Origin of the sequence: Microbacterium sp. SA156 (genome assembly GCF_049065455.1) — a bacterium.
Taxonomy (GTDB): Bacteria; Actinomycetota; Actinomycetes; order Actinomycetales; family Microbacteriaceae; genus Microbacterium; species Microbacterium barkeri.
The window spans coordinates 1-56,446 of record NZ_JBAKGU010000001.1; the positions used below are offsets into that span (position 1 = coordinate 1).

At 72.0% G+C, this 56,446-nt stretch carries 49 protein-coding genes (1 of these 49 cut by a window edge); 29 read left to right on the top strand and 20 right to left on the bottom strand.

The window, feature by feature from the left end:
* Window positions 1-733 precede the first annotated feature (733 nt).
* From pstB to ACOWU6_RS00020, 4 genes are all read right to left on the bottom strand, one after another.
* On the bottom strand, window positions 734-1,513 hold the full coding sequence (gene pstB / locus ACOWU6_RS00005) for a phosphate ABC transporter ATP-binding protein PstB (RefSeq protein WP_271173874.1): 780 nt from the start codon (window positions 1,511-1,513) through the stop codon (window positions 734-736).
* Between the two features lie 35 nt (window positions 1,514-1,548).
* Entirely contained in the window at window positions 1,549-2,631 is a 1,083-nt protein-coding gene (gene pstA, locus ACOWU6_RS00010; RefSeq protein WP_324014224.1) for a phosphate ABC transporter permease PstA, read from the bottom strand.
* Between the two features lies 1 nt (window position 2,632).
* Entirely contained in the window at window positions 2,633-3,616 is a 984-nt protein-coding gene (pstC, locus tag ACOWU6_RS00015; RefSeq protein WP_271173872.1) for a phosphate ABC transporter permease subunit PstC, read from the bottom strand.
* A 138-nt stretch (window positions 3,617-3,754) separates the two neighbouring features.
* Window positions 3,755-4,864: a phosphate ABC transporter substrate-binding protein PstS gene (locus ACOWU6_RS00020; RefSeq protein ID WP_421074298.1), complete on the bottom strand. Its 1,110-nt coding sequence runs from the start codon at window positions 4,862-4,864 to the stop codon at window positions 3,755-3,757.
* Between the two features lie 189 nt (window positions 4,865-5,053).
* Here ACOWU6_RS00020 and ACOWU6_RS00025 point away from each other — a divergent pair, with 189 nt between their 5' ends.
* A complete protein-coding gene (locus ACOWU6_RS00025) occupies window positions 5,054-5,785 on the top strand; it encodes a hypothetical protein (protein WP_421074299.1) in 732 nt (243 codons plus the stop codon).
* Window positions 5,786-5,846: 61 nt separating this feature from the next.
* Here the strand turns inward: ACOWU6_RS00025 and ACOWU6_RS00030 are convergent, their stop codons facing one another.
* Complete coding sequence (locus tag ACOWU6_RS00030) at window positions 5,847-6,689, bottom strand: exodeoxyribonuclease III (RefSeq protein WP_421074300.1); 843 nt, start codon at window positions 6,687-6,689, stop codon at window positions 5,847-5,849.
* Between the two features lie 219 nt (window positions 6,690-6,908).
* Window positions 6,909-8,024, bottom strand: a complete 1,116-nt coding sequence (locus tag ACOWU6_RS00035) for a mannose-1-phosphate guanylyltransferase (RefSeq protein WP_421074301.1) — start codon at window positions 8,022-8,024, stop codon at window positions 6,909-6,911.
* A 198-nt stretch (window positions 8,025-8,222) separates the two neighbouring features.
* Between ACOWU6_RS00035 and sdhC the strand changes: the two genes are divergently transcribed.
* The 11 genes from sdhC (at window position 8,223) to ACOWU6_RS00090 (ending at window position 20,020) form a co-directional block, all read left to right on the top strand.
* The gene (gene sdhC, locus ACOWU6_RS00040; protein ID WP_271173867.1) at window positions 8,223-8,657 is read left to right on the top strand and encodes a succinate dehydrogenase, cytochrome b556 subunit; all 435 of its coding nucleotides are present in this window, start codon (window positions 8,223-8,225) and stop codon (window positions 8,655-8,657) included.
* Window positions 8,657-9,130 (top strand): succinate dehydrogenase, hydrophobic membrane anchor protein, encoded by a 474-nt coding sequence (sdhD, locus tag ACOWU6_RS00045; protein WP_271173866.1) that lies wholly within the window; start codon window positions 8,657-8,659, stop codon window positions 9,128-9,130. Before sdhC ends, sdhD begins: the two co-directional genes overlap by 1 nt.
* A 20-nt stretch (window positions 9,131-9,150) precedes the next feature.
* The gene (sdhA, locus tag ACOWU6_RS00050; RefSeq protein WP_271173865.1) at window positions 9,151-10,977 is read left to right on the top strand and encodes a succinate dehydrogenase flavoprotein subunit; all 1,827 of its coding nucleotides are present in this window, start codon (window positions 9,151-9,153) and stop codon (window positions 10,975-10,977) included.
* A complete protein-coding gene (locus ACOWU6_RS00055) occupies window positions 10,977-11,732 on the top strand; it encodes a succinate dehydrogenase iron-sulfur subunit (RefSeq protein WP_271173864.1) in 756 nt (251 codons plus the stop codon). The genes sdhA and ACOWU6_RS00055 overlap by 1 nt, the downstream gene beginning before the upstream one ends.
* A gap of 161 nt (window positions 11,733-11,893) precedes the next feature.
* Window positions 11,894-12,997 carry a BMP family lipoprotein gene (locus ACOWU6_RS00060; protein WP_271173863.1) on the top strand — a complete coding sequence of 368 codons (1,104 nt, stop codon included), beginning with the start codon at window positions 11,894-11,896 and terminating at the stop codon, window positions 12,995-12,997.
* A 102-nt stretch (window positions 12,998-13,099) separates the two neighbouring features.
* A complete protein-coding gene (locus ACOWU6_RS00065) occupies window positions 13,100-14,608 on the top strand; it encodes an ABC transporter ATP-binding protein (RefSeq protein WP_421074302.1) in 1,509 nt (502 codons plus the stop codon).
* The gene (locus tag ACOWU6_RS00070) at window positions 14,605-15,876 is read left to right on the top strand and encodes an ABC transporter permease (protein ID WP_271173861.1); all 1,272 of its coding nucleotides are present in this window, start codon (window positions 14,605-14,607) and stop codon (window positions 15,874-15,876) included. The genes ACOWU6_RS00065 and ACOWU6_RS00070 overlap by 4 nt, the downstream gene beginning before the upstream one ends.
* A complete protein-coding gene (locus ACOWU6_RS00075) occupies window positions 15,873-17,150 on the top strand; it encodes an ABC transporter permease (RefSeq protein WP_324014229.1) in 1,278 nt (425 codons plus the stop codon). Before ACOWU6_RS00070 ends, ACOWU6_RS00075 begins: the two co-directional genes overlap by 4 nt.
* 5 nt (window positions 17,151-17,155) lie before the next feature.
* Complete coding sequence (locus ACOWU6_RS00080; RefSeq protein ID WP_421074303.1) at window positions 17,156-17,551, top strand: cytidine deaminase; 396 nt, start codon at window positions 17,156-17,158, stop codon at window positions 17,549-17,551.
* Entirely contained in the window at window positions 17,548-18,837 is a 1,290-nt protein-coding gene (locus ACOWU6_RS00085; RefSeq protein WP_324014230.1) for a thymidine phosphorylase, read from the top strand. Before ACOWU6_RS00080 ends, ACOWU6_RS00085 begins: the two co-directional genes overlap by 4 nt.
* A 67-nt stretch (window positions 18,838-18,904) precedes the next feature.
* Window positions 18,905-20,020 (top strand): adenosine deaminase, encoded by a 1,116-nt coding sequence (locus ACOWU6_RS00090; RefSeq protein ID WP_421074304.1) that lies wholly within the window; start codon window positions 18,905-18,907, stop codon window positions 20,018-20,020.
* An 87-nt stretch (window positions 20,021-20,107) separates the two neighbouring features.
* Here ACOWU6_RS00090 and ACOWU6_RS00095 read toward each other — a convergent pair whose 3' ends face one another.
* From ACOWU6_RS00095 to ACOWU6_RS00115, 5 genes are read right to left on the bottom strand one after another with little or no spacing between them, the layout of a single operon-like run.
* Window positions 20,108-21,253, bottom strand: a complete 1,146-nt coding sequence (locus tag ACOWU6_RS00095) for a mannitol-1-phosphate 5-dehydrogenase (protein WP_421074305.1) — start codon at window positions 21,251-21,253, stop codon at window positions 20,108-20,110.
* On the bottom strand, window positions 21,253-23,322 hold the full coding sequence (locus ACOWU6_RS00100; protein ID WP_324014233.1) for a PTS mannitol transporter subunit IICBA: 2,070 nt from the start codon (window positions 23,320-23,322) through the stop codon (window positions 21,253-21,255). The genes ACOWU6_RS00095 and ACOWU6_RS00100 overlap by 1 nt, the downstream gene beginning before the upstream one ends.
* Window positions 23,323-23,351: 29 nt before the next feature.
* Window positions 23,352-25,007, bottom strand: coding sequence for a phosphoenolpyruvate--protein phosphotransferase (ptsP, locus tag ACOWU6_RS00105; RefSeq protein ID WP_282979677.1), 1,656 nt, complete (start codon window positions 25,005-25,007; stop codon window positions 23,352-23,354).
* Window positions 25,007-25,282 carry an HPr family phosphocarrier protein gene (locus ACOWU6_RS00110; protein ID WP_271173853.1) on the bottom strand — a complete coding sequence of 92 codons (276 nt, stop codon included), beginning with the start codon at window positions 25,280-25,282 and terminating at the stop codon, window positions 25,007-25,009. The genes ptsP and ACOWU6_RS00110 overlap by 1 nt, the downstream gene beginning before the upstream one ends.
* Before the next feature lie 16 nt (window positions 25,283-25,298).
* Window positions 25,299-25,622, bottom strand: coding sequence for a PTS sugar transporter subunit IIB (locus ACOWU6_RS00115; RefSeq protein WP_271173852.1), 324 nt, complete (start codon window positions 25,620-25,622; stop codon window positions 25,299-25,301).
* 162 nt (window positions 25,623-25,784) lie between these two features.
* On the opposite strand from ACOWU6_RS00115, the gene ACOWU6_RS00120 reads away from it, so the two are divergent.
* Window positions 25,785-27,707 carry a BglG family transcription antiterminator gene (locus ACOWU6_RS00120; protein ID WP_324014235.1) on the top strand — a complete coding sequence of 641 codons (1,923 nt, stop codon included), beginning with the start codon at window positions 25,785-25,787 and terminating at the stop codon, window positions 27,705-27,707.
* An 83-nt stretch (window positions 27,708-27,790) separates the two neighbouring features.
* On the opposite strand, the gene ACOWU6_RS00125 is transcribed toward ACOWU6_RS00120, so the two are convergent.
* Both ACOWU6_RS00125 and ACOWU6_RS00130 read right to left on the bottom strand, forming a co-directional pair.
* Window positions 27,791-29,446 (bottom strand): phospho-sugar mutase, encoded by a 1,656-nt coding sequence (locus ACOWU6_RS00125; RefSeq protein WP_421074306.1) that lies wholly within the window; start codon window positions 29,444-29,446, stop codon window positions 27,791-27,793.
* On the bottom strand, window positions 29,446-30,276 hold the full coding sequence (locus ACOWU6_RS00130) for a purine-nucleoside phosphorylase (protein WP_282979672.1): 831 nt from the start codon (window positions 30,274-30,276) through the stop codon (window positions 29,446-29,448). The genes ACOWU6_RS00125 and ACOWU6_RS00130 overlap by 1 nt, the downstream gene beginning before the upstream one ends.
* Window positions 30,277-30,345: 69 nt before the next feature.
* Here ACOWU6_RS00130 and ACOWU6_RS00135 point away from each other — a divergent pair, with 69 nt between their 5' ends.
* The 9 genes from ACOWU6_RS00135 to ACOWU6_RS00175 all read left to right on the top strand — a co-directional run bounded on the left by ACOWU6_RS00135 (window position 30,346) and on the right by ACOWU6_RS00175 (window position 41,646).
* Window positions 30,346-31,785 carry an NAD(P)H-quinone dehydrogenase gene (locus tag ACOWU6_RS00135; RefSeq protein ID WP_271173848.1) on the top strand — a complete coding sequence of 480 codons (1,440 nt, stop codon included), beginning with the start codon at window positions 30,346-30,348 and terminating at the stop codon, window positions 31,783-31,785.
* Window positions 31,786-32,115: 330 nt separating this feature from the next.
* Complete coding sequence (gene pdhA / locus ACOWU6_RS00140; protein ID WP_271173847.1) at window positions 32,116-33,234, top strand: pyruvate dehydrogenase (acetyl-transferring) E1 component subunit alpha; 1,119 nt, start codon at window positions 32,116-32,118, stop codon at window positions 33,232-33,234.
* On the top strand, window positions 33,231-34,250 hold the full coding sequence (locus ACOWU6_RS00145; RefSeq protein ID WP_271173846.1) for an alpha-ketoacid dehydrogenase subunit beta: 1,020 nt from the start codon (window positions 33,231-33,233) through the stop codon (window positions 34,248-34,250). Before pdhA ends, ACOWU6_RS00145 begins: the two co-directional genes overlap by 4 nt.
* Entirely contained in the window at window positions 34,247-35,560 is a 1,314-nt protein-coding gene (locus ACOWU6_RS00150) for a dihydrolipoamide acetyltransferase family protein (RefSeq protein WP_421074307.1), read from the top strand. The genes ACOWU6_RS00145 and ACOWU6_RS00150 overlap by 4 nt, the downstream gene beginning before the upstream one ends.
* A gap of 71 nt (window positions 35,561-35,631) precedes the next feature.
* On the top strand, window positions 35,632-37,176 hold the full coding sequence (locus tag ACOWU6_RS00155; protein ID WP_421074542.1) for a carboxyl transferase domain-containing protein: 1,545 nt from the start codon (window positions 35,632-35,634) through the stop codon (window positions 37,174-37,176).
* Window positions 37,177-37,181: 5 nt separating this feature from the next.
* Window positions 37,182-39,125 carry a biotin carboxylase N-terminal domain-containing protein gene (locus ACOWU6_RS00160; protein WP_421074308.1) on the top strand — a complete coding sequence of 648 codons (1,944 nt, stop codon included), beginning with the start codon at window positions 37,182-37,184 and terminating at the stop codon, window positions 39,123-39,125.
* Window positions 39,122-39,598 carry a MaoC family dehydratase gene (locus ACOWU6_RS00165; RefSeq protein WP_271173842.1) on the top strand — a complete coding sequence of 159 codons (477 nt, stop codon included), beginning with the start codon at window positions 39,122-39,124 and terminating at the stop codon, window positions 39,596-39,598. The genes ACOWU6_RS00160 and ACOWU6_RS00165 overlap by 4 nt, the downstream gene beginning before the upstream one ends.
* Complete coding sequence (locus ACOWU6_RS00170; RefSeq protein ID WP_421074309.1) at window positions 39,595-40,422, top strand: HpcH/HpaI aldolase/citrate lyase family protein; 828 nt, start codon at window positions 39,595-39,597, stop codon at window positions 40,420-40,422. The genes ACOWU6_RS00165 and ACOWU6_RS00170 overlap by 4 nt, the downstream gene beginning before the upstream one ends.
* Before the next feature lie 57 nt (window positions 40,423-40,479).
* Window positions 40,480-41,646, top strand: coding sequence for an acyl-CoA dehydrogenase family protein (locus ACOWU6_RS00175; protein WP_271173957.1), 1,167 nt, complete (start codon window positions 40,480-40,482; stop codon window positions 41,644-41,646).
* A 76-nt stretch (window positions 41,647-41,722) separates the two neighbouring features.
* Here ACOWU6_RS00175 and ACOWU6_RS00180 read toward each other — a convergent pair whose 3' ends face one another.
* Together ACOWU6_RS00180 and ACOWU6_RS00185 are read right to left on the bottom strand one after the other, a co-directional pair.
* A complete protein-coding gene (locus ACOWU6_RS00180; RefSeq protein ID WP_282979660.1) occupies window positions 41,723-43,492 on the bottom strand; it encodes an acetyl/propionyl/methylcrotonyl-CoA carboxylase subunit alpha in 1,770 nt (589 codons plus the stop codon).
* A 78-nt stretch (window positions 43,493-43,570) separates the two neighbouring features.
* On the bottom strand, window positions 43,571-44,224 hold the full coding sequence (locus ACOWU6_RS00185) for a Maf family protein (RefSeq protein WP_271173839.1): 654 nt from the start codon (window positions 44,222-44,224) through the stop codon (window positions 43,571-43,573).
* A gap of 48 nt (window positions 44,225-44,272) precedes the next feature.
* Here ACOWU6_RS00185 and ACOWU6_RS00190 point away from each other — a divergent pair, with 48 nt between their 5' ends.
* Genes ACOWU6_RS00190 through ACOWU6_RS00205 form a run of 4 tightly spaced genes read left to right on the top strand, consistent with a single transcriptional unit; the run spans window position 44,273 to window position 48,534 of the window.
* Window positions 44,273-45,544 carry a class I SAM-dependent RNA methyltransferase gene (locus ACOWU6_RS00190; protein ID WP_421074310.1) on the top strand — a complete coding sequence of 424 codons (1,272 nt, stop codon included), beginning with the start codon at window positions 44,273-44,275 and terminating at the stop codon, window positions 45,542-45,544.
* 31 nt (window positions 45,545-45,575) lie between these two features.
* Window positions 45,576-46,223: a response regulator transcription factor gene (locus ACOWU6_RS00195; protein WP_271173837.1), complete on the top strand. Its 648-nt coding sequence runs from the start codon at window positions 45,576-45,578 to the stop codon at window positions 46,221-46,223.
* A complete protein-coding gene (locus ACOWU6_RS00200) occupies window positions 46,223-47,521 on the top strand; it encodes a sensor histidine kinase (RefSeq protein WP_421074311.1) in 1,299 nt (432 codons plus the stop codon). Before ACOWU6_RS00195 ends, ACOWU6_RS00200 begins: the two co-directional genes overlap by 1 nt.
* Window positions 47,518-48,534 carry a hypothetical protein gene (locus ACOWU6_RS00205; protein WP_421074312.1) on the top strand — a complete coding sequence of 339 codons (1,017 nt, stop codon included), beginning with the start codon at window positions 47,518-47,520 and terminating at the stop codon, window positions 48,532-48,534. The genes ACOWU6_RS00200 and ACOWU6_RS00205 overlap by 4 nt, the downstream gene beginning before the upstream one ends.
* A 213-nt stretch (window positions 48,535-48,747) precedes the next feature.
* Here the strand turns inward: ACOWU6_RS00205 and ACOWU6_RS00210 are convergent, their stop codons facing one another.
* From ACOWU6_RS00210 to ACOWU6_RS00230, 5 genes are all read right to left on the bottom strand, one after another.
* Window positions 48,748-48,963 carry an acyl-CoA carboxylase subunit epsilon gene (locus ACOWU6_RS00210; RefSeq protein ID WP_271173834.1) on the bottom strand — a complete coding sequence of 72 codons (216 nt, stop codon included), beginning with the start codon at window positions 48,961-48,963 and terminating at the stop codon, window positions 48,748-48,750.
* Window positions 48,964-48,976: 13 nt separating this feature from the next.
* The gene (locus ACOWU6_RS00215) at window positions 48,977-50,548 is read right to left on the bottom strand and encodes an acyl-CoA carboxylase subunit beta (RefSeq protein WP_282979738.1); all 1,572 of its coding nucleotides are present in this window, start codon (window positions 50,546-50,548) and stop codon (window positions 48,977-48,979) included.
* Between the two features lie 121 nt (window positions 50,549-50,669).
* Window positions 50,670-51,791 (bottom strand): 5-(carboxyamino)imidazole ribonucleotide synthase, encoded by a 1,122-nt coding sequence (locus ACOWU6_RS00220; RefSeq protein WP_421074313.1) that lies wholly within the window; start codon window positions 51,789-51,791, stop codon window positions 50,670-50,672.
* A gap of 36 nt (window positions 51,792-51,827) precedes the next feature.
* Window positions 51,828-52,388 (bottom strand): PH domain-containing protein, encoded by a 561-nt coding sequence (locus ACOWU6_RS00225; protein WP_421074314.1) that lies wholly within the window; start codon window positions 52,386-52,388, stop codon window positions 51,828-51,830.
* Window positions 52,389-52,440: 52 nt separating this feature from the next.
* Window positions 52,441-53,223 (bottom strand): biotin--[acetyl-CoA-carboxylase] ligase, encoded by a 783-nt coding sequence (locus tag ACOWU6_RS00230; RefSeq protein WP_421074315.1) that lies wholly within the window; start codon window positions 53,221-53,223, stop codon window positions 52,441-52,443.
* A gap of 274 nt (window positions 53,224-53,497) precedes the next feature.
* On the opposite strand from ACOWU6_RS00230, the gene ACOWU6_RS00235 reads away from it, so the two are divergent.
* The 3 genes from ACOWU6_RS00235 to ACOWU6_RS00245 all read left to right on the top strand — a co-directional run.
* Window positions 53,498-54,328 carry an endonuclease domain-containing protein gene (locus ACOWU6_RS00235; protein WP_421074316.1) on the top strand — a complete coding sequence of 277 codons (831 nt, stop codon included), beginning with the start codon at window positions 53,498-53,500 and terminating at the stop codon, window positions 54,326-54,328.
* A gap of 216 nt (window positions 54,329-54,544) precedes the next feature.
* The gene (gene purE, locus ACOWU6_RS00240; protein ID WP_282979736.1) at window positions 54,545-55,012 is read left to right on the top strand and encodes a 5-(carboxyamino)imidazole ribonucleotide mutase; all 468 of its coding nucleotides are present in this window, start codon (window positions 54,545-54,547) and stop codon (window positions 55,010-55,012) included.
* Window positions 55,013-55,023: 11 nt separating this feature from the next.
* Window positions 55,024-56,446, top strand: partial view of an LCP family protein gene (locus tag ACOWU6_RS00245; RefSeq protein WP_271173829.1) — the 5' portion only. It continues 8 nt past the right edge of the window; the window shows 1,423 of its 1,431 coding nt (coding positions 1-1,423); its start codon is at window positions 55,024-55,026; its stop codon lies beyond the right edge, outside the window.

Sequence of the window (56,446 nt, forward strand, 5' to 3'; positions counted from 1 at the left end):
ACCCGACCCGAACCCCGCCACGACGACCAGATCACCCCCACCCTCTACGGGCAAGGCCTCGACGCCACCGAAGGCCTCTGGGCCCGCGCCGGGTGGGCAGGACGAGGATGACACACCCGACCCATCCACTCTTTCTGGCCGATAACCCGCCCTCGAGTGACCGGGGCATGAAAAAGGCCGAGCCGCAGAAAACGCCTCTCGGCGGAAGGCCGCTCGCAGCGGCAGAATTTGGAGCCCGGGGTTACTGCGGCCCGGCCATCACAGTCTAACGGGCACCCCCTGTCGGGTATTCCCATGGGGCATTCAGCACGCGGCGACGCTCGGGCGTGCCGGGCTGGCTGGGCCTGCCGGGGCCCTGCTGCGACGTTCCCTGCCCGGCTTGCACCGGCCATCCTGCCGCCGGGGTGTGCGCCGATTCGGATCGGTGGGGCGGATGGCGTCGGCGGGGGCGGACACGCGCGCACCAGCCCCAGGCGTCCGATTCCGCGCACGGGCGGCGGGGCGAGGGCGTCTCCGGATTCGGATCGGTGGGGCGGATGGTGTCTGCTGGGGCGGACACGCGCACACCAGCCCCAGGAGTCCGATTCCGCGCACGGGCCAGCCACACGCTGCCGGCGGGGCCGGCGCGGGCGTGCCGGGCGGTGTGCGCGCACAGCGGCCCGCCGCCGTCCGCCCGCCATGCAGAAGGGCCGGCCCCGCGGAAGCGCGACCGGCCCTTCGGGCGCGGGGCGGTTCAGCCGAAGCGACCCGAGACGTAGTCCTCCGTCGCCTGCACCTGGGGCGTCGTGAAGATCTTCGTGGTGTCGTCGTACTCGATGAGCTTGCCGGGCTTGCCGGTGCCCGCGATGTTGAAGAACGCGGTCTTGTCGCTCACGCGCGACGCCTGCTGCATGTTGTGCGTGACGATGACGACCGTGTAGTCGTTCTTCAGCTCGCTGATGAGCTCCTCGATCGCGAAGGTCGAGATCGGGTCGAGGGCCGAGCAGGGCTCGTCCATGAGGATGATGTCGGGCGAGACCGCGATGGCGCGCGCGATGCACAGACGCTGCTGCTGACCGCCCGAGAGGCCCGACCCGGGCTTGTCGAGGCGGTCCTTGACCTCGTTCCAGAGGTTCGCGCCCGTGAGCGACTTCTCGACGAGGGCGTCCGCGTCGCTCTTCGAGATGCGCTTGTTGTTGAGCTTGACGCCCGCGAGCACGTTCTCGCGGATCGACATCGTGGGGAAGGGGTTCGGGCGCTGGAAGACCATGCCGACCTGGCGGCGGACGAGCACGGGGTCGACACCCGGGCCGTAGAGGTCCTGGCCGTCGACGAGCACCTGGCCCTTGACGGACGCACCCGGGATGACCTCGTGCATGCGGTTGAGCGTGCGGAGGAAGGTGGACTTGCCGCAGCCCGACGGGCCGATGAACGCCGTCACGGTGCGGGGCTGGATGTCGATCGAGACGCCCTCGACGGCGAGGAAGTCGCCGTAGTAGACGTTGAGGTCGTTGACTTCGATGCTCTTGGACACGGGGGTTCCTTCGTTGTGGTCGGAGAAGTCTCGGCTCAGCGGCCCGCGGTCTTCGGGGCGAAGACCTTCGCGATGAGACGCGCGACGAGGTTGAGCAGCATGACGATGAGGATGAGGGTGAGGGCGGCCGCCCACGCGCGCGCGACCGCGGCGTCGGGGCTCGTGCCCTGGTTCATGTACTGGTTGTACGCGAACACCGGCAGCGTCATCATCTGCCCGTCGAACAGGTTGGTGTTGAGGCTGAGCGTGTACCCCGCCGTGAGGAGGAGCGGTGCGGTCTCGCCGATGACGCGCGCGATCGCGAGCATGATCGTCGTCGTGATGCCGGCGATCGACGTGGGGAGGACGACCTTCACGATCGTGAGCCACTTCGGCACGCCGAGCGCGTACGAGGCCTCGCGCAGCTCGTTCGGGACGATGCGGAGGAGCTCCTCGCTTCCGCGGACGACGACCGGGATCATGAGCACCGCGAGGGCGAGTGCGCCCATGAAGCCCATCGAGATGCCCGGGCGGATGAAGAGCGCGAACACCGAGTAGATGAACAGACCGGCGACGATCGACGGGATGCCCGTCATGACGTCGACGAAGAAGGTGATCGCCCGCGCGAGCTTGCCGCGGCCGTACTCGACGAGGTAGATCGACGTCATCAGGCCGATCGGCACCGCGATCAGGGTCGCCATGAGCGTGATGAGGACCGTGCCCCAGATGGCGTGCACGATGCCGCCGCCCTCGCCGACGATGTTGCGCATCGAGTACGAGAAGAACTCGGCGTCGAAGCGCTGGATGCCGTTGACCACGACCGTCCAGAGGAGCGAGACGAGCGGGAGGAGCGCGATCACGAACGCGGTCGACACGAGCGCCGTCATCACCCGGTCGACGGCCTTGCGGCTGCTCTCGGCGATCGACGACGTGACCGCGATGAGCAGGATGTAGAGGATCATGCCGACGATGAGCGCGCCGGCGATGTTGAAGTCGGCCAGCTCGCCGCCGGCGGCGATGATGCCGAAGACGATGGAGGAGGCGACGAAGCAGCCGACGAGAAGGGCCCACGGGGCCCAGCCCGGAAGGCGTCCGGAGGTCAGGCGCGCGCTCTGCGCGGGGGAGGCGATGGCGGCCATGTCAGTTGGCTCCCGAGAACTCGGCGCGGCGCGCGACGATCCAGCGCGCGAACGCGTTGACCGCGAAGGTCACGATGAAGAGGATGAGGCCCGTCGCGATGAGCGTGTTGACGCCCGAGTCGTGCGCCTCCGGGAAGCGGAGGGCGATGTTCGCCGGGATGGGGGTCGGGTTCGTCGAGGTGAGCAGCTCGAAGGTGATGGCGCCGGAGGCCGACAGGACCATCGTCACGGCCATCGTCTCGCCGAGGGCGCGCCCCAGACCGAGCATCGCCGCCGACACCATGCCGCCGCGCGCGAAGGGGAGCACGGCCATCCGCACCATCTCCCAGCGGGTGGCGCCCAGCGCGAGCGCGGCCTCCTCGTGGAGCTTGGGCGTCTGCAGGAACACCTCGCGCGAGATGGCGGTCATGATCGGGATGATCATCACGGCGAGCACGAGGGAGGCCGTGAGGATGGTGCGCCCCGTCGGGGACACCTGGCCCGAGAAGAGCGGGATCCAGCCGAGGTTCTCGTTGAGCCACGCGAAGAGGCCGACGAGCATGGGCGCGAAGACGAGGCCGCCCCACAGACCGAAGACCACGGAGGGCACCGCGGCCAGGAGGTCGATGATGTAGCCGAGGACGGCGGCCAGTCGTCGAGGCGCGTAGTGCGAGATGAAGAGCGCGATGCCGATGGCGATCGGCGCGGCCACGATGAGCGCGATCAGCGACGACCAGACGGTGCCGAAGATCAGAGGCCACACGTAGGACCAGAACGACTGGCCGCGCAGCATGTGGTTGTCGGTGGTGTCCGCCTCGAAGGCGGGGATGCTCTGGACGATCAGGAAGAGCGCGACCGCGGCGAGCACGATGAGGATGATCAGTCCGGCGCCGAGGGCCGTGCCGGAGAAGATCCGGTCTCCGAGCCGCTGCTTCGCCTTGATGGGCTCGCCCGGCGCGGGCGCTGCCGGCGGCGCTTCCTCCGCCGTCTTCTCAGAGATGCTCATGTGCTCCCAGTCCTCGGGTCATCGTGGGGGTCGTCGTCTGCGGGGCTTCGCGACAGTGCCCTCGCATCCTGCCGAGGAATCCTTCCTCGGACAAGGGCGCGAGGGCACCGTCGCTCAGCTGTCCGCCGTGAGGTTGTGTCAGTCGACCTGGATGAGGTCGATGGCCGCAAGCACCTGCTCGCGGAGGCCGTCGGAGATCGGCGCGCTGCCCGCGTTCTCGGCAGCGGCCTCCTGGCCCTCGGCGCTCGCGATGTACTCGAGGTACGCCTTGATCAGAGCGGCCTGCTCCTTGTCCTCGTACTGCTCGCACGCGATGAGGTAGCTCACGAGAGCGATCGGGTACGCGCCGTCGGTGGCGGAAGCCGGGTCGACGTCGAAGACCAGGTCGGCCTCGCCGCGGCCCTCGACCAGCGGCGAGTTCTCGACGAGGAGCGAGGCGGCCTCCGCCGAGTAGGCGACGAACTCGCCGTCGACCTCGACGTGGACCTGGCCGAGGTCGCCGACCTGCGAGGCGTCGGCGAAGCCGATCGTGCCGTTGCCGCCGCTGATCGCCTGGATCACGCCGGACGTGCCCTGTGCGGCCTCGCCGCCCTCGAGCGGCCACTCGTCCGAGGGCTCGTCGGTCCACACGTCCGGAGCGGTCGCCTGGAGGTACGTCGTGAACGTCTCCTGCGTGCCCGAGGGGTCGGAGCGGTGAACGGGCGTGATCGCGAGGTCGGGCAGCTCGACGTCGGGGTTCGTCGCGGCGATCGCGTCGTCGTTCCAGTTCGTGATCTCGCCCTTGAAGATGCCGGCGATCGTCGCGGCGTCGAGGTTGAGCGTGTCGACGCCCTCGAGGTTGAAGGCGACGGCGACCGGCGAGATGTAGAGCGGGACCTCGACGATGTCGTCGGTCATGCAGGCGCCGAAGCCGCCTGCGGCGACCTCGTCGTCGTCGAACGCGCGGTCGGAGCCGATGAAGGCGCTCGCGCCGGAGAGGAAGTTCTCACGACCCGTGCCCGAGCCGGTGGGCTCGTAGTTCACGGTGACGTCGGGGTTGGCGGTCTGGAACGCGGCGACCCAGGCCTCCTGCGCGGCGGTCTGCGACGAGGCGCCCGTCGCGTCGATCGTGCCGCTGAGCGCGCTGTCGCCGCCGGTGCTGCCCTCCGTCTCGGGGGTGGCTCCACCCTCGTTCGCGGCGCAGCCCGCGAGAGTGAGGGCGGCGATGGCGCCCACGGCCGCCAGGCTCGAAAGACGAGTGATCTTCACTGTGAATCCTCATTCGGTTCAGTGTCAGGGACAGCCCCGCCGGGTCGCAGGGCACGTCGTGACGCTAGGAGTGCCCGGTGAAGAGACTGCGGTGCGCAGGTGAACGGACGGTGAACGCGCCTGGACGAATGCCGAGGACGGCCGACGGCCTGACCGGCACGGCCTCTCGCGGAGCTCTACCATGCAGGGATGGCGAAGACACCCGAGCGCGAACGCGCAGCGCACAAGGCCCTCCAGGAAGCCGCGAACGCGGTCTCGACCGCGAAGAAGGCCGCGAAGCGGCTCCCGAAGAAGGCCGCGCAGCGCCTCGAGCCCCTCATCGCCGACGCGGCCGAGATCGCCGGGACCTCGGCCAAGAGCGCATCGAAGGCGCCCAAGCGCACGGCGCGTCGGGCCGAGGAGGCCGCAGCGGCGCTGCGCTCCGCCACCGAGGACGCGGTCCGGAAGGCCGAGGAGAAGGCGGCCGCGGAGAAGCCCGCGCCGAAGAAGAGGGACGCCGCGAAGAAGGACGCGAAGCCCGCGGCGAAGAAGGACGCGGCGAAGAAGGACACCGCGAAGAAGAAGGACACGAAGCCCGCGTCGAAGGACGCCGCGAAGAAGAAGGACGCGAAGCGCGCGGATGGCGCGAAGGGCGACCGCAGGAAGGCGACCGAGAAGGAGAGGCGCGCAGCGGACGCGGCCAAGCGCACGGTCGTGCGACCTCCCGCGATCGCGCCGATCGAGCGGATCGTGGAGGAGATCGCCGCGGCGCCCGCCGCGCCCGCTCCACGGCGTGCGCGCCGTTCCGCCGCACCGGAGCCCGCGTCGGACGAGCTGGCCGGCCTCACGGTCCCGGCCCTGCGGGCTCGTGCTCGGGAGGCGGGCCTCTCGGGCTACTCGCGCCTGACGAAGGCCGCGCTGATCGATCTCCTGCGCCGCTGAGCCACGAGGCTGAGACATGCGGAGGGCGCCTCGGAATCCGAGGCGCCCTCCGCATGAGCGGTCAGAACGCGTAGTCCACGACGACCGGAGCGTGATCCGTCCAGCGCTCGGCGTACGACGCGTGACGATCGACGCGGTACGTGCTGACGCGCTCCGCGAGCGGCGGCGTCGCGAGCTGGTAGTCGATGCGCCATCCGGCGTCGTTGTCGAACGCCTGACCGCGCTGCGACCACCAGGTGTAGGGGCCCGGCACCTCGCCGTGGAAGCGGCGGCCGATGTCGACCCAGCCGAGGCCCGTGCCCGTCGTGCCGTCCGCACAGTCGACGGTCTCGCCCTCGGCGCCGAGCCAGCGGTCGAAGTAGGCGCGCTCGCGCGGCAGGAAGCCCGCCTTCTTGAGGTTGCCCTTCCAGTTCTTGATGTCGAGCTCGCGGTGGCCGACGTTGAGGTCGCCCGTCACGACCGCGAGCGCGCCGTCGGAGGCGAGCTCGGGAAGCCGGAGGTCCATCGCGTCGAGGAATGCCCACTTCTGCTCCTGCTTGGGAGTGTCGGCCTCGCCCGTGAACACGTACGCGCTGACCACCGTGAGCTTGTGACCCTCCACCTCGAAGTCGGCCTCGAGCCAGCGCCCGTTCGACTCGAGCGCGTCGTCGCCCAGGGCGATGCTCGACGCCGTCGGCTCGAGGCGGCTCGCGATCGCGACGCCCGCGCGCCCCTTCTGGAGGGCCTTGTCCTCGAGGATGTGCCATCCGGGCAGCGCCGCGTCGAGGTGCTCGCGCTCGCCGCGCACCTCCTGCAGCGTGAGGATGTCGACGTCGGCAGCATCCAGCCATCCGGCCATCCCCTTGCGGGCGGCTGCGCGGATTCCGTTGACGTTGACTGTGGCGACGCGGATCGTTCGAGACATGATCTCGACCCTACCGAGGGGGTCGGACGTTTCGACTCGCTGGCGCTCGCTCAACGACCGGGGGCGGCTCGCTGCGTTTCGACTCGCTGGCGCTCGCTCAACGACCGGGCGCGGAGCGCTGCGTTTCGACTCGCTGGCGCTCGCTCAACGACCGGGGGCGGCTCGCTGCGCTCGCTGAGTGTCGACTCGCTGGCGCTCGCTCAACGACCGGGGGCGGCTCTAGAGGACGCTGTCGCGGCCGCCCTCATGCAGGCGGCCCACGACGCCCTTGACGCGCTGCGCGTGCTCGTTCGTCGTGACGAGAAGGGCGTCGTCGGTGTCGACGACGATGAGGTTCTCGACGCCGATGACCGCGATGACGCGGTTGGTCTGCGACACGATGAGACCCGTGGACTCGTCGACGATCACCTTGTCGTTCGGCCCGAGCACGCTCATCCGCTCGCCGTCGCCGTCGGAGATGAGGTTCGACAGGCTCGCGAAGTCGCCGACGTCATCCCAGTCGAACTGGCCGGGGACGACGGCGAGGCGCCCCTTCGCGGCCGCGGGCTCCGCGACGGCGTAGTCGATCGCGATCTTCTTGAGGGTCGGCCAGACGCGTGCGACGGTCTCGTCCTTGCGCGCGGGGTCATCCCACGCCTCCGCGATCTCGACGAGGCCCTGGTGCAGCTCGGGCTCGTTGGCCTTGAGCTCGTCGAGGATGACGTCGGCGCGCGAGATGAACATGCCGGCGTTCCAGAGGAACGAGCGGTCGGCGTAGTAGCGACGGGCGGTCTCGAGGTCGGGCTTCTCGACGAACGCGTCGACCATGGCGGCCAGCGGCGCGTCGTCGATGACGAGCTCGCCGCCGGTCTTGATGTACCCGAAGCCCACGGCGGGCTCGGACGGCTGGATGCCGATCGTGCAGATGTAGCCCTCGCGCGCCACGGCGACCGCCTGGCGCACCGTGAACTCGAACACCCGCTGCCGCTTGATGACGTGGTCGGCCGCGAACGAGCCGATGATGACGTCGGGATTGCGGCGGTGCAGGATGGCCGCGGCCAGGCCGATCGCGGCGGCCGACTCGCGCGGGTCGGCTTCCACGAAGACGTTGTGCTCCGGCATGTCGGGGAGCGTGTTCTCGACCTTCGGGCCGTGCGCGCGCCCGGTCACCACGGCGATGTGCTCGCGGTCGGCCAGCGGCAGCAGCCGATCCCATGTCTCCTGGAGCAGCGAGCGGCCGGAACCGGTCAGATCGTGGAGGAACTTGGGCGTCTCCGCGCGGGACAGCGGCCACAGCCTCGAGCCCACCCCGCCTGCGGGGATGACGGCGAAGAAGTCCTTGATCGGTTCTGGCATGAGCACCAGGCTACAAGGCGTCGCCTCGGAACCCCGGGAGGCGCGGAATCACGCGGAGTAAGGGTGCCCTGACCTCTCGACGTCGAGATAGTTAGGCGATCCTCAATGGCCGCTTCGGCGCCCCTGGGAGTAGCCTGAAGGGCGATCGGCGGCAGGTCCACGAGCCGCCTCGCAGGCCCTGAGAGCAGGAGGACGATCTTGTCCGCTACCGCGCGACCGACGCCCCGGGTGTCGGAGACGACGTCGAGAACACCGAGGGGCACCCTGTACCGCGGCCGCGAGGGCATGTGGTCGTGGGTGCTGCACCGCATCACCGGCATCGCCATCTTCTTCTTCCTTCTCGTGCACGTGCTCGACACCGCGCTCATCCGCGTCTCGCCGGAGGCGTACAACGCGGTGATCGGCACGTACCAGCACCCGATCATGGGCATCGGCGAGATCGCGCTCGTCGGCGCGATCGCGTTCCACGCGTTCAACGGGCTGCGCATCATCCTCGTCGACTTCTGGTCGAAGGGCGCGAAGTACCAGCGCCAGCTCTTCTGGGGAGTCCTCGGCGTCTGGGCCGTGGTCATGGCCGGCTTCGTCCCGCGTCAGCTCATGAACGTGTTCGGCGACTTCGGAGGAGGACACTGATGACCGCCGCAGACCTCGCCGCACCCCGCTCCCCGCAGCGGCCCGCCAGCCGCGGTGTCAACCTCGAGAAGTGGGGATGGCTCTACATGCGCGTGTCGGGCGTCCTGCTCGTCGTGCTCATCTTCGGCCACCTGCTCGTGAACCTCGTGCTGCCGGAAGGCGGCGTCCACGCGCTGAACTTCGCGTTCGTCGCGGGCAAGTTCGCGTCGCCGTTCTGGCAGTGGTGGGACGTGCTCATGCTCTGGCTCGCGTTCATCCACGGCGCTAACGGCATGCGCACGATCGTCAACGACTACGTGCAGGGCAAGACCGTGCGCACCGCGCTCGTGTGGGTCATCGGCATCGTCGCCGCGCTCATGATCGTGCTCGGCACGCTCGTGGTGTTCACCTTCGACCCGTGCGCCGGCGTGTTCGGCGCGTTCGAGAACCCCGACAGCGCGCTGTTCGAGGTCTGCCAGGCTGCGGCCAACTGACAGGGATTGACGGAAGAGACGTGACGACACAGCACACCGACGCCGTGCTCAAGGACGGCGTGTACTACCACGAGTTCGACATCGTGATCGTCGGCGCCGGCGGCGCCGGCATGCGCGCGGCCATCGAGGCCGGCCCGGGCGCGAAGACCGCCGTGATCACGAAGCTGTACCCCACGCGCTCCCACACGGGAGCCGCGCAGGGCGGCATGGCCGCAGCCCTCGCGAACGTGGAGGAGGACTCCTGGGAGTGGCACACGTTCGACACGGTGAAGGGCGGCGACTACCTCGTCGACCAGGACGCCGCGGAGATCCTCGCCAAGGAGGCGATCGACGCCGTCATCGACCTCGAGAACATGGGCCTGCCGTTCAACCGCACACCCGACGGCAAGATCGACCAGCGTCGCTTCGGCGGTCACACGGCCGAGCACGGCAAGAACCCCGTGCGCCGCGCGTGCTACGCGGCCGACCGCACGGGCCACATGATCCTGCAGACGCTGTTCCAGAACTGCGTCAAGCTCGGCATCAACTTCTTCAACGAGTTCTACGCGCTCGACCTCATCACCGTGAAGGACGCGGACGGCACGACGAAGATCGCGGGCGTCGTCGCCTACGAGCTCGCCACGGGCGACCTCCACGTCTTCCACTCCAAGGCCGTCATCTTCGCGACGGGCGGCTTCGGCAAGGTCTTCAAGACGACGTCGAACGCGCACACCCTCACGGGCGACGGCGTCGGCATCGTGTGGCGCAAGGGCCTGCCGCTCGAGGACATCGAGTTCTTCCAGTTCCACCCGACCGGCCTCGCCGGCCTCGGCATCCTGCTGACCGAGGGCGCGCGCGGCGAGGGAGCCATCCTCCGGAACGCCTCGGGCGAGCGGTTCATGGAGCGCTACGCGCCGACGATCAAGGACCTCGCCCCGCGCGACATCGTCGCCCGCTGCATGGTCAAGGAGGTCCTCGAGGGCCGCGGCGCCGGACCCAACAAGGACTACGTCTACCTCGACTGCACCCACCTGGGCGCCGAGGTGCTCGAGACGAAGCTGCCCGACATCACGGAGTTCGCGCGCACATACCTCGGCGTCGACCCCGTCGTCGAGCCCGTGCCCGTGATGCCGACCGCGCACTACGCGATGGGCGGCATCCCGACGAACAACGACGCGCAGGTGCTCGCCGACAACACGACCGTCGTCCCCGGCCTGTACGCGGCGGGGGAGTGCGCGTGCGTGTCGGTCCACGGCGCGAACCGACTCGGCACGAACTCGCTGCTCGACATCAACGTCTTCGGCAAGCGAGCGGGCCGCCATGCGGTCGAGTACGTGAAGACCGGCGAGCTCGTCCCGCTGCCCGAGGACCCGGCCAAGGAGGTGCGCGAGCTCGTCGAGCGCATCCGCACCGCCAACGGCACCGAGCGCATCGCCGACATCCGCCGCACGCTGCAGGAGCAGATGGACGCGAACGCGCAGGTGTTCCGCACCGAGGAGACCCTGACGAACGTCATGGGCACCATCCACGACCTGCGCGAGCGCTACAAGAACATCTACGTCGACGACAAGGGCAAGCGGTTCAACACCGACCTGCTCGAGGCGATCGAGCTGGGCTTCCTGCTCGACCTCGCGGAGATCGTGGCCTACGCCGCCCGCAACCGCAAGGAGAGCCGCGGCGGCCACATGCGCGAGGACTACCCCGACCGCGACGACGAGAACTTCATGAAGCACACGATGGCCTATCTGACCGGCGACCCGCACTCGCCGGACCCGGAGGACCACATCAAGCTCGACTGGAAGCCCGTCGTGTTCACCAAGAACGAGAAGGGCGAGTTCAACTACCCGCCGATGGAGAGGAAGTACTGATGTCGACCGTCGCAGAGGCGCCCGCCGCCGAGACCGCCATCCAGTCGTACCTCGTCACGTTCATCGTCCGGCGCTTCGACCCGGAGACCGACAGCGAGCCCCGCTGGGTCGACTACGACGTCGAGATGTACCCGACCGATCGCGTGCTCGACGCGCTGCACAAGATCAAGTGGGAGGTCGACGGCTCGCTGACCTTCCGCCGCTCGTGCGCGCACGGCATCTGCGGGTCGGACGCCATGCGGATCAACGGGCGCAACCGTCTCGCCTGCAAGACGCTCATCAAGGACCTCGACATCTCGAAGCCGATCTACGTCGAGGCGATCAAGGGCCTGCCGCTCGAGAAGGACCTCGTCGTCGACATGGACCCGTTCTTCGCGGCGTACCGTGACGTCCAGCCGTTCCTGCAGGCGAACAGCGCGCCCGCCAAGGGCAAGGAGCGCGTGCAGTCGATCGCCGATCGCGAGCGCTTCGACGACACCACGAAGTGCATCCTCTGCGCGGCGTGCACCTCGTCGTGCCCCGTGTTCTGGACCGACGGGCAGTACTTCGGCCCCGCCGCCATCGTGAACGCGCACCGCTTCATCTTCGACTCGCGCGACGACGAGGCGCAGGTGCGTCTCGACATCCTCAACGACAAGGAGGGCGTGTGGCGCTGCCGCACGACCTTCAACTGCACCGAGGCGTGCCCGCGCGGCATCGAGGTCACGAAGGCCATCGCCGAGGTCAAGCAGGCCATCCTCAAGGGCGGCCGCTGACCTTCGCCCGCGACGGGGCCCGGGAGTTCCCGGGCCCCGTCGTCGTGTTTGTAACTATCGCGTTGCGGTCGCCCGGATCGTCGTTTCGCACGGTGTGAGCGAACTAGCGTGAGCATATTGGCCCCGGGTCGGTTCGGGGCCCGCACACTCTGGAGGACAGTGTGAAGACCACCAAGAAGGCTGCGCTCAGCGGTCTCGCGCTCACCGCTTCGGCGGTGCTGCTCGCCGGATGCGGGTCGGCGCCGGAGGAGACCACGGGCGGAACCGAGGTCGACAGCGACTTCCACCCCTGCCTCATCTCCGATGAGGGCGGCTGGAACGACCGCTCGTTCAACCAGTCCGCCAAGGAGGGCATGGACCGCGCGATCGAGGAGCTCGGCATCGAGGGCACCGAGATGGAGTCCACGAACGCGAACGACTACGCGCCGAACCTCGAGACGCTCGTCTCGGAGGGCTGCTCGCTCATCATCTCGGTCGGGTTCAACCTCTCGGCGGCGACGGTCGAGTCGGCGCTGGCGAACCCCGACGTCGACTACGCGATCATCGACGACTGGGCCGACAACGACTTCGACGGCGAGACGGACGCGCCGAACATCAAGCCGCTCGTGTTCGACACGGCGCAGGCCGCGTACCTCGGCGGCTACGCCGCCGCAGCCTGGTCGGCGCAGTCGGGCGTGAACAAGGTCGGCACCTTCGGCGGCGCGCAGATCCCCTCGGTCGCGGTCTTCATGGACGGCTACCAGCTCGGCGTCGAGAAGTACAACGAGGACAAGGGCGCGAACGTCGAGGTCGTCGGCTGGGACGTGGAGTCGCAGACGGGTTCGTTCACGGGCGGGTTCGAGGCGAACGATGTCGCACGCCAGACCGCGCAGGGCATCCTCGACCAGGGCGTGGACGTCATCCTCCCGGTCGGCGGCCCGATCTACACGAGCGCGGCGGCAGCCATCCAGGACAGCGGTGACGACGTCCTCATGATCGGCGTCGACAGCGACCTCGCGGTCAAGGAGCCGGACCTCGCCGACCTCGTCTACGTGTCGATCCAGAAGGCGATCGACCAGGCCGTGTTCGACGCCACGACGACCGCGGCGACCGGCGAGTTCGACGTCGAGCCCTACGTCGGCACGCTCGAGAACGAGGGCGTGACCCTGTCGAGCTTCCACGACTTCGAGTCGCAGCTCCCCGAGGGCCTCACCGACGAGCTGGCAGCTCTGCAGGAGCAGATCATCGCCGGCGACATCGTCGTCGAGTCGCCCAACTCGCCGTAAGGCGCATCGCTCGCATCGGGGCGGCCGGGCCCGTACCGGCCGCCCCGACGCGCGCTCAACCCACTTCTGTCCACGACCATCCGCGCACGGTAGGGTGCCCACATGAAGCTCGAGCTCCGCGGAATCACGAAGCGATTCGGCAGCCTCGTCGCCAACGACCACATCGACCTGACCGTCGAGCCGGGCGAGATCCACGCCCTCCTCGGAGAGAACGGCGCCGGCAAGTCGACGCTCATGAACGTCCTGTACGGCCTCTACCAGGCCGACGAGGGGGAGATCCTCCTCGACGACGTGCCGCAGCGGTTCCGCGGGCCCGGCGACGCGATGGCGGCGGGCATCGGCATGGTGCATCAGCACTTCATGCTCATCCCGGTGTTCACCGTCGCGGAGAACGTCGCGCTGGGGCATGAGAAGGTGCGCCGCAGCGGCGCCCTCGACCTCGACGCCGCGCGCGCGGAGGTCCGTGCGGTCGCGGACCGCTTCGGATTCCACGTCGACCCCGATGCGATCGTCGAGGACCTGCCCGTGGGCGTCCAGCAGCGGGTCGAGATCATCAAGGCGCTCGCGCGCGACGCGCGCGTGCTCGTGTTCGACGAGCCCACTGCCGTGCTCACGCCGCAGGAGACCGACGAGCTCATGGCGATGATGCGGCAGCTGCGCGACGAGGGCGTCGGCATCGTGTTCATCACGCACAAGCTGCGCGAGGTGCGCGAGGTCGCCGACCGGATCACGGTCATCCGGCGCGGCAAGGTCGTGGGGGAGGCGTCGCCCACGTCGACCAACGCCGAGCTCGCCTCGCTCATGGTCGGTCGCGCTGTCGAGCTGACGGTGCACAAGGAGCCCGCTCGACCGCGGCCGGGAGGTCTCGTCGTCGAGGGGCTGCGCGTGCTCACGCCCGAGGGCGTCGTGCTCGTCGACGACGTGAGCTTCACGGTGCAGCCGGGGGAGATCCTCGCGATCGCGGGCGTGCAGGGCAACGGACAGACCGAGCTGACCGAGGCGATCATGGGCCTCGAGACCCGGGTGACCGGCTCCATCGCGCTCGACGGTCAGGAGCTCGTCGGAGCCTCCGTGCGCGGCATCCTCGACGCGGGCGTCGGATTCGTTCCCGAGGACCGGAAGATCGACGGCCTCGTGGGCGGCATGTCGATCGCGGAGAACCTCGTGCTCGACCGCTCCGACGCACCCGAGTTCGTCACGGCGGGCACGCTGCGGCGGGGGGCGCTCGACGACTTCGCCCGCGAGCGCATCGAGGAGTTCGACATCCGCGCGCAGGGTCCGCTGACTCCGGCGGGCACGCTGTCGGGCGGAAACCAGCAGAAGGTCGTCGTGGCGCGCGAGATGAGCCGTGACCTCAAGGTGCTGCTCGCAGCCCAGCCCACGCGCGGCGTCGACGTCGGCTCGATCGAGTTCATCCACAGCCGGATCGTCGCCGCGCGCGACGCCGGGGTGGCCGTCATCGTCGTGTCGACCGAGCTCGACGAGGTCGTCGCGCTCGCCGACCGGATCGCGGTGATGTACCGAGGCAGGATCGTCGGCATCGTGCCGAGCGACACCCCACGCGACGTGCTCGGCCTCATGATGGCCGGTGCGCAGGAGGCAGCGGCATGAGCGAGACCACCCCGGCCCCGCAGGCGCCGCAGCCCCACACGGCGACCCCCGAGGTGCCCCGCGGCAACGCCGTGCTGCGCGACATCCTCCGCGGCAGCGTCGTCACGTCGATCCTCGCCCTCCTCGTCGCGATGGTGGTGGGCGGCATCCTCATCGCGCTCACGAACGAGGACGTCCGGACGGCGTCCGGCTACTTCTTCGCCCGGCCCGCCGACACCTTCCGCGCCATCTGGGACGCCGTCTACGGCGGATACGAGGCCCTCTTCCGCGGCGCGATCTACAACTCCCGCGCGGACGACTTCCTCACGGCCATCCGCCCGCTCACGAACACGCTCGGCAATGCGGCTCCGCTCATCGCGGCCGGTCTCGGCGTCGCGCTGGCCTTCCGGGTCGGGATGTTCAACATCGGCGCGCAGGGCCAGATCCTCTTCGGCGCCGCCTTCTCGGCGCTCATGACCTTCCGGCTCGACCTCCCCCTCGCACTCCAGCTGCCGCTCACCCTCATCGCGGGCCTCGTCGGCGGCGCGATCTGGGCCGGGATCGCGGGCATCCTGAAGGCGCGCACGGGCGCACACGAGGTCATCCTCACGATCATGCTGAACTACATCGCGGTCTACCTCGTGGACTGGATGGTCAGCACCGCCGGCGTGCTGCAGAAGCCGGGGTCGAACCAGCCGATCTCGGCGGCCACGCCCTCGGGTGCGCTCTTCCCCGATCTCTTCGGACCCGCGTACCCGAACCTCGACGTCGGGTTCCTGCTCGTCATCGCCGCGACGGTGTTCGTGTGGTGGCTCATCGAGCGCTCGAGCCTCGGGCTCCGCATGCGCGCGGTGGGGGAGAACCCCCACGCCGCGCGCGCAGCGGGCATCTCGGTGCAGCGGATCTACGTGTACGCGATGCTCTTCGCGGGAGGTCTCGCGGGTCTCGCGGCCATGAACCAGATCCAGGGCGCCGTCACGAGCGGCTTCGACAGCCACATCGACGCCGGCTTCGGCTTCGATGCGATCACGGTCGCGCTCCTCGGCCGCAGCCGCGCGTGGGGCACGTTCGTCGCCGGTCTGCTCTTCGGCGCGCTGAAGGCCGGCAGCTACACGATGCAGGCGTCCGAGGGGATCCCGGTCGACATCGTGCTCGTCGTGCAGGCGCTCGTCGTCCTCTTCGTCGCGGCGCCGCCGCTCATCCGCACGATGTTCTTCCTGCCGAAGGACGAATCCGAGAAGAGCGCCAGGGCACGAGCCAAGGCGGCGCGGAAGGCGGTCGCACGATGACGAACACGACAGCCCCCGCCTCCGTCGAGGCGCCCACGGTCGTCCGCGTCCGGCGCCCGAAGCTCGCGATCACGCTCGGCGTGCTCACCGTGCTGCTCGCGGCCCTGTTCATCCTCGCCGCGCGCGACGGCTGGACGACGTTCCGGCTGAGCGGCGCAGACGCCCTCATCCCGCTGGGCGAGGTGAGCATCCCGACGGCTCCGTTCGTGTGGGGGACGCTCGCGCTCCTCGTCGCGCTCACGGTGTGGGCGGTGGCCGACACGCTGGCGTATCGACGGAGCCCGCTGTGGCTCTCAATCGCCTACGGCGTCCTCGCTCTCTTCGGCTTCCTCACCTGGGCCGGCGCCGACGGGCTCGTGCCGGTCATCAGCCTGCTCTCCGGTGCGCTGTCGATCTCGGTGCCGATCGTCTTCGGCGCGCTCGGCGGCGTGATCGGCGAGCGCGTCGGCGTCGTCAACGTCGCGATCGAGGGCCAGCTCCTGTTCGGGGCGTTCAGCGCTGCGCTCCTGTCGAGCATCACGGGAAATCCGTTCGTCGGGCTCCTCGGCGCCATGATCGGCGGCGTGCTCGTCTCGCTCGTGCTCGCCGTCTTCGCGATCAAGTACCTCGTCGAGCAGGTCATCGTCGGCGTCGTGCTGAACGTGCTCGTGACCGGCCTCACGGGCTTCCTCTTCGGCATCCTGCTCGTGCCGAACGAGCTCGAGCTCAACCGCCCTGCGACGTTCGACCGCCTGCCCATCCCGGGCCTCGTCGAGATCCCGCTGCTGGGGCCGGTGCTCTTCAACCAGTCGTTCCTCGTGTACTTCATGTACTTCGCGGTCGCCGCGGTCGCCTGGGGTCTGTACCGCACGCGGTGGGGACTCCGCGTCCGCGCCGTCGGCGAGCACCCGCAGGCGGCGGACACCGTGGGCATCAGGGTCAACCCGATGCGCTTCTGGAACGTGAACCTCGCCGGCGCGATCGCCGGTGCGGGCGGCGCGTACTTCACGCTCGTCTCCGTCCCGCAGTTCAACGAGGAGATGACGGGCGGCCTCGGCTTCATCGCACTCGCCGCGGTCATCTTCGGACGCTGGGACCCGATCCGCGCGACGCTCGCGGCCCTGCTGTTCGGATTCGCCACCAACCTGCAGAACCTGCTCTCGGTGCTGGGCACGCCCATCCCGAGCCAGTTCATGCTCATGCTCCCGTACGTCGTGACGATCCTCGCGGTCGCCGGGTTCGTGGGGCAGTCGCGCGGCCCCGCCGCCGCCGGCAAGCCGTACATCAAGGGCTAGGAGAGATGACAGACATCAACTGGGACGAGCTGCGTGCCGTCGCGACCGACGCCATGACCAGGGCGTACGTGCCCTACTCGAAGTTCCCCGTGGGGGCGGCCGCCCTCGTGACGGATGGCCGGATCGTCGCGGGGTGCAACACCGAGAACGCGTCGTACGGCGTCGGACTGTGCGCCGAGTGCGGCCTCATCTCGAATCTCGCGATGACCGGCGGCGGGCAGCTCGTCGCGTTCGTGTGCGTGGATCGCGAGGGCCGCACCCTCATGCCGTGCGGGCGCTGCCGGCAGCTGCTGTTCGAGCACGCCCTGCCGGGCATGCTGCTCGAGACCGTGTCGGGCATCCGCAGCATCGAAGAGGTGCTGCCCGACGCGTTCGGACCCCGAGACCTGGAGGAGCGATGAGCCCCGAGCCGTTCGACGCGGTCGACGTCATCCGCGCCAAGCGCGACGGCGGCGCGGTCCCCGAGGACGCGCTGCGCTGGATGGTCGACGCCTACACGCGCGGGTACGTCTCCGACGCGCAGATGTCGGCGTTCACGATGGCCGTGCTGCTGAACGGCATGGAGCGGGACGAGATCCGCGTCATGACGGACGCGATGATCGCGTCGGGGGAGCGGATGTCGTTCGCGTCGCTCGACAAGCCGACTGCCGACAAGCACTCCACGGGCGGCGTGGGCGACAAGATCACGCTGCCCCTCGCCCCGCTCGTGGCGGCCTTCGGCGTCGCCGTGCCGCAGCTCTCCGGGCGGGGGCTCGGCCACACGGGCGGCACGCTCGACAAGCTCGAGTCGATTCCCGGCTGGCGCGCCGCCCTCTCGAACGAGGAGATGCTCGCCCAGCTCGCCGACGTCGGCGCCGTGATCTGCGCCGCGGGCACCGGTCTCGCCCCCGCCGACAAGAAGCTCTACGCGCTGCGCGATGTCACCGGCACGGTCGAGGCCATCCCGCTCATCGCGTCGAGCATCATGTCGAAGAAGATCGCGGAGGGCACCGACTCGCTCGTGCTCGACGTGAAGTTCGGCACGGGCGCCTTCATGAAGGACCCCGCGCGCGCACGCGAGCTCGCCGAGACGATGGTCGCGCTCGGCACGGACTCCGGCGTGAAGACCACGGCGCTCCTCACCGACATGAACACCCCGCTCGGGCTTGCGATCGGCAATGCGAACGAGGTGCGCGAGTCGGTCGAGGTGCTCGCGGGCGGCGGCCCCGCCGACGTCGTCGAGCTCACCGTCGCGCTCGCCCGTGAGATGCTCGCGCTCGCCGGACAGCCCGACGCCGACGTCGAGGCGGCGCTCGCGGACGGCCGCGCGATGGACACCTGGCGCCGCATGATCCGCGCGCAGGACGGCGACCCCGATGCGCCCCTGCCCGTCGCGCGCGAGACGCACACCGTGACGGCGAGCCGCTCCGGCGTCGTCACCCGGATGGACGCATACGACTTCGGGATCGCCGCGTGGCGGCTCGGAGCAGGGCGCGCTCGGGCCGAGGACGCGGTCGTCCACGCGGCCGGCATCGACCTGCTCGTGAAGCCGGGCGACGCGGTCGCCGAGGGGCAGGCGCTCTTCACGCTCTCGGCGGATGACGGCGCGCGCTTCGACAGGGCGCTGGACGCTCTCGACGGCGCGTACGAGATCGGGGATACTGCTCCCGAGACCGCGCCCCTCGTGCGCGAGCGCATCACCGCCTGACCGACCGACGACATCCGGACCGCGGCCATCCCGCATCCGTCCGCACCGCACGACCCTGGAGGCCGACATGGCGAAGGACAAGACCGCTGAGCCCCGCGTGCAGGGCGTCGCGCTGCGCAGCCTGCCCAAGGTCTCGCTGCACGACCACCTCGACGGCGGCCTGCGGCCGGAGACCATCCTCGAGCTCGCGGAGGGGACGGATGTCGCGCTGCCGGCGTCGGACGCCGCGTCGCTCCAGGAGTGGTTCGCCGAGCGCGCGGACTCCGGCTCGCTGGTCGAGTACCTGAAGACCTTCGAGATCACCGTGGGCGTCATGCAGACGCGCGAGGCGCTCACCCGCGTCGCGCGCGAGTTCGTCGAGGACCTCGCGGCCGACGGCGTCGTGTACGGCGAGGTGCGCTGGGCGCCCGAGCAGCACCTCGACGGGGGCCTGACGCTCGAGGAGGCCGTCGAGGCCGTGCAGGACGGCATCGAGCAGGGCGAGGACATCGTCGAGGACAGCGGGCGGAGCATCCGCGTGGGCCAGATCCTCTCCGCGATGCGCCAGGGCGACCGCGTGCAGGAGGTCGCCGAGCTCGCTGTCGCGTTCCGCCAGGACGGGGTCGTGGCGTTCGACATCGCCGGTCCTGAGGACGGCTTCCCGCCATCGCAGCACCGTGAGGCGTTCGACTACCTCGCCGGCGAGTTCTTCCCGGTCACCGTGCACGCGGGCGAGGCCGCCGGGGTCGCGTCGATCCGGTCGGCGCTCCTCGACGGACGCGCGCTGCGCCTGGGGCACGGCGTCGCGATCGCCCGGGACCTCGAGGTCGTCTCGCGCGAGGGCGAGGAGGTGCTCGTGCAGTTCGGCGACCTGGCGCGCTGGGTGCGGGATCGGGAGATCCCGCTGGAGCTGTCGCCCTCGTCGAACCTGCAGACGGGCGCCGTGGCTCACTGGGGGAGCCAGATCGAGGACCATCCGTTCGACCTGCTCTACCAGCTCGGCTTCTGCGTCACGGTGAACACCGACAACCGCCTCATGAGCCGCACGTCGCTCACGCGCGAGCTGGCCATCCTGCAGGCGGCCTTCGGCTACGACCTCGACGACATCGAGCAGTTCCAGCTCAACGCCGCGGCCGCGTCGTTCCTGCCGGTCGAGCAGCGCGAGGAGCTCATCGACCTCATCTCCGAGGGCTTCGCGCGGTAGGCGCCGCCCCCCGGGGCATGTCTCACTCGCCGCGGGATAGCCGACGGCAATCCCGCGGCGAGTGAGACATGCTGAGCAGGGCGGGGCCTATGCGGCCTGGTGCTCCGCGACGGCCGAGCGGATGGCCGGGAACAGCGGATGGCCGGGCTCGAGTCCCGTGACCTGCTGGGTGAACGCGTCGGCGTCGAGCTCGCCGAGGAGCGCCTGCAGCTGCACGGCCTGCTCGTCGCCCTCGTCGGAGAACGCGAGGGCCGCCGAGATCGCCGCGACGAGGGCGCTCGTCGACAGGCCGCGCTCGGCGGCCTCGGCGGCGGGGCCCACGAAGCGCTCGTGGCGCGACAGCTTGCGCAGCGGCTGTCGTCCGACGCGCTGGACGGTGTCGGGCAGCGCCGGATTGCGGAACCGCTCGAGGATCGTCGCGCGGTAGGTCGCGAGCTCGTCGGCGGGGAACCCGTGCTTCGCGGCGAGCAGCGCCGACGTCTCCTCGAGAGCCGCCTCGACCGACGCGGCGACGGCCGAGTCGGCCAGCGCCTCGGCGATCCGCTCGAAGCCGGCGCGGGCGCCGTGGTACGCGGTCGCCGCGTGCCCCGTGTTCACCGTGAAGAGCTTCCGCTCGATGTACGGCGCGAGGTCGTCGACGAAGTGCGCACCGGGGATGCTCGGCAGGTCGCCGTCGAACGGGCCGCGCTCGATCGCCCACTCGAAGAACGGCTCGACCGTGACGTCGATGCCGCCGTCGGCCGGCTGGCCGGGGACGATCCGGTCGACGGCCGTGTTCGCGAACACGACGCGACCCTCGAGGGCGTCCCACGTGCCACCCGCCAGCTCGACGATCTCCGCGCGGAGCTGATCGGTCGCTCCGATCGCGTTCTCGCAGGCCATGACCTGCAGCGGGGGAGCGTCGGGGTCGCGCAGCGCGATCCCGGCGAGGATGTGCGGAGCGATGAACCTCAGGATCGTCGGCCCGACGGCGGTCGTGACGACGTTCGCCGTCGCGACCTCGTCGGCCACCGCCTGCGGGTCCTCTGCGCTGTTCACCGCGCGGAACCCCGTGACCTCGCGGTCGACGCCGCCCGCGCCGAGCTCGTGGACCGTGTACGCGTCGGCGGCAGCCAGCGCGTCGACGAGGGGAGCGGCGACGTCGGAGAAGACGACCTCGTACCCTCCCTCGTGCAGCAGCAGGCCGACGAAGCCGCGGCCGATGTTCCCTGCGCCGAAGTGGACGGCCTTCATCAGTCCTCCTGGTTGACGCTCTGGAAGAGCTCGAAGAGCTCCTCGGGGGTCGCCGCGGCCTTGAGGCGCGCGATCTGCGACTCGTCGCTGAACAGCTCGGCGACGTTCGACAGGATCTTCAGATGCTCGTCGCCCTTGCCGGCGATGCCGACGACGAACGTCACCGCGTCGCCGTCCCAGTCCACCCCGCCGTCATAGCGGACGACCGAGAGCGCCGACCCGAGGATGGCGTCCTTCGCCTCGTTCGTGCCGTGCGGGATGGCCAGCTCGTTGCCCATGAAGGTCGACACGGTCTGCTCTCGGGCCAGCATCGCGTCGAAGTACGCGCCCGTGACGGCGCCTGCGCTCGCGAGGATGTCGGCGGCCTCCTGGAGCGCCTCCTCCCGCGTCGCGGAGCCGGCGTGGATGCGGACGCTGCCGCGCGTGAGGACCGCGTCGTCGGCGGGGCGCGACGTGCCGCTGCCGATCGGGCCGGTCGTCGTGGGCACGGCACGCGCCTCGCGACGCGTCGTGGGCGCGGCAGGCGCGTCGGCCTCCGCGGGGGCCGCCCCGCCCGATGCCTGCTCGCGCAGGAGCTCCACGACCTCGTCGTAGCGCGGCGAGTTCATGAAGTTGTCCACGGAGACGTGCACAGCGCTCTGCTCCCGCTGGCGGGCGCGGTCGGTCAGCTGCGCCTGCGTGATCACGAGGTCCGCCGTGCCGTCGAGCGACGCGATGGCCTTGTTCGTGACCGTGACGCCCTCGATGCCCGCCTGCTTGATCTTGTTGCGCAGGACGCTCGCTCCCATCGCCGACGACCCCATGCCGGCGTCGCACGCGAAGATGACCTTCTCGATCGGCCGGGTCGCGACGGCCGTGCCGCCGGCGAGGCCGCCCAGCACGCTGGACTTCCGGCCCTTGTTCGCCTCTGTGCGCGCGACGGCGTCGGCGAATCCGTCTGCGCCCGCCGCTTCGGCGGCGAGGTCGCGCTTGCGGCTTGCGCGCAGGATGACCGCGGCGATGAGGAACGTGACGGCCGCCGACAGCACGACCGCGAGGATGACCCCGAGGTAGCTGTCGCGCGCGGTCTGGATGAGGACGGCGATGATCGAGCCCGGCGCCGCAGGGGCCACGAGGCCCGAGCGGAAGAGCACGTTGGTCGCCACACCCGTCATGCCGCCGCCGATCACCGCGAGGATGAGGGCCGGCTTCATGAGCACGTACGGGAAGTACACCTCGTGGATGCCGCCGAAGAAGTGGATGATCGCTGCACCGGGAGCGGAGGCGCGAGCCGCGCCGACGCCGAAGAAGGTGAAGGCGAGGAGCAGGCCGAGGCCCACGCCCGGGTTCGCCTCGAGGAGGAAGAGGATCGACTTGCCGTCCTCCGTCGCCTGCGCGAGGCCGAGCGGCGTGAGCACGCCGTGGTTGATCGCGTTGTTGAGGAAGAACACCTTCGCCGGCTCGATGAGGATGCTCGTGAGCGGCAGCAGGTTGTTGTCGACGAGCCATCCCACGGCCCCGCCGAGGATGTTCATGAGGAAGTTCACGACCGGCGCGAGCACGTAGAACGCGAAGATCGCCGCGACGAAGCCGAAGATGCCGGCCGAGAACATGTTGACGAGCATCTCGAAGCCGGCCTTGACGCGGCCCTCCCAGAGCGCGTCGAGCTTCTTCATGATCCACGCGGCGAGCGGGCCCATGATCATCGCGCCGATGAACATGTGGATCGTCGGGATGGGGCTCTCGCCCGCGGGGAGGTCCGCGTTCTGCAGGCCGATGAGCCAGTCCGAGCCGGCGATCGCGCCGAAGGTCGCGATCGACGCGACGACCGCACCGCGCGTGTCGTAGATCATCCGACCGCCCTGCGCGGCGATGAGGATCGGCAGGAGGTAGTGGATCATCGGCCCGACGATCGAGTTGAGCGCCTCGTTGGGCGTCCACCCGACCTCGATGAAGAACGCGGTGAAGAGGCCCCATGCGATGAGCGCGGGGATGTTGGGCATGATCATGCCGGAGAGGAAGGTGCCGACCTTCTGCACTCCGACGCGAAGCGATCCGGGCGTCTTCGCCGCGGTGCGGGTGTCACTCATGGGTATCGGGCTTTCTGCTGTGGGGGATCTCAGGAGGAGACGGCGGCTCGGGCGGCGTCGCGCGCCGCCTCCGCGCTGCTCGCCGAGAGCGCGGCCTGCGCGATGCGCTGCGCGTCCTCGAGGGTGTGCTTCAGGAGCTCGGCGCGCACGTCGACGAGTGCGGGAGGAGACATCGACAGCGTCGTGGCGCCCAGGCCGACGAGGACGACCGCGAGGAGCGGGTCGGCCGCGGCCTGACCGCAGATGCCGACCGGCTTGCCGTGCTTCGCGCCGGCCCGGCCGATCTCGGCGATGAGGCGCAGCACGGCGGGGTGCCACGGGTCCTGGTACGACGACACCGTGCCGAGCATGCGGTCGGCCGCCATCGTGTACTGCACGAGGTCGTTCGTGCCCACCGAGCCGAAGTCGGTGACCTCGTACACCGCGTCCGCGAGGAGCGCGACCGACGGCACCTCGACCATGACGCCGGCCGTCTTGATGCCGTGCTCGCGCGCGATGCGCGTGAAGTACTCGGCCTCCTCGACCGTCGCCACCATGGGCGCCATGACCCAGAGATCGGCGTCGGTCGCCGCGTCGGCGTTCGCGAGCGCCGTGAGCTGGTCGCGGAGGACCTCCTCGTGGTGGCGCAGCGCGCGCAGACCGCGTCGGCCGAGCGCGGGGTTCTCCTCGCCCTCGTCGGTGAGGAACTTCAGCGGCTTGTCCGCACCCGCGTCGAGCGCGCGCACCACGACCTTCCTGCCGGGGAAGGCCTCGAGCAGCTTCGTGTACGACGCCGTCTGCGATTCGACGCTGGGCGCCTCGTCGGAGCTGAGGAACAGGAACTCGGTGCGGAAGAGCCCCACGCCCTCGGCGCCCAGCGCGACGGCCTCCGCCGCGCCATCCGGGTTGCCGAGGTTCGCGAGCAGCGGCACGGCCGTGCCGTCCGCGAGCGCACCGGGGGTGATCGGCGCGCTCGCCGCGGCGCGCCGCGCCTCCGCGCGCTCGGCCGCCGCCGCGCGCTGCTCGTCGGTCGGGTCGATCGTGACGACGCCGGCCGCCGCGTCGACGATCGCGACGGCGCCGTCGACGAGCGCATCGCTCTCGCCGGTCCCGACGATCGCCACGATGCCCTTGTCGCCCGCGAGGATCGCCGTGTGCGACGTCGGGCCGCCCTCCGTGGTCACGACCGCGAGGACCTTCTCGAGGTCGAGCAGGGCCGTGTCGGCCGGGGCGAGGTCGGGCGCGACGAGGACGAACGGATGGCCGGGGTCGGGCACGCCGGGAGCGGAGACACCGCGCAGGTGCGCGATGACGCGCTGCGCGACGTCGGCGAGGTCGGCGGCGCGCTCGCCGAGGTAGCCGCCCATCGCCTGGAGGGTCTCGGCGAACTCCGCGAAGGCCGCGTGCACGGCCCACTCGCCCGTGCTGCCCGCGTCGATGCGCGCGTGGACGCCCTCCTCGAGGGTCGGGTCCTCGGCCATCATGGCCTGGGCCTCGAGCACGTCGCGGGCCGCGCCGCCGGCGCGCTCGCCGCGGGCGTTGAGCTCCGCGGCGACGGCCGCGACCGCCGCGGCGACCGCGGCCTTCTCCTCGTCGGGGCTCTTCGCGCTCTTCTCGTCGCGCGGCGGCTCGAGGCGCGATGCCATGCGGGCGATCGGCCCCTGCGCGACGCCCTGGCCGATCCCGACGCCGCGGAGCTCGAGCATCACTCGGCGTCCGTGTCGGTCTCGAGCTGAGCCGTGAGCTGGTCGAGCACGGCCTCGGCGCCGTCGCCCTCGACCGTGAGGGTGACCTCGTCGCCCGTGTTGGCCCCGAGCGAGATGACACCGAGGATGCTCGCGGCGTTGACGGGCTTGCCGTCGCCCTTCGCGATCGTGACGGCGAGCCCCGAGTTCTTGGCGGCCTCGGCGAACAGCTTGGCGGGGCGCGCGTGCAGTCCGTGCGACGATGCGATCTTCACGGTGCGGGTGACAGCGGACATGGGTGCTCCTTGCGGTTCATTCGGATGCGGGCGCATCCGGGGCGGCGGCGGCCCGCACGAGCGCGAGCACGCGCGTGCCGTCGGTGTCGGTGAAGACGTCGTCCGGCAGCGGCACGACGGCGACCCCGCGCGGCGACGCCGCCCCGCGGATCGCGTCGAGCGATGTCGTGAGGTGCGGCCCCACGAGCACGATGTCCGCCGCGTCGAGATCGACCGGCAGCGACACCTGCGTGCCCGCGAAGGCCGACCAGGAGAGCCCGGCGGCGCGCGCAGCGCGGTTCACGCGATGCGCGACGAACGTGCTCGATGCCCCTGCACCGCACACAACCAGGATCCTCATCGACGCCTCCTGATCCTCATCCTCCCGAGGCGCGCTCGGCAGGACAACCACTCTTTCTTCCGCCCGGGCGGAAAGCGCGGGCGGCCCCACACGCCGCAGCGCGCCCGGGGCGTGCGCCCGCGCCCAGCGCGACGTGATTGACTGTCGGAGGAGGAGGTGCGCGTGTCGAGACAGCGTCAGGATCGTCTCGTCGCGATCCTCCTCAGGGACGGCGGATGGATGACGGCCGCGGCGCTCGCCGACCTCCTCGGCGTCACGCCGCGCAGCGTGCGCTCGTACGTGACCGCCGTGAACGCGCGCGTGCCCGACCATCCGGTCATCGCCTCTGGCCCCGCGGGGTATCGCGCGCACCCCACGGGCGCCGCGCTCCTGCGCGAGCGCGACCAGCCCCCGCAGAGCGCGCCGCGCGACCGCCTGCACCGGCTCATCCATGCGCTCATCGATGCGGACGACGGCCTCGACGTGTACGAGACCGCCGACGCGTTCCACGTGAGCGAGGCGACGCTCGAGTCCGACCTCGCGCGCGTGCGCGCTCTCGTCCGCGAAGGCGGCGAGCTCTCCCTCGACCGCAGCGGGCCGCGCATCGCGCTCGTCGGCACCGAGCTCGCGCGCCGCCGCCTGCTGTCGTCGCTCGCGCACGACGAGATGGAGGACGGCGCGTTCGACGTGGAGGCGCTCCGCCGGGTCGCGGGATCGACCTCGGTTCCCGCCGAGGCGTTCGGGCGGTTCAAGTCCGCCCTCGCGGCCGAGCTCGGCGACCTCGGCTACTTCGTGAACGAGTTCGCCGTCGCCGACGTCACGCTGCACGTGTCGATCGCCGTCGATCGCGCGAGCCAGGGCCGCGCGCTCGAGACGGTGCACGGCACGCCGCCCGCCGAGCAGGAGCGCCTGGCCGAGGTGGTCGGGCGCCTCGCGGAGGCGGCCCTCGGGGTGACCCTCGGGCGCGGCGACCGCATGCACCTCGCCTCGCTCCTCCTCACGCGCGTCGTCGTGCCCGGAGCCGGCGCCGTGGGCACCGCGGGCGTCGACCCGGTCGTGGACGCCGCCGTCCGCGCGGCGGTCGCCCGGGTGTCGAACGAGTACCTCGTCGCGCTCGGCCGCGACGAGTTCGTCGAGCGGCTCGCGCTGCACGTGCAGAACCTCGCGCACCGCGCCCGCGAGCAGGCGTGGTCGCGCAACCCGCTCACCCGATCGCTCAAGACGACGTACCCGATGATCTTCGAGGTCGCCGTCTCGATCGCGGGGGAGCTGTCCGAACGGCTCGGCATGTCGATCCGCGACGACGAGATCGCGTACATCGCGATGCACGTCGGCGGCGAGCTCGAGCGCGAGCGGCGCGCCGAGACCCGCCTCACCGCGACGATCGTGTGCCCGGGCTACTACGAGCTGCACGAGCTCCTCCGCTCGAGCATCACCCGCTCCCTCGGGCAGGCGGTCGAGGTCACCGAGGTCGTCACGCGCGTCGACCCCGACTGGAAGGCGATCGACACCGACCTCGTGCTGACGACGATCGAGCCGCCCACGCCGTCTGAGAGCACGGTCCGCATCCGCCCGTTCCTCACCGACGGCGACGTCGAGCGCGTCATGCAGGCCGCCGCCCGGATCCGCCGGGGCCGCCGCCTGTCGCGGCTGCGCGCCGAGCTCGAGCGCTACTTCGACGCCGGCGCCTTCGTCCGAGGCCTCGACGACGCCCTCGGCGAGGAGGGGATCATCCGCGCCCTCGGCGCGCTGCTCGTCGAGCGCGGGGTGATCGACGACGCCTACGTCGAGGGCGCGATCGAGCGCGAGCGGATGTCGTCGACCGCGTTCACCGACGCCCTCGCGGTTCCGCATGCGCTGCGGATGACGGCATCGCGCACGGCCATCGCGATCGGGATCGCCGACCCGTCGGTCGCATGGGGAGACGGGCGCGTGCAGGTGGTCGCCCTCGCCGCGTTCAGCGAGAGCGACCGCGAGGCGTTCCAGACGGTGTTCGAGCAGTTCGTCGAGGTGTTCGGCGAGCGTGAGAACGTGCAGCGGATCATCCGCCGCGGCACCGACTTCACCGGCTTCCTCGACGAGCTCGTCGCGATCATCGGCCAGTAATACTCTGCGAGCTCCGGGCGCTCAGCGCCCGGACGTTGAGCGAGCGCAGCGAGACGAAACGCCGTGAGCCGCCGCCGGACGGCTCAGCCCAGGTCGAGCGCCTCCCGCACCGCTGCGTCGAGCGCGGACAGGCGGGCAGCGGCGTCCTCGGGGGAGTCGCCGCGCACGTCGAGGTACGCCTTGAGCTTCGGCTCCGTCCCGCTCGGGCGCACGATGACGCGCGAGCCGTCGTCGAGCGTGTAGCGCAGGATGTCGCCCGACGGGCCGCCGTCTGCGGGGTGCAGGAGGTCCTCCGCGCGCGTCACGGCGCGCTCGCCGAACGCGCTGGGCGGCGACTGGCGGAGCGCATCCATGATCCGGCCGATGATCGAGATGTCGTCGACGCGGATCGAGACCTGGCCGCTCGCGAAGTGGCCGATCTCCGCGGCCAGCTCGTCGAGCATCCCGGAGATCGTCGTCCCGCGGCCTCGCGCCTCTGCCGCGAGGCCGAGGACGGCGACGGCCGCCGAGATGCCGTCCTTGTCGCGTACGGTCTCGGGGTTCACGAGGTAGCCCAGGGCCTCCTCGAAGCCGAACACGATGCCCGGGGCGCGCGAGATCCACTTGAACCCGGTCAGCGTCGTGTGGAAGTCCAGTCCGTGCCGCTCGGCGATCGCTCCGAGCGCCGGCGACGACACGAGCGAGCAGGCGAGCGACGCCCCCGGCGTGCCCTCGGCGGCGCGTGCGGCCCGTGCACCCAGCAGCATCCCGATCTCGTTGCCGGTCAGCCGCCGCCATCCGTCGGGGCCCGGCACGCCGACCGCGAGCCGATCGGCGTCGGGGTCGTTCGCGAGGACGAACTCGGCGTCGTGCGCGGCTGCCGTCGCGAAGGCGAGGTCCATCGCGCCCGGCTCCTCGGGGTTCGGGAACGCGACGGTCGGGAAGGCCGCGTCGGGCGCGATCTGCTCCGCGACGACGGCCGGGGCCGGATACCCGGCGCGCGCCAGGATGCGCTCGAGCGTCTCCCACCCGACGCCGTGCATCGCCGTATAGGCCCAGCGCATCCCGGCGGCCGATGCGGGGGCCGGCGCGACCGCGGCGGTCGCGGCGACGTAGGCCTCGACGACCTCCTCGGCGGCGAGCTCGTACGCGTCGGAGCGCGGCAGGTCGGGAACGCGGACCTCGTCGGCGACGCGCTGGATGTGCGCGGCGATCTCCCGGTCGGCGGGCGAGACGATCTGCGCGCCCTCATCGGCCCCGCCGAGATAGACCTTGTACCCGTTGTCGTCGGGCGGGTTGTGGCTCGCAGTGACCATGACGCCCGCGTCGGCGCCGAGGTGGCGCACCGCGAACGCGAGGACGGGCGTCGGCAGAAGGCGGGGAAGGAGGATGGCGGTCAGCCCGGCCCCCGCGAAGATCTCCGCCGAGTCGCGCGCGAACACGTCGGAGTTGCGGCGTCCGTCGTACCCGATGACGACGCGGGGCCGGGCGCCATCCGCTGCGCGCTCGGACAGGTACGCCGCGAAGCCGGCGGCCGCCTGCGCCACGAGCACGCGGTTCATCCGCATGGGGCCCGCCCCGAGCTCTCCGCGCAGGCCGGCCGTGCCGAACGCGAGGCGCCCCGCGAAGCGGGAGGCGAGGTCCGCCGAGGCCGCGGCATCACCGCCCTCCGCGCGCGCGATGAGCCCGGACAGCTCCTCGCGGGTGACCGGGTCCGGGTCCTGCGCGAGCCAGTCGCGCGCGTGCGACAGGACGTCCATCAGAGCTTCCCCACGACCTCGGCGAGCAGAGCCGAGATCCGGCCCTCGGCCATCCGCCCCGCCTCGATGACCTCCTCGTGGCTGAGCGGATCGGGCGAGATCCCCGCGGCGAGGTTGGTGATGAGGGAGAACCCGAGGACCTCCATGCCGGCCTGGCGCGCGGCGATGGCCTCGAGGGCGGTCGACATGCCGACGATGTCGCCGCCGATCGCCTTCGCCATCTGCACCTCGGCGGGCGTCTCGTAGTGAGGGCCCCGGAACTGGCAGTAGACGCCGCTGTCGAGCGTCGGGTCGACCGAGAGCGCGATGTCGCGCAGGCGCGTGGCGTACAGGTCGGTGAGGTCGATGAACGTCGCGCCCTCGAGCGGCGAGTCGGCCGTGAGGTTGATGTGGTCGCTGATGAGCACGGGCTGGCCCGCGCTCCAGGTCTCCTTGATGCCGCCCGCGCCGTTGGTGAGCACCATGACCTTCGCACCCGTCGCCGCGGCGGTGCGGACGCTGTGCACGACCCGGCGGACGCCGTGGCCCTCGTAGTAGTGCGTGCGCGCGCCGATCACGAGCACGTGCCGGCCTGCGGGCGTGCGGACGCTGCGGAGGGTTCCGACATGCCCCTCGAGCGCGGGGCGCGAGAAGCCCGTGACCTCCGTCGCCGGGACGGTCGCGACGGTCTCGCCGATGAGCTCGGCGGCCTTGCCCCAGCCGCTGCCGAGGGTCACCGCGACGTCGTGTCGCTCGACCCCCGTGAGCCGCGCGATGTCGGCCGCGGCGGCCTGGGCGACCTCGAACGGGTCGGCGGGCGGATCGAGCGGATGTGCGCCTTCCAGAGTCATGGCATGAGCATAACGACCGGTCTCCGGCCGGGGTCGTGCCGATCTCGCAGGAAGGGGGAGAATGGAGGCATGGTCTTTGATTTCGAGCGGACGCAGCGCATCGCGATTCTGGGAGGCGGCCCCGGCGGCTACGAGGCGGCCCTGGCGGGCGCTCAGCTCGGCGCCGACGTGACCCTCGTCGAGCACACGGGCGTCGGCGGGTCGGCGGTGCTGACCGACGTCGTCCCGTCGAAGACGCTCATCGCGACGGCCGACGCGGCCCAGTCGATCGCCGACGCGGGGGAGCTCGGCGTGCAGTTCTACGCGCGCGGCGAGGACGGCAAGCCGCTCAAGCCCGAGGTCGCCATCAACCTCCTCGCGATCAACAAGCGCCTCCTCGCGCTCGCGGGGCAGCAGTCGGAGGACATGCGCGCGCAGCTCATCGAGGCCGGCGTCAAGATCATCTCCGGACACGGGCGCCTCGAGGGCGATGAGGCGATCGTCGTCTCGACGGGGCCGAAGGGCACCGACTTCGATCGCGTCGAGGCCGACACGATCATCGTGTCGGTGGGCGCGTCGCCGCGCGAGCTGCCCTCGGCCAAGCCCGACGGCAAGCGCATCCTCACGTGGAAGCAGCTGTACGACCTCGAGGCGGTGCCCGAGCACCTCATCGTCGTCGGATCCGGCGTCACGGGCGCCGAGTTCGCGTCGGCGTACATGAACCTCGGCGCGAAGGTCACGCTCGTCTCGAGCCGCGACCAGGTGCTCCCCGGCGAGGACCAGGACGCCGCGAAGGTCCTCGAGAAGGTCTTCACGCGCGGCGGCATGACGCTGCTCGCGAAGTCGCGCGCCGACAAGGTCGAGAACACGGGAGACGGCGTCACCGTCACCCTCTCCGACGGCCGCGTCGTCGAGGGCTCGCACTGCCTCATGGCGGTCGGCTCGATCCCGAACACCGCCGGCATCGGCCTCGAGGACGCGGGCGTCCAGCGCACGGAGTCGGGGCACATCCGCATCAACAAGGTGGGGCGGACGTCGGTGCCCAACGTGTACGCGGTGGGCGACTGCACGACGATGATGCCGCTCGCGTCGGTCGCGTCGATGCTCGGCCGCACCGCGGTCTTCCACGCGATGGGCGATGTGGCCATCCCCTTCGACACGCACAAGATCGCCTCGAACATCTTCACGAGCCCCGAGATCGCGACCGTCGGCTGGACGCAGCCGGCCGTCGACGAGGGCGAGGTCAGCGCCGAGGTGCACAAGCTGCCGCTCGCCTCGAACGCGCGCGCGAAGATGATGGGCGTCAAGGACGGCTTCGTGAAGCTCTACGCGCGCGAGGGGTCCGGCACGATCGTCGGCGGCGTCATCGTCGCGCCCCGCGCGTCGGAGCTCATCTACCCGATCTCGATCGCGGTCGAGCGCCGTCTCACGGTGGACCAGATCGCGCGCGTGTTCGCGGCGTACCCGTCGCTCGCCGGCTCGATCACCGACGCCGCGCGCGCCCTGCACCACGTCGACCGCCGGAGCTAGCGACCTCAGGCGCCGGCGCGGCGCGCGGAAGAGCCGGCCCCGGGATCGTCCCGGGCCGACTCTTCGCATGCCGCTCTCGTGCACGCGGCTCTTCGCATGCCGCCCTCCCGCATGCCGCCCTCGTGCATGTCTCACTCGTCGTGGGTTTCGGGGTCCCATAACGACGATAAGTGAGACATGCAGAGCCGGAGGGGCGGCGAGGAGTGAGCAATCTGCGGACTTCTGACGGATGTCATTGCTCGGTCTGCTGGGTCGGCGTAGCGTGAGCGGTGTCCGGACCAGGACGGCAATGACGCCCACAAGGCGCAGCGCGAACGAGGAGGTTCCGCGATGTCGATCGCCATTCCCGCACCCCGCAGCGAGCTGGTCGAGGGGCTCGACACCCCGCTCGGCGTCCTCGCCCCCGACGGCTCCCGACGCGCGTGCCGCACGCTCGACGAGCACCTGGCCGACCTCGACGAGACCGCGCTCACCGACCTCTTCGTCGACATGTCCCTCGTGCGCCGCGTCGACGAGGAGGCGTTCGCCCTGACCCGTCAGGGCGAGCTCGTGCTGTGGCCGCCGCTGCGCGGACAGGAGGCGGCGCAGGTCGGGGCCGCGCACGCCCTCCGCGAGACGGACTTCGTCTTCGGCTCGTACCGCGAGCACGCCCTCGCCGTGCTGCGGGGCGTCGACCTCGGCGACCTGCTGCGCGTGTGGCAGGGCCACGCGCTCTCGGGCTGGGATCCCCTCGCGCATCGGATGGCCACGCCCCAGATCATCATCGGCGCGCAGACCCTGCACGCGACGGGATACGCGATGGCGGTGCGCCGCGACGGCGGCGACGACATCGCGGTCGCGTGCTTCGGCGACGGCGCGACGAGCGAGGGCGACGTGAGCGAGGCGATGGTGTTCGCGAGCTCGTTCCAGGCGCCCGTGGTGTTCCTCTGCCAGAACAACCAGTACGCGATCTCCGAGCCGGTCCGCGTGCAGTCGCACGCTGCGCTCGCGCTGCGCGCGACGGGCTTCGGGATCCCGGCCATCCGCGTCGACGGCAACGACGTGCTCGCGGTCCTCGCCGCGATGCGCGCGGCGGCCGACCGCGCGCGTCGGGGAGAGGGGCCGACGTTCGTCGAGGCGGTCACGTACCGGATGGGCCCGCACACGACGACGGACGACCCCGGCCGCTATCGGGACGCCGACGAGGTCGACGCCTGGCGCGCGAAGGACCCGATCGACCGGCTCGAGCGCCACCTCGCCTCCGTCGGGGCGCCGATCGAGCACATCCGGGAGGAGGCGCGGATCCGCTGCGACGCGATCGCCAAGGAGATGCGCGCGGCCGTCGTGAAGGGCGAGGCACCCGCCCCGGAGAGCCTCTTCGACCACGTGACCGTCACGCCCACGCGTCGGATCCGGCGCCAGCGAGCCGAGCACCTCGCATTCGCGGCGAGCATCCAGGAGGAGCGATGACGGTCGAGACCCTCAGCCTGGGCGCGGCCGTCGGGCGCGCCCTCGCGGACGCGCTCGAGGGCGATCCCGACGTCGTCCTCATGGGCGAGGACATCGGGCGGCTCGGCGGCGTCTTCCGCGTGACGGACGGACTGCAGGCGCGCTTCGGCGCGGAGCGCGTGATCGACGCGCCGCTCGCCGAGTCCGCGATCGTCGGAACCGCGGTCGGCATGGCCTACCGCGGCGCGCGACCGGTCGTCGAGATCCAGTTCGACGGCTTCGTCTTCCCCGCACTCGACCAGATCGTCACGCAGCTGTCGCGCCTGCACTACCGCACGCACGGTCGGCTGCGGATGCCCGTCACGATCCGCGTGCCGTTCGGCGGCGGGATCGGCTCGGTCGAGCACCACGCCGAGTCGCCCGAGGCGTACTTCGCGCACACGCCGGGCCTGCGCGTCGTCACGGCGTGGAGCCCGCAGGAGGCCTACTCGACGCTGCGTGCCGCGATCGCGAGCGACGACCCCGTCGTGTTCCTCGAGCCCAAGGCGCGGTACTGGTCCAAGGGGGAGGTCGACACGGCGCTCGTGCGCGACCTCGACACCGCCGAGGTGCTCGTCCGCGGACGCGACGTCACGCTCGCGGCGTACGGGGCGGTCGTGCAGACGGCGCTCGACGCCGCCCTCGCCGCCCGCGACGAGGGGATCGAGATCGAGGTCATCGACCTGCGCTCCATCTCGCCGCTCGACGTCGACACGGTCGTGGCGAGCGTCGAGCGGACCGGGCGCCTCGTCGTCGCCCACGAGGCGCCCGCCGAGGTGTCGGTGTCGAGCGAGCTCATCGCGAGCGTCGTCGAGCGGGCGTTCGGGGCGCTCGAGGCGACCCCCGAGCGCGTGACCGGATACGACACGCCCTACCCGCCATCCGCTCTCGAGTCCCATTACCTGCCGAGCCTCGACCGCATCCTCGACGCGGTCGACCGCTCGCTCGGGCGCCGCTCGTCGCGGACGGGGCTCGTCCTCGAGGGGAGCGCGCGATGACCGCCGTCTTCCGCCTGCCCGACCTCGGGGAGGGCCTCACCGAGAGCGAGATCGTCGCGTGGAAGGTCTCCGAGGGCGACTCCGTCGCGCTCAACCAGGTCATCGCCGAGGTCGAGACGGCGAAGGCCGTCATCGACCTGCCGAGCCCCTACGCGGGCGTGATCCGCCGCCTGCACGCGAGCGAGGGCGAGACCGTCGAGGTCGGCGCCCCGCTCGTCGAGTACGACCTCGAGGACGCCGCAGAGGCGGCCGACCCCGAGCCCGCAGAGCCCGCAGAGCCCGCGGACGCCCCGCCCGCGCCATCCGCGGACGCCCCGCCCGCGGAGCCCGAGCCCTCCGCGGACGCCCCGCCCGAGCAATCCGAGCCGTCCGAGGAGCGGGTCGCCATGCTCGTCGGGTCGGTGCGGATGGACGGCGCGCGGCGCCCCACGCGCAGACCGCGCACGTTCGCGCAGACGCCGTTCGTGCGCGCGGAGGGGTCGCCCGCGCGCGCGTTCCCGCCGGTCCGCCAGCTCGCGAAGCAGCGGGGGATCGACCTCGCCGCGGTCACCGCGACCGGCGAGGGCGGCGTCGTCACACGCGCCGACCTCGATCGCGCGGCCGCCCACCCCGCTCCGCCGACCTCGCACCGCGAGCGCCTGAGCGGGCTGCGCCGGGAGACGGCCAAGGCGATGACGGCGTCGGCGCTCTCGGTCCCGCACGCCGCGTGCTTCCTGCAGGTCGACGTCACGGAGACCCTGCGCCTCGCTCGCGACCTCGCCGCAGAGGGCGGGGCGAGCCCGACGCTCCTCTCGCTCGCCTCGCGCGCCATCGTGCTCGCGGCTCGACGCACGCCCGGCGTCAACGCGCGCTTCGACGCCGACGCGGGGGAGATCGAGTTCCATCATCGCGTGAACCTGGGCATCGCGGTGGCGACCGACCGCGGTCTCGTCGTCGCGAGCGTCGACGACGCCGAGCGTCTCGACGCCATCGCGCTCGCCGGCGCCATCGCCGAGCGCGCGGCCGCCGCGCGCGACGGCTCGATCGGGCTCGCCGCGCTCACGTCGTCGACGCTCACCGTGTCGAACGTCGGCGTCTTCGGCGTCGACGGCGGCATCCCGATCCTCACGCCCGGACAGTCGGCGATCGTCGCCCTCGGCGCGGTGCGGCGCACGCCCTGGGAGCACGACGGCGACATCGCGCTGCGCGACGTCATGACGATCACGGTGTCGTTCGACCACCGGGTGATCGACGGCAGGGAGGCGAGCGCCTTCCTCGTCGACGTCGGGGAGATGCTCGAGCGACCGGGGCTCGCGCTCGCACGGGGGTGAGGATGGCCATGGAGCGGCTGACGACGACGGTGGACGCGGGCGGCGCGGAGGGCGCGGCGCGCGACGCGCGGATGCGCGAGCTCGTCGCCGACCTGCGCGCTCGGCTGGAGTCCGCGGCGCTCGGCGGCAGTGCCCGTGCGCGCGAGCGGCACGTCGCGCGCGGCAAGCTGCTGCCGCGCGAGCGCGTCGACCGGCTGCTCGATCCGGGCAGCCCGTTCCTCGAGCTGTCGCCGCTCGCGGCGAACGGCCTGTATGACGACGAGGCGCCCGCGGCCGGTCTCATCACCGGCATCGGCACGGTGTCGGGCCGCCGCTGCGTCGTCATCGCCAACGACGCGACGGTCAAGGGCGGCACGTACTTCCCGCTCACGGTCAAGAAGCACCTCCGCGCGCAGGAGGTCGCGCGAGAGAACCGGCTGCCGTGCATCAGCCTCGTCGACTCCGGCGGCGCATTCCTCCCGATGCAGGACGAGGTCTTCCCCGACCGCGAGCACTTCGGCCGCATCTTCTACAACCAGGCCACGATGAGCGCTGCGGGCATCCCGCAGATCGCGTGCGTCATGGGCTCCTCGACCGCGGGAGGCGCCTACGTGCCCGCCATGAGCGACGAGACCGTCATCGTGGCCGAGCAGGGGACGATTTTCCTCGGCGGCCCGCCGCTCGTCAAGGCGGCCACCGGCGAGGTCGTCTCGGCCGAGGACCTCGGCGGCGGCGAGCTGCACACGACGGTGTCGGGCGTGGCGGATCACCTCGCCGACTCCGACGAGCACGCGCTGCGCATCGTGCGCGACATCGTCGCGACGCTCCCGCCCGACCCGGCGCCGCCGTGGGAGATCGCCCCGCCCCGCGAGCCGGTCGTCGAACCCGAGACGCTCTATGCCGCCATCCCCGAGGATCTCCAGACGCCGTACGACGTGCGTGAGATCATCGCCCGCCTCGTCGACGCGAGCGCGTTCCACGAGTTCAAGGCGGGCTACGGCACGACGCTCGTGACCGGGTTCGCGCGCATCCTCGGCCACCCCGTCGGCATCGTCGCGAACCAGGGCGTTCTCTTCTCGGAGAGCGCGCTCAAGGGTGCGCACTTCGTCGAGCTGTGCGACCAGCGCGGCATCCCGCTCGTCTTCCTCCAGAACATCACGGGCTTCATGGTCGGCGCGGAGTACGAGCGCGGCGGGATCGCGAAGAACGGCGCGAAGATGGTCACCGCGGTGTCGTGCGCGCGCGTCCCGAAGCTCACCGTCGTCGTCGGAGGGTCGTTCGGAGCCGGCACCTACTCCATGTGCGGTCGCGCGTTCGACCCGCGGTTCCTCTGGCTGTGGCCCAATGCGCGGGTCTCGGTGATGGGAGGGCCCCAGGCCGCGAGCGTGCTCGCCACGGTCAAGCGCGAGCAGATCGAGGCCGACGGCGGCACCTGGTCCGACGCCGAGCAGGCCGCGTTCGAGGAGCCCATCCGCGAGCGGTACGAGCGCCAGGGGTCGCCGTACTACTCGACCGCGCGCCTGTGGGACGACGGCGTCATCGATCCCGCCGACACGCGTCGCGTGCTCGGCCTCGCCCTGGGCATCGTCGGCCGCGCGCCCCTGCCCGACGTCCGCTACGGCGTCTTCCGGATGTGAGGGCGATGTTCGACAGGGTCCTCATCGCCAACCGCGGAGAGATCGCGCTGCGGGTCATCCGCACGCTCGATCGGCTCGGCATCGCCTCGGTCGCGGTGCACTCCGACGCCGATGCCGACGCACCCCACGTGCGCGCCGCGACCGAGGCCATCCGCATCGGCCCCGCCGATCCGCGGCGGTCGTACCTCGACATCGAGGCGGTCATCGCCGCCGCGCTCGCAGCGGGTGCGCAGGCCGTGCACCCCGGGTACGGCTTCCTGTCGGAGAACGCCGCGTTCGCGCGGGCCTGCGCGGAGGCCGGCATCGTGTTCATCGGCCCGCCGCCCGGGGCGATCGAGACGATGGGCGACAAGATCCGCGCGCGCGCCGCGGTCGAGACGCGCGGCGTGGCCACCGTGCCCGGCATCGCCGAGCCGGGGCTCGACGACGCCGCGCTCATCGCGGGGGCGGCGCGCGTCGGCTTCCCCGTGCTCGTCAAGCCGTCGGCGGGCGGGGGCGGCAAGGGGATGCACCGGGTCGACCGCCCCGAGGACCTGCCCGCGGCGCTCGCGCAGGCGCGGCGCGAGGCGGCCGGCGCGTTCGGCGACGACACCCTCTTCGTGGAGCGCTTCGTGGCCGACCCTCGGCACATCGAGGTGCAGGTGCTGGCCGACGCGCACGGCGCGATCATCCACCTGGGGGAGCGGGAGTGCTCCCTGCAGCGTCGTCACCAGAAGATCATCGAGGAGGCGCCGAGCCCGCTCCTCGACGCGGCGCAGCGCGAGGCGATCGGGCGCGCGGCGTGCGAGACGGCCCGGGCCGTCGGGTACACGGGCGCGGGGACGGTCGAGTTCATCGTGTCGGGTGCGCGCCCCGATGAGCCGTTCTTCATGGAGATGAACACGCGGCTGCAGGTCGAGCATCCCGTCACCGAGCTCGTGACCGGCGTCGACCTCGTCGAGCAGCAGCTGCGCGTCGCGGCGGGCGAGCGCCTCGCGATCGCGCAGGAGGACATGCGGATGACCGGGCACGCGATCGAGGCGCGCGTCTACGCCGAGGATCCGTCGGCCGGGTTCCTGCCGACGGGCGGGCGGCTCATCGACGTCGCATGGCCGAGCAGCGCTCGCGTCGACGCGGGTGTCGAGGCCGGGACGGTCGTCGGCGCGCACTACGACCCCCTGCTCGCGAAGATCGCGGTCCACGCGGCGACGCGCGCGGACGCCGTCGCGGGTCTGCGCGATGCGCTCGCGCAGACGCACCTGCCGGGGATCGTCACGAACCTCGGCTTCCTCCGTCGACTGCTCGAGGTGCCGGCGGTCGCGGACGGCGCCCTCGACACGGGCCTCGTCGACCGCGAGGTCGACCGCCTCGCGGCGGAGACGACGCCCGACGCGGCCTTCGCAGCGTGCGCGCTGCACGAGCTGCCGCCGACGACGGGGGCGTGGGCCGCCGACGGCTGGCGCATCGGCGGGGCGCGGGGCGCACGGCTGCGCTACGCGGACGGCGACGCCGTCGCGACCGTGTCGATCGACATCCGTGCGACGCCGTGGCGGATCTCGGTCGAACGGGATGGCGCCGCGCGCCCGGTCGCGGAGGCCGACGCCCGCGCCGTGCGGGTGCTCGAGGACCCGGGGGACCCCGCGGGCGCGCTGTGGGCGGTCGGGCCCGACGGCGACGCGCGCGTCGCCCCGTACGCCCCGCCGCGCCGGGTGCGCAGGGGAGCCGCGCCCGCCCTCGCCTCGCCCATGCCAGGGACCGTCGTGGCCGTCCACGTCGCCGACGGCGCGGAGGTCGGCGAGGGCGCGGCCGTCGCGAGCGTCGAGGCGATGAAGATGGAGCACGTCCTGCGCGCGCCGGTCGCCGGGATGGTGCGCCTCGACGTCGCGGTCGGCGAGACCGTGTCGCGCGGCCAGCAGGTCGCGCGGATCCTGCTCCCTGCGGGGGCGTCAGACGAGGAGGGGACGCCGTGAGCGCCGAGCGCCGCATCACCCAGCGCGGGCTGTGGTTCGACGAGTTCGAGACGGGAGTCGTCTACGAGCACCGGCCGGGCCGCACGATCACCGAGGCCGACGACGTGCTGTTCACCACCATGACGATGAACACGCAGGCCCTGCACCTCGACGCGCACTGGGCGGCGCAGACGGAGTTCGGCGAGCGACTCGTCAACTCGATGCTCACCCTCGCGACGATCGTCGGGATGTCGACGGGCCAGCTCACGAACGGGACGATCGTCGCGAACCTCGGGTTCACGAGCGTCGAGTTCCCCGCCCCCATGCGGCACGGGGACACCCTCTACGGCGAGACGCGCGTGCAGGAGACGCGGCCCTCGCGCTCCCGACCCGGCCAGGGGATCGTGACCCTCGAGCACATCGGCCGCAACCAGGACGGCGTCGTCGTGGCCCGCGCGGTCCGTACGGTGCTCATGCAGGGGAGGCCGCGATGAGCGTCGCGCTCGGTCCCGCTCTGCTCTTCTGCCCCGCCGACCGCGCCGACCGGTTCGCGAAGGCGGCCGAGCGAGCCGACGCGGTGGTCCTCGACCTCGAGGATGCCGTCGCGCCCGACGCGAAGGACGCCGCTCGTCGCGCGGTGGTGGAGTCCGCGCTCGACCCCGCCCGCACTCTCGTGCGGGTCAACGACGCCCGAAGCGGACAGCTCGCCGCCGACCTCGACGCCGTGCGCCGGTCGTCGTATCGCGCCGTGATGCTCGCGAAGACGGAGGCCGCCGCAGACGTCGACGCGCTCGGCGACCTCGAGGTCGTCGCGCTGTGCGAGACGGCGGCGGGCGTCGTGCGCGCCGCGGAGATCGCGGCGCACCCGCGCGTCACGGCGCTCATGTGGGGCGCGGAGGACCTCGTCGCGTCGATCGGCGGAACCTCCAGCCGCACGCAGGACGGCGCCTACCGCGCCGTCGCGATGCACGCGCGCTCGGCCATCCTGCTCGCCGCGGGAGCCTTCGGGAAGGCGGCCGTCGACGCGGTGCACCTGGACATCGGCGACCTGGACGGCTGCCGCGCCGAGGCCGAGGACGCGGCCGCGAGCGGGTTCGCCGCGAAGGCCGCCATCCATCCGTCGCACGTCGCGGCCATCCGGGCGGCGTTCGCGCCCTCGGATGCCGACGCCGCCTGGGCGCGCCGCCTGATCGCGGAGTCCTCCGCGCACGGCGGCGTCTTCCGGTTCGAGGGCCGCATGGTCGACGAGCCGGTTCTCCGACACGCGCGCGCCATCCTCGCGCGCACCGCACGCGGGGCCACGAGCCCCGCCCCCTGAAGGGAGACGACGATGTCGCTCATCACGCCCACCCGCACCCCCGTCGACGGCACCGAGATGCTCGAGCCGGATCTGCAGGAGCTCGCGCGCACCGTGCGCGCGTTCGCCGACGACGTGGTCGCGCCCGCCGCGTACACCTACGACACCGAGCGCCGCCTCCCGCTCGAGATCATCGCCGAGATGGGGCGGATGGGGCTGTTCGGCCTGCCGCTGCCCGAGGAGTACGGCGGGCAGGGCAAGTCGTACCTGCACCTGTGCGTCGCGGTCGAGCAGCTCGCGCGCGTGGACCAGTCCATCGCGGTCACGCTCGAGGCGGGTCTCGGGCTCGGCGCGATGCCGATCTACCGCTTCGGCACCGAGGAGCAGCGCCGCGCGCACCTGCCCGCCCTCGCACGCGGCGAGGCGCTCGCCGCCTTCGGCCTCACCGAGGCCGAGGCGGGCTCCGACGCGGGGGCGACGAAGACGACCGCCACGCTCTCGGACGGCTGGTGGACGATCAACGGATCCAAGCAGTTCATCACCAACTCGGGTACGCCCATCACGAGCGTCGTGACGGTGACCGCCGTGACCGGCGAGCGCGTCGGGCGCGACGGACGGCGAGGGCCCGAGCTGTCGACGATCATCGTGCCGGTCCCGACGCCCGGGTTCACCGCGCTGCCCGCATACGACAAGGTCGGGTGGCACACGTCCGACACGCATCCGCTCGTGTTCGACGGTGTCCGCGTGCCCGAGGAGAACCTGCTGGGGGAGCGCGGCCGCGGCTTCTCGAACTTCCTCAGCGTGCTCGACGAGGGCAGGGTCGCGTTCGCGGCGCTCTGCGTCGGCGCGGCGCAGGGGTGCCTCGAGCAGGCCGTGCTGCACGCCAAGCGCCGCGTCGTCTTCGGGCGCCCGATCGGCGACAACCAGCACATCGCGTTCACGATCGCGCGGATGCAGGCCCGTGTCGCGGCGGCCCGCGCGGTCATGCACGACGCGGCTCGCCGCATCGACGCGGGGGCGCCGTTCACGACCCAGGCCTCGCTCGCGAAGCTCATCGGATCGGAGGCGGCGGTCGCCAATGCGTCGGACGCGACCCAGATCTGGGGCGGGTACGGGTTCATGAACGAGAACCCGGTCGCGCGGCACTACCGCGACGCGCGCATCCTCACGCTCGGGGAGGGCTCGACCGAGGTCCAGCTGGGGATCATCGCCCGCAGCCTCGGCTTCGACCGCGCCTTCGGCTGACCCGCCCACGCATGTCCCACGTGTTCCGGGTTCCGGGGGCGGATGGCCGGAACACGTGGGACATGCCCGGGGGAGATCAGCCGATCAGGAGGAGCTGGTGGCCCGCACCGACGGTGGCGCCGGGCGTCGCGTCGATCGAGCCGATCGTGCCGTCCTTGTGGGCGTGCAGCGGCTGCTCCATCTTCATCGCCTCGAGCACGACGACGAGGTCGCCCTTGACGACCTGCTGGCCCTCCTCGACGGCCACCTTGACGACCGTCGCCTGCATGGGCGACTTGAGGGCATCGCCCGAGGCGCCCGCGGTCGCGGTGCCGCCGCCGTGCTTGCGGCGGGACGAGGGGACGGCCGCGGGGCGGCCGGTCGCGCCGGGAGCCGTCACGACGCGGTCGGGCAGGCTGACCTCGAGCCGCTTGCCGTTCACCTCGACGACGACCGTGTGCCGGCTCTCGGCCGCGCGCGGCGCCTCGAGCTCGCCGTCCCACGCGGGGATGTCGTTCTCGAACTCGGTCTCGATCCAGCGCGTGTACACGCCGAAGACGCCGTCCTCCGCCGTGAAGGCGGGGTCGCGCACGACCTTGCGGTGGAACGGGAGCACCGTGGGCAGGCCCGCGACCTCGAACTCGTCGAGGGCGCGGCGCGAGCGCTCGAGCGCCTCCTCGCGCGTCCGGCCGGTGACGATGATCTTCGCCAGGAGCGAGTCGAACGCGCCCGAGACCTCGTCGCCCGCGGTGACGCCCGAGTCGAGGCGGATGCCCGGGCCGCCGAAGGTCTTGAACACGTGGATCGGGCCGGGCTGGGGCAGGAAGCCGCGACCGGGGTCCTCACCGTTGATGCGGAACTCGATCGAGTGGCCCTGCGGAGCCGGGTCGTCGTAGTCGATGGTGCCGCCGGCCGCGATGCGGAACTGCTCGCGGACGAGGTCGATGCCGGTGACCTCCTCGGAGACCGGATGCTCGACCTGCAGGCGGGTGTTCACCTCGAGGAACGAGATGGTGCCGTCGGCGCCCACGAGGAACTCGCACGTGCCGGCGCCCGTGTAGCCGACCTCGCGCAGGATGGCCTTGGAAGCGGCGTAGAGGATGGCGTTCTGCTCGTCCGTGAGGAACGGAGCGGGGGCCTCCTCGACGAGCTTCTGGTGACGGCGCTGCAGCGAGCAGTCGCGCGTCGACACGACGACGACGTTGCCCTCGGCGTCGGCGAGGCACTGCGTCTCGACGTGGCGGGGCTTGTCGAGGTACTTCTCGACGAAGCACTCGCCGCGGCCGAAGGCCGCGATCGCCTCGCGCGTGGCCGACTCGAACATCTCCGGCACCTCGTCGAGGGTGCGCGCGACCTTGAGTCCGCGGCCGCCGCCGCCGTAGGCCGCCTTGATCGCGATCGGGAGGCCGGCCTTCTCGGCGAACGCGACGACCTCCTCGGCCGTGTCGACGGGGCCGGGCGTGCCGGGCGCGAGCGGCGCGCCGACCTTCTCGGCCACGTGGCGCGCGGTGACCTTGTCGCCGAGCGCCTCGATCGCCTCGGGCGACGGCCCGATCCAGATGAGGCCGGCGGCCTGCACGGCGCGCGCGAACGCGGCGTTCTCCGCGAGGAAGCCGTAGCCCGGGTGCACGGCGTCCGCACCGGAGCGACGGGCGACCGAGAGGATCTTCTCGATCTGCAGGTAGGTCTCGGCGCTCGTGGCGCCCTCGAGGGCATAGGCCTCGTCGGCGAGGCGCGCGTGCAGCGCATCGCGGTCCTGGTCGGCGTAGACGGCGACCGAGGCGATCCCCGAGTCGCGGGCTGCGCGGATGATGCGGACGGCGATCTCGCCGCGGTTCGCGATGAGCACCTTGGCGATATCAGGCATGCGTTCCAGACTAGTCACGGTCGGACGCCGCCTTTTGAGTGACCCTCACAAAGTGCGCGCCGAAAGGTGTGCCGTTCCCTACGACGGCAGGCGGTTCCAGAGCGACGTCCACTCGACGCCGAGCTCTCGGACGAGACGGCGGACGGTCGAGAGCGACATGCCGACGACGGTCGACGGGTCGCCCTCCACACGCTCGATGAACGCACCGCCCAGGCTGTCGACCGTGAACGCGCCGGCCACGAGGAGAGGCTCGCCGGTCGCGACGTACGCGGCGATCTCGTCGTCGCTCACGTCCGCGGCGAACGACACCGAGGCCCGCGCGGTCGCGTGCGCCTCGACCGGCTCGGTCTCCGCGCGGACGCGGATGACCGCGTGGCCCGAGTGCAGGACGCCGGTGCGGCCGCGCATGCCCTGCCAGCGCGCCGTCGCCGCCTCGGGCGTATAGGGCTTGCCGTAGATCTCCCCGTCGAGCTCGAACATGGAGTCCCCGCCGATCACGACGCCGTCGAAGCCGGGGTGGACCTGCAGGACGCGCGCGGCGACATCCGCCGCCTTGCGGCGTGCGAGGACGAGGACGTGCTCGTCGGGCGGCAGCACCCGGCCCTCGCGCTCCTCGAGCTCGGCGATCGCCGCCTCCTCGTCGACGGCGGGGGCGATCGCGAGCGGCTCGATGCCGGCCTGGTTCAGGAGCATGAGGCGCGCGGGAGACGTCGAGGCGAGGCAGACCTGCATGGCTCCACGCTAGGCGATCCGCCAGGGGCGAGGTGCGACGATGGGAGCATGCAGACGGGAGACGTCGTCGACCTCGAGGTCACGGACATCGCGCACGGAGGCGTCTTCGTGGCGCGGCACGAGGGCAGGGTCGTCTTCGTGCCCGACGCCGTCCCCGGGGAGCGCGTCCGCGCGCGGGTCGCGGAGGTCAAGAAGAGCTTCGCGCGAGCCGAGGCGCTCGAGGTGCTCGACGCGTCGGAGCATCGCCAGCCGCACATCTGGGCCGAGGCCGACATCGCCCGCGACCCCGCCGACCGGGTCGGCGGCGCCGACCTCGGTCACATCGCGCTCGCGCACCAGCGTGAGCTCAAGGCGCATGTCCTCCGCGACGCGTTCGCGCGCTTCGCGGACGAGAAGGTCGACGTGGTCGTCGCGCCCGCCGCGGACGGCGACGAGACCGAGTCGGCGGATGGCACGGGCTGGCGCACGCGCGTCGGGCTCCATGTCGACGCGGATGGCCGGATCGGCCCGTTCGCCTCGCGCAGCCATCGCGTCATCGAGGTGGCGCACCACCCGCTCGCTGTCGCGGAGATCGAGAGCGCCGCCCTCGCGCTCCAGCGCGAGAAGCCCGGCCGGGTCGACCTCGTCCGGCCGGCCGACGGGCGCGTCCGGGTCATCCGCCGCCCGGATCGCCGGCGCACGCGGGGCGCGCAGCCGGCCCCCGCCCCCGAGGTCGTGGTCGAGCGCGTCGGCGACCGCGGCTTCCAGGTCGATGCGGGCGGATTCTGGCAGGTGCACCGCCTCGCGGCGCGGACGCTGCACGCGGCGGTCGCCCGTGCCCTCGACGACATCGCGCCGCACGGCCTCGACGCCGACGCGTGGCACCTCGACCTCTACGGCGGGGTGGGGCTCTTCGCCGATGCGCTCGCGTCCGCCGCGGACGGCGACGCCCGTCTCACGTCCGTCGAGTCCACGCCCCGCGCGACCGCGCACGCGCGCGAGAACCTCGAGCGCCATCCGCGCGCCGAGGCCGTGACCGCACGCGTCGAGCGCTGGCTCGGCGCGCTCGCCGCGGACGCGGAGCCCGCGGACCGCGACGCGCTGCGTCGGGGCGTGACCCTGCTCGACCCTCCGCGTGCGGGGGCGGGCCGCGAGGTCGTCGACGCGGTCGCCGCGCTCGAGCCGTCCGCCGTCGTCTACGTCGCCTGCGACCCGGTCGCGCTCGCGCGCGACGTGGGGCTGTTCCGCGCCCACGGCTACGCGCCCGAGCGCCTGGAGGCGTTCGATCTCTTCCCGAACTCGCACCATGTGGAGGCGCTCGCGGTCCTGCGCCGCGCGTGAGCCAGCGTCGTCTGGCGATAGGCTTCTCGCCATGACACGCGTGGCCCTGATCGACGATCACGAGTCGGTTCGTCTCGGGCTCGAGGCGGCGCTGCAGCGCGACGGCCAGGAGGTCGTCTACAGCGGCGTCTCGGTCTCGGCGTATCTCGCGTGGCGGGCCGAGACGAAGGCGCCGCCCGTCGACGTCGTGCTGCTGGACCTCACCCTCGGCGACGGCGCGACCGTCACCGAGAACGTCCTGCGGCTCGCGGGCGAGTCCTCCGTGATCATCCACTCCGTCGCCGATCGTCCTGCGGCGGTCCGCGAGGCGCTCGCGGCCGGCGCGGCCGGCGTCGTGAGCAAGTCGTCGCCCCTCGAGGACGTGCTGAGCGCCGTCCACACGACCGCGGGCGGCGAGCCCCTCAACAACGTCGAGTGGGCCAGCGCCGTCGAGGGCGACCGCGAGTTCGCCGACGCGCAGCTCGCCACGCGCGAGCGCGAGGTGCTCCGGCTGTACGCGGCGGGGCTCCCGCTCAAGGCCGTCGCCGACCGCCTCGGCATCGCGTACTCGACGGCCAAGGAGAACATCACGCGCATCCGCGTGAAGTACACCGAGGTCGGGCGCCCCGCCCCGACGAAGGTGGATCTGCTGCGGCGGGCGATCGAGGACGGCATCGTCGAAGCGCCCGCGGAGGGGTGATGTCCGCGGGCGGCACGCGCGGGATCCCCTCGGGACAGGAGGCGATCGCCGAGGCCTGGACGCACGTGCTGCCGCGCCGCACGGCGACCGCCGTCGAGATCGAGCGCGGCTTCACCTCCGCACGCATCGAGCGGGTCCTGCAGATCGCCGTGGCCCTCGCGTCGGCCCTCCTCGGCGTCCAGTCGTTCCTGACCGCCATGGGGTCCGACCTCGACCCGCTCCCGCGCACGCTGCTCACGGCCACCGTGTTCGCGTCGCTCGCGGCGATGATCGCCGCGTGTCTCGCGGGCCGGTGGGCGCGCCCCGCGGCCACGGTGTTCGCCTTCCTCTTCCCGCTCTCGCTGCTGCTGTTCTGGGCGCTCCCCGAGCCGCGGTACGAGCCAGCGGGAGGCCCCTGGGTCTTCTTCCTCCTCAATGTCGCGCCGGCGGCGGCCGCCCTCGTCTTCCCCGTGTCCTGGCAGCTCGTGTGGGTCGTCGTCGTCCCGCTGCTGTTCGCGATCGTCCGGCTCTCGCGCGGCGAGTTCTCGGCCGAGCACTGGCTGACGTCGGTCTACGACGTCTCCCTCTCGCTCATCGTCGGGGGAACCGCGGTCGCGCTCATCTGGATGTTCCGCAGTCTCGCCGCGGGTGTCGACGCCGCGCGCGCCGCCGCGATCGACCAGTACTCCCGCGCCGCCTCGGCCGAGGCCGCTGAGCAGGAGCGCGTCGAGGTCGCGGCCCTCATGCACGACAGCGTGCTCGCCGCCCTCATCGCCGCGGGCCGCGCGCAGTCGGATCGCGAGCGCCAGCTCGCCGTGTCGATGGCGCGCGAGGCGCTCACGCGCCTCGCGAACGCCGAGTCCGACGAGCCGGAGGGCAGCGACGCTCCCGTGACCTCCGCCTGGATCGCCTCGGAGCTCCAGGCGCAGGCGCGAGGGCTCGGCGTCGTGCTCGCCGTGGCGGGCGACGAGCTGCCCATGCCGGGCATCCCCGGCCGCGTCGCGCGCGCGCTCGTCCTCGCGGCCACGCAGGCCGTCGCGAACTCCATCCAGCACGCGGATGGCCGCGGCCTCGCCGTGCGCCTCACCGCGCGTCACGGGCGCATCCGGATCGTCGTGTCGGATGCGGGCCGCGGCATCGATCTCGCGTCGATCCCCGCCGACCGCCTCGGCATCCGGGCGTCGATCTTCGCGCGCGTGGCCGCGGTCGGCGGCGGAGCGGCCATCGAATCCGACGAGCGCGGCACGGTCGTGACGATCACCTGGCCCGCGGGCGACGACGACAGCCTCTACCGGCGCGAGGCGGAGGAGGCCCCGTGAAGGTCCGCAAGGTCCTCACGATCCTCGCCGCCGCGTTCTCGGGGTACCTCGCCGCGCGCGGCGTCTTCCCGACGCAGCCGGTCGACCGGCCCGGATTCCTCATCGCGGGCGTCGTGCTCTACCTCGGCGCGACCATCCTCGTGCTCGCCGTGCGCTCGGTCGACTCCGCGCGCCGCGACGTCGCGCGCCTGCCCGTGTGGGCGACCGCGTGCGCTCTCGCCGTGTCGGCCGCGATGCCGTGGGTCGTGACGGCCTGCGCGGACGAGAGCGCGCGGATGGCGCCGCACGTCACCTGGTACGTCGGGGGAGCGGGTGCTCTCATGACGATCGTCATGGTGCGCCGCCGCCCGATCTCGGCGTGGACGGGGATCGCGCTCCTCGGCGTGAGCAGCTCCATCCTCATGGGCATCGGGAACGCGCTCGCCTTCGGCCTCGTCGGGTCGTTCCTCTGGGTCGGGGTCGGCCAGCTCATGCAGATCTCGACCGACCGGGCGTACTCCGACACCGTGAAGCTCGCGAGCCTGCAGCAGGCGTCGGCGGCATGGCAGTCCGCGCAGCTCGTGCGCCGCCGCGAGCGGCGCGAGCGCGTGCAGTACGCCCTGCAGGTCGCCGCGCCCGTGCTCACCCAGGTGATCGCGTCGGGAGGCGCCCTCACCGACGAGCAGCGCGCTGCCGCCTGGCTCGCGGAGGGCGCGCTGCGCGACGAGCTGCGCGGGGCCCGGCTCCTCGACGACGACGTCCGGCGCGTCATCGCGACGCTCCGCGAGGGCGGCGCCGCCGTCACGGTCCTCGACGAGGGCGGACTCGACGACCTCGGCGACGACGCGCTGTCGGCCATCCGCGCCGAGCTCGCGCAGACGCTCGCGTCCGCGGATGCCGGCCGCATCATCATCCGCACCGCGCCGCATCCCGACATCGCCGTGACGGTCGTGGGGCGCGCGGCCGCGGGCGGTCACTCCGACGAGGACGCGGTCGCGCTGTGGCACGAGATCCGTCGGCCCGCGGCATCCTGAGGCGGGGAAAAGGAAAGGGCCGGGGGTGATCCTTCACCCCCGGCCGTGCGGACGGTTACCCGAAAACCGTCCGCGGTGTGCCGACTCGCCATCTGCTTACCCTGGAGCGGATGGGGCGGCCAACGCACAAGCGTTTCCATATCCAGTATGGAAAACCCGCAAGCCCGTGTCTGTAGGTATTTCGGGGGACAAGAACCGGCCCCCTGAGCGGTCTCAGCCGCCGAAGCGGCCCCAGCCGCCGCGTGCGAGCGGACGGCGGAGACGGCGCGACCTCGTCCACGCGTCGAACGACGGCGTGTCGTCGACGACGGCCGATGCCGCCTCCTGCGTGTAGGCCTCGGACACGACCGCGACGATGGCCGCGAGCTCCTCGTCGGTCGGGTTCCCGCGCACGACGTCGACGCGGGGGATGTCGTTCTGCTCGGACATGCGCCGTCTCCCGCTAGAGCGGGATGTTCCCGTGCTTCTTGGGCGGCAGCTCCGCGCGCTTGCCGCGGAGCGAGCGCAGCGCCTTCGCGATCGCCACGCGCGTCGCGGCCGGCTCGATGATGCCGTCGAGCTCGCCGCGCTCGGCCGCGAGGAACGGGCTCGCGACGTTGTAGGTGTACTCGTTCGCGAGGCGCGTGCGGACGGCGGCGACATCCTCGCCCGCCTCCTCGGCCTTCTTGAGCTCGCCGCGGTAGAGGATGTTCACCGCGCCCTGGCCGCCCATGACCGCGATCTCGGCGGTCGGCCAGGCGAGGTTGATGTCGGCGCCGAGCTGCTTCGAGCCCATGACGATGTAGGCGCCGCCGTAGGCCTTGCGCAGGATGACCGTGACGAGCGGGACGGTGGCCTCGGCGTAGGCGTAGAGCAGCTTCGCGCCGCGGCGGATGACGCCGGTCCACTCCTGATCCGTGCCGGGCAGGTAGCCGGGCACGTCGACGAGGGTGACGATCGGGATGGAGAACGCGTCGCAGAAGCGCACGAAGCGCGACGCCTTCTCGCCCGCGTCGATGTTGAGCGTGCCCGCCATCTGCGATGGCTGGTTCGCGATGATGCCGACCGTGCGACCCTCGACGCGGCCGAAGCCGATGACGATGTTCGGCGCGAACAGCGGCTGCACCTCGAGGAACTCGCCATCGTCGACCGTGCGCGAGATGACCTCGTGGATGTCGTACGGCTGGTTCGGCGAGTCGGGGATGAGGGTGTTCAGCTGCCGGTCGGCGTCGGTCGTCTCGAACTCGAACGCCGACTCGTACGCCGGCGCATCCGCCATGTTGTTGTCGGGCAGGAAGCCGAGGAGGGTGCGCGCGTAGTCGAGCGCGTCGTCCTCGTCCTCGGCGAGGTAGTGGGCCACGCCCGAGCGCGTGTTGTGCGTGTAGGCGCCGCCGAGGTCCTCCATGCCGACGTCCTCGCCGGTCACGGTCTTGATGACGTCGGGGCCCGTGACGAACATCTGGCTCGTCTTGTCGACCATGATGACGAAGTCCGTGAGCGCGGGGGAGTACACCGCGCCGCCCGCCGCGGGGCCCATGATGATCGAGATCTGCGGGATGACGCCCGACGCGGCGGTGTTCAGGCGGAAGATCTCCCCGTACTTGCCGAGGGCGACGACGCCCTCCTGGATGCGCGCGCCGCCCGAGTCGAGGATGCCCACGATGGGCATCCCGCCGCGCAGCGCGAACTCCATGATCTTGATGATCTTCTCGCCCGCGACCTCGCCGAGGGAGCCGCCGAAGGTCGAGAAGTCCTGCGCGTAGACGGCGACCGTGCGACCGTGGATCGTGCCGACGCCGGTCACGACCGAGTCGCCGTACGGCCGCGACCTCTCCATCCCGAACGCGGTCGTGCGGTGGCGCACGTACTCGTCGAACTCGACGAACGAGCCGTGGTCGACGAGCAGCTCGATGCGCTCGCGCGCCGTCAGCTTGTTCTTGGCGTGCTGCTTCTCCTGCGCCTTCGCCTCGGCCTGGACGACGGCCTCGTCGTAGCGGGCGCGCAGGTCGGCGATCTTGCCCTGGGTCGTGGACATGTCGGGTTCGGTCACGCGTTCCACCCTAGTCGCGGCCGCCGCGCGCGACTTGGAGGGCACACACAACGCCCGTCGTGAAGCTGTGTGGTGCGGCGACACCGCCCTCGGAGACCCGCGCGGATCAGTCGAAGAAGGCGGCAGCCGCGCGCGCCTCGTACGCGGCGTCGTCGAGCTCATCGGCGGCGACGTTGACGTGCCCGACCTTGCGACCGGGGCGCGGCTCCTTGCCGTAGGTGTGGATCTTGGCGAGCGGATGCGCCGCCATGGCCGCGGCGAAGCGGTCGGTGAGCTGCTCGCCCTGCGGGCCGCCGAGGATGTTCACCATGACGACCGCGCCCGCGGCGACGTCGGGAGCGCCGAGCGGGAGGTCGAGGACCGCGCGCAGGTGCTGCTCGAACTGACTCGTCACGGCGCCGTCCTGCGTCCAGTGCCCGCTGTTGTGCGGGCGCATCGCGAGCTCGTTGACGAGGATGCGGTCGTCGACGGTCTCGAAGAGCTCGACCGCGAGCATGCCCGTGACGCGCAGCCCCTCGGCGATCGACTTGCCGAGGCGCGCGGCGACCTCCATGAGCTTCTCGCTTGCGTCAGGCGCGGGCGCGAGCACCTCGGCGCACACGCCGCCGCGCTGCACGGTCTCGACGACGGGGTAGGCGACCATCCCGCCGCTCGGGCGACGCGCCACCTGCTGCGCGAGCTCGCGGCGGAAGTCGACGAGCTCCTCCACGAGCAGCGCCTCGCCGTCGAAGTCGGCGAACCAGTCGGCGACGTCCTCCGGGCGGGAGACGACCTTCACGCCCTTGCCGTCGTAGCCGCCCCGCGGCGTCTTCACGACCGCGCGCCCGCCGTGGTCGTCGAGGAACGCCTGCAGCTCGGACGGCTCGGCGACGGCGGCCCAGTCGGGCTGCGGCGCGCCGAGCTCGGCCAGGCGGCGGCGCATCACGAGCTTGTCCTGTGCGAAGCGCAGCGCGTCGGGGCCCGGGTGCACCGCGACGCCCGCGTCGACGAGCGCGTGCAGGACGTCCTGCGGCACGTGCTCGTGGTCGAACGTGATGACGTCGACGTCCTTCGCGAACGCGAGCACGGTCTGGGCATCCCGGTAGTCGCCCACGGCGGCCTGGGCGAGTGCAGCCGACATGCCCTCCTGCTCGGCGAGCACGCTCAGCTCGATGCCCATCTCGACCGCGGGAGCGATCATCATCCTCGCGAGCTGGCCGCCGCCGATCACACCCACACGCATCGTCATGCGTCCATTTTGACGCATCGGCGGACCCGCGAACGATCAGCCGCGGGGCGCGGGCAGCTGGTGCCCGAACGAGAAGCCCTGCGATTCGCGGTGCGCCTGGATCTGGCTCATCTCGACCTGGTCGGCGAGCACCTCGTGCACGAGGCCGGCGTCGGGCACGTCCCGCAGCACGAGCGGCGCCGTGACGCCGTCGGACAGCACGAGCGTGCCCGCTCCCCACATCCGCTGCAGCACCCCGCGGCGGAGTCGGATGGAGTAGCCGCGCGTGTGCGAGAGCTCGCTGTGGTCGCGGGCGAGGAGGCCGCGCTTCGCGATCACGCGCCGGGTCGTGATCGTGTACGTGCGGGTGAGCCATGCGAGCAGCGGCAGGACGGCGCCGAGCAGGACGACGGCGCCCGCCGCGGCCAGCAGCATCCAGTCCTCGAAGGGAGCCGGCAGGTTGCCGAGCAGGAAGCCCGTCGCGCCCGCGGTGGCGATGACGAGCAGCGCCGACCAGGTGAGCCGCCTGGCGTGGCCGTGCAGGCGCGCCACGAGCAGCTCGGGCGCGGGGGCGACCGGCGGCGTGGCGGGCCGACCCGCGAATCCAGGCGTGCTCATGCCCCCATTGTCCGCGACGCGGGCAGGACTCCGCCGCGCCGCGCCGGGCCGCTCAGCGGACGTGCACGACGTCGCCGGCCGAGACCGCCACGCGGTCGCCGTCCGCGACGACGATGAGGCGCCCGTCGGGAGCGAGCTCGGTCGCGCGCCCCCGCAGCGTCATCCCATCGGGGAGGGACACGGCGACGTCGCGGCCGAGCGTCGTGCACACGGCGGTCGCCGCGGCGTGCGCTCCGGACGCGACGGCGTCGCCGCCCGCCGGGGCGAGACCGCGGAGCAGGTCGTCGAGCGCCGTGAGGTAGTCCGCGACGAGGGCGTCCTCGTCGCACTCAAGGCCCAGCGCGGGGAACGACGTCGCCGTCGGCACGGGGAGGTCGATCGGCTGCAGGCGCGTGTTGACCCCCGTGCCGACGATCACGGCGTCGGGGTCGGCGGTGCCCTCGGCCAGCACGCCGCAGATCTTCCGGAGCTCGTCGCCCTCGTGTGCGACGAGCACGTCGTTCGGCCATTTCAGGCCGACCCGGATGCCCGGGGTCTGCGCCGCGACCGCACGCTGCATCGCGACTCCCGCGACGAGGGGGATCCAGCCGCGCCCGGCGAGGGGGAGATCGGGCACCCGCACGACGACCGACAGGGCGAGCGCGGCGCCCGGAGGCGCGACCCAGCGTCGGTCGAGACGCCCGCGCCCCGCCTGCTGGTCGTGCGTGAGGAGCACCCCGAGGTGCGGCCACTCCTCGCCCTGCGCGATCGCGCGCGCGAGGTCGGCGTTCGTCGACCCCGTCTGCGCGACCTCGGCCATCCGCCCTGCCACCGTGCGCGTCCGCTCCCAGCTCACCCGTCGACCCTAGCCGGATGGCCCTGGTCGGCGTCGCAGCGGGGCGTTCCGCCCCGGCGACAGCAGGAGGATCCGCCGAGTTCAGGGGCGCACGGCCGAATCCGTCCTGCTCTCGGCGGATTCTCCTGCGGCGGGCGATGGCGACGCGGGGCGGGCCCCACGGGGCAGCCGGGGCGCCGACACCCTGTGCACAGCCGCGTGCGCCGCCGCGGGTCCGTCCACAGCGCGAAGGAGTGGCGCTCGCCGGACGCTCCGCGGGGGCCAGGCTCTCCGCATGTCCCTGCGCGCACTCCTCTCCGCCCACGGCGGGTACCGCCACCGCCGCGATCTCCTCGAGTCGGGGTGGTCGCCCGATCGCCTGCGCCGTGCGGCCCGCGCCGAGGGCATCGCGCTGCTGCGCCGCTCCTGGCTCGTCCTTCCCGAGGCGCCGGCAGAGGTCCACGCCGCGGCGCGGCTCGGCGGGCGCATCACCTGCCGAAGCGCGCTCGAGCAGCACGGGCTCTGGTGCCCGCCTGGTTCGGCCGATGCGATCCACATCGCGCTCGCACCGAATGCGCGCGCCGGCGAACCCGGCGTGCGCGCGCACTGGGCGTCGCCCGTCGTCGCCGTCGCACCCCGGACCCTGCTCGATCCGATCGAGAACGTCCTTGCGTGCATCGCGGTGTGCGCGGACGGCGAAGCGGCGTTCGCCGTGTGGGAGTCGGCACTCGCGCGGACCCGGATCTCCGCCGACGCCATGGCGCGGACGAAGTGGGGCAGCGTCGCGGCCCGTGCGCTCGCCGCGGAGGCGGGAGTCCGATCCGACTCGGGCGTGGAGTCGCGGTTCGCGTACCGCTGCCGCCGCGCGGGCATCCCCTTCCGGCAGCAGGTGTGGCTCGCCGGTCGCCCCGTGGACGCCCTCATCGGCCGTCGGCTCGTCGTGCAGCTCGACGGCTTCGCCTTCCACAGCGACGCGCGTCAGCGGCGCGCCGACATCGCGCACGGCCGGGCGCTCCGCCTCCTGGGCTTCACCGTCTTCCGCTTCGACTACTTCGAGGTGATGCACGACTGGGACCATGTCGAGTCTTCGCTGCGCTCGGCGATGGCGCAGGGGCTGCACCTCTGACCGCTGCGAGGGAAGGAGATCCGCGTGAGCGCAGGACGATGCCCCCGCAGTGGTCCTGCTCTCGGCGGATTCTCCTGCGCTCGCGCGGACGCCGAGGGGATGGCGGATGGCGCGGGCCGGGGGAGCGAGGCGATGTCGCTCCCGGCGATTTCCAGGGTCTCGCCCTAGCCTTGTCGGGTGCTGAACTCGTCCGAAACGCCCCTCGTCGGCGTCGTCATGGGCTCCGACTCCGACTGGCGCGTCATGGTCGACGCCTCGACCGCTCTCACCGAGCTCGGCATCCCGCACGAGGTCGAGGTGGTCTCGGCGCACCGCACGGTGGACAAGCTCATCCGCTACGGCCGTGAGGCGCGCGGCCGCGGACTCCAGGCGATCATCGCGGGAGCCGGCGGCGCGGCCCACCTGCCCGGCATGCTCGCGTCGGTCACGGCGCTTCCCGTGATCGGCGTCCCCGTGCAGCTGAAGACGCTCGACGGACTCGACTCCCTCCTGTCGATCGTCCAGATGCCGGCGGGGATCCCCGTCGCCACGGTGTCGATCAACGGCGCCAAGAACGCCGGCCTCCTCGCCGCGCGCATCCTCGGCACCGCCGATGCCGCGATCGCCGACCGCATCGAGGAGTACGCCCGCGACCTCGAGCGCCAGGTCGAGGAGAAGAACGCACGTCTGAAGGGCTCTCTGTGACGGTTGCCGCCATGGCACGCACCCGGACGCCGCTGCGATCGAGCGCTCTCGTCGAGACGCGCCCGATGCGGCACCCCGACGCGGCCGATGCGGCGCTCATGACGCGCCGCGGATGGTGGCTCGTCCTGCTCGGCTGGGTCATCCCCGGGTCCGCGCAGGTGCTCGCCGGCAGCCGTCGACTGGGCCGCTTCGGCCTGGGGGCGACCCTCCTGTCCTGGGTGCTCGTCGCGGTCGGCGCGCTCGCGCTCCTGCTCTGGCGCGACGGCGCCATGACCATCCTCCTCAACCCGCTCGTGCTGCTCGCTCTCGCGGCGATCGTCGTCGCGTACGGCGTGCTCTGGATCGTCCTGTCGATCGACACCCTGCGGCTCGTCCGGCTCGTCCGGACGCAGAGCCCCGCGCGCTTCGGCATCGCGGCGCTCGCGATCCTGCTCATGGTCGTCACGGGCGGCACGGTGGCCTACGCCGCGCCGCGCCTCGTCGCGGCCTCCAACGCGCTCGGCTCGATCTTCGCCGCGAGCGCGCCGGTCGTGCCGCCGAGCGAGGGCTACTACAACATCCTCCTGCTCGGCGCGGACTCGGGCGACGGCCGCGACTCCATGCGGTTCGACAGCATCTCGGTCGTCTCCATCAACGCATCGACCGGCGCCGTGACGATCACCGGCATCCCGCGCGAGCTGGGCGCCGCGCCGTTCAGCGACGGCAGCCCCATGCAGGCGCTCTACCCGAACGGGTTCGAGGGGCACGCCGATCCGTCGTGCGGCTGGGACGACTGGATGAACCACATCCGCCAGGCCGCCGAGATCTGCCGCGAGGACCAGGGCGCCTCGCTCTACCCCGACGCCGAGCGCCACGGCTCGTCGCCGGGCGTGGAGGCCACGAAGGACGCGGCCGAGGGCGTGACCGGCCTCGAGATCCCGTACTACGCGTTCATCGACATGAACGGCTTCGCGGCGCTCGTCGACGCGCTCGGGGGCGTCGACATCGAGGTGTCGCAGCGCCTGCCGAAGGGCGGGGGGCCCGCGTACGAGGGCCAGCCGGCCGAGGACTGGGCGATCGGATGGATCGAGCCGGGCGCGCAGCACATGGACGGCGACACCGCGCAGTGGTACGCGCGCTCCCGCTACACGACAAGCGACTGGGACCGCATGCAGCGGCAGCGGCAGCTGCAGGAGGCGATCCTCGCGCAGTTCACGCCGGAGAACGTGCTCACGCGCTTCCAGGACGTCGCACGCGCCGGCACCGCGATCGTCGAGACCGACATCCCCCAGTCGCTCCTGCCGACCTTCCTCGACCTTGCGGTCGAGGCGAAGAGCCAGGCGGTGACCTCCGTCGAGCTGACGCCCGAGGGGCCGATCGCGGTCGACCAGGAGTCGCCCGACTTCGCGGCCATCCACGCCTACCTCGAGAGCGTCCTGCACCCCGAGGAGTCGT

Bases quoted from the DNA above. Each gene is read 5' to 3' on its own strand.
- pstA (WP_324014224.1), bottom strand. From the start codon at position 2,631: ATGGCCGCCATCGCCTCCCCCGCGCAGAGCGCGCGCCTGACCTCCGGA.
- pstC (WP_271173872.1), bottom strand. From the start codon at position 3,616: ATGAGCATCTCTGAGAAGACGGCGGAGGAAGCGCCGCCGGCAGCGCCC.
- ACOWU6_RS00025 (WP_421074299.1), top strand. From the start codon at position 5,054: ATGGCGAAGACACCCGAGCGCGAACGCGCAGCGCACAAGGCCCTCCAG.
- ACOWU6_RS00030 (WP_421074300.1), bottom strand. From the start codon at position 6,689: ATGTCTCGAACGATCCGCGTCGCCACAGTCAACGTCAACGGAATCCGC.
- ACOWU6_RS00035 (WP_421074301.1), bottom strand. From the start codon at position 8,024: ATGCCAGAACCGATCAAGGACTTCTTCGCCGTCATCCCCGCAGGCGGG.
- sdhD (WP_271173866.1), top strand. From the start codon at position 8,657: ATGACCGCCGCAGACCTCGCCGCACCCCGCTCCCCGCAGCGGCCCGCC.
- ACOWU6_RS00055 (WP_271173864.1), top strand. From the start codon at position 10,977: ATGTCGACCGTCGCAGAGGCGCCCGCCGCCGAGACCGCCATCCAGTCG.
- ACOWU6_RS00065 (WP_421074302.1), top strand. From the start codon at position 13,100: ATGAAGCTCGAGCTCCGCGGAATCACGAAGCGATTCGGCAGCCTCGTC.
- ACOWU6_RS00070 (WP_271173861.1), top strand. From the start codon at position 14,605: ATGAGCGAGACCACCCCGGCCCCGCAGGCGCCGCAGCCCCACACGGCG.
- ACOWU6_RS00075 (WP_324014229.1), top strand. From the start codon at position 15,873: ATGACGAACACGACAGCCCCCGCCTCCGTCGAGGCGCCCACGGTCGTC.
- ACOWU6_RS00080 (WP_421074303.1), top strand. From the start codon at position 17,156: ATGACAGACATCAACTGGGACGAGCTGCGTGCCGTCGCGACCGACGCC.
- ACOWU6_RS00085 (WP_324014230.1), top strand. From the start codon at position 17,548: ATGAGCCCCGAGCCGTTCGACGCGGTCGACGTCATCCGCGCCAAGCGC.
- ACOWU6_RS00090 (WP_421074304.1), top strand. From the start codon at position 18,905: ATGGCGAAGGACAAGACCGCTGAGCCCCGCGTGCAGGGCGTCGCGCTG.
- ACOWU6_RS00095 (WP_421074305.1), bottom strand. From the start codon at position 21,253: ATGAAGGCCGTCCACTTCGGCGCAGGGAACATCGGCCGCGGCTTCGTC.
- ACOWU6_RS00100 (WP_324014233.1), bottom strand. From the start codon at position 23,322: ATGAGTGACACCCGCACCGCGGCGAAGACGCCCGGATCGCTTCGCGTC.
- ptsP (WP_282979677.1), bottom strand. From the start codon at position 25,007: ATGCTCGAGCTCCGCGGCGTCGGGATCGGCCAGGGCGTCGCGCAGGGG.
- ACOWU6_RS00110 (WP_271173853.1), bottom strand. From the start codon at position 25,282: ATGTCCGCTGTCACCCGCACCGTGAAGATCGCATCGTCGCACGGACTG.
- ACOWU6_RS00115 (WP_271173852.1), bottom strand. From the start codon at position 25,622: ATGAGGATCCTGGTTGTGTGCGGTGCAGGGGCATCGAGCACGTTCGTC.
- ACOWU6_RS00125 (WP_421074306.1), bottom strand. From the start codon at position 29,446: ATGGACGTCCTGTCGCACGCGCGCGACTGGCTCGCGCAGGACCCGGAC.
- ACOWU6_RS00130 (WP_282979672.1), bottom strand. From the start codon at position 30,276: ATGACTCTGGAAGGCGCACATCCGCTCGATCCGCCCGCCGACCCGTTC.
- ACOWU6_RS00135 (WP_271173848.1), top strand. From the start codon at position 30,346: ATGGTCTTTGATTTCGAGCGGACGCAGCGCATCGCGATTCTGGGAGGC.
- pdhA (WP_271173847.1), top strand. From the start codon at position 32,116: ATGTCGATCGCCATTCCCGCACCCCGCAGCGAGCTGGTCGAGGGGCTC.
- ACOWU6_RS00145 (WP_271173846.1), top strand. From the start codon at position 33,231: ATGACGGTCGAGACCCTCAGCCTGGGCGCGGCCGTCGGGCGCGCCCTC.
- ACOWU6_RS00150 (WP_421074307.1), top strand. From the start codon at position 34,247: ATGACCGCCGTCTTCCGCCTGCCCGACCTCGGGGAGGGCCTCACCGAG.
- ACOWU6_RS00155 (WP_421074542.1), top strand. From the start codon at position 35,632: ATGCGCGAGCTCGTCGCCGACCTGCGCGCTCGGCTGGAGTCCGCGGCG.
- ACOWU6_RS00160 (WP_421074308.1), top strand. From the start codon at position 37,182: ATGTTCGACAGGGTCCTCATCGCCAACCGCGGAGAGATCGCGCTGCGG.
- ACOWU6_RS00170 (WP_421074309.1), top strand. From the start codon at position 39,595: ATGAGCGTCGCGCTCGGTCCCGCTCTGCTCTTCTGCCCCGCCGACCGC.
- ACOWU6_RS00175 (WP_271173957.1), top strand. From the start codon at position 40,480: ATGCTCGAGCCGGATCTGCAGGAGCTCGCGCGCACCGTGCGCGCGTTC.
- ACOWU6_RS00180 (WP_282979660.1), bottom strand. From the start codon at position 43,492: ATGCCTGATATCGCCAAGGTGCTCATCGCGAACCGCGGCGAGATCGCC.
- ACOWU6_RS00185 (WP_271173839.1), bottom strand. From the start codon at position 44,224: ATGCAGGTCTGCCTCGCCTCGACGTCTCCCGCGCGCCTCATGCTCCTG.
- ACOWU6_RS00190 (WP_421074310.1), top strand. From the start codon at position 44,273: ATGCAGACGGGAGACGTCGTCGACCTCGAGGTCACGGACATCGCGCAC.
- ACOWU6_RS00195 (WP_271173837.1), top strand. From the start codon at position 45,576: ATGACACGCGTGGCCCTGATCGACGATCACGAGTCGGTTCGTCTCGGG.
- ACOWU6_RS00200 (WP_421074311.1), top strand. From the start codon at position 46,223: ATGTCCGCGGGCGGCACGCGCGGGATCCCCTCGGGACAGGAGGCGATC.
- ACOWU6_RS00210 (WP_271173834.1), bottom strand. From the start codon at position 48,963: ATGTCCGAGCAGAACGACATCCCCCGCGTCGACGTCGTGCGCGGGAAC.
- ACOWU6_RS00215 (WP_282979738.1), bottom strand. From the start codon at position 50,548: ATGTCCACGACCCAGGGCAAGATCGCCGACCTGCGCGCCCGCTACGAC.
- ACOWU6_RS00220 (WP_421074313.1), bottom strand. From the start codon at position 51,791: ATGACGATGCGTGTGGGTGTGATCGGCGGCGGCCAGCTCGCGAGGATG.
- ACOWU6_RS00225 (WP_421074314.1), bottom strand. From the start codon at position 52,388: ATGAGCACGCCTGGATTCGCGGGTCGGCCCGCCACGCCGCCGGTCGCC.
- ACOWU6_RS00235 (WP_421074316.1), top strand. From the start codon at position 53,498: ATGTCCCTGCGCGCACTCCTCTCCGCCCACGGCGGGTACCGCCACCGC.
- purE (WP_282979736.1), top strand. From the start codon at position 54,545: ATGGGCTCCGACTCCGACTGGCGCGTCATGGTCGACGCCTCGACCGCT.